This window comes from Streptomyces sp. HSS9-12 (genome assembly GCF_054963655.1).
This window is the reverse complement of sequence record NZ_JBUEGC010000046.1, coordinates 1-55,545: the sequence shown is the minus strand read 5'-3', so window position 1 is coordinate 55,545 and position 55,545 is coordinate 1. Positions and strand designations below refer to the sequence as shown.

The 55,545-nt window shown below is 69.6% G+C and carries 49 protein-coding genes, 1 other RNA gene, 1 pseudogene and 1 riboswitch; of the genes and pseudogenes, 28 read left to right on the top strand and 23 right to left on the bottom strand.

Annotated features, from left to right (window positions below; genetic code table 11):
- Positions 1-290 precede the first annotated feature (290 nt).
- From ACY34J_RS22510 to rnpB, 4 genes are all read right to left on the bottom strand, one after another.
- Positions 291-2,960: an ATP-binding protein gene (locus tag ACY34J_RS22510; RefSeq protein ID WP_462728332.1), complete on the bottom strand. Its 2,670-nt coding sequence runs from the start codon at positions 2,958-2,960 to the stop codon at positions 291-293.
- Positions 2,961-3,195: 235 nt separating this feature from the next.
- A complete protein-coding gene (locus tag ACY34J_RS22505) occupies positions 3,196-3,687 on the bottom strand; it encodes a hypothetical protein (protein ID WP_462728333.1) in 492 nt (163 codons plus the stop codon).
- A gap of 61 nt (positions 3,688-3,748) precedes the next feature.
- On the bottom strand, positions 3,749-3,991 hold the full coding sequence (locus ACY34J_RS22500) for a hypothetical protein (protein WP_462728334.1): 243 nt from the start codon (positions 3,989-3,991) through the stop codon (positions 3,749-3,751).
- A 654-nt stretch (positions 3,992-4,645) separates the two neighbouring features.
- An RNA gene (gene rnpB, locus ACY34J_RS22495) (RNase P RNA component class A) lies at positions 4,646-5,047 on the bottom strand.
- Positions 5,048-5,226: 179 nt separating this feature from the next.
- Between rnpB and yaaA the strand changes: the two genes are divergently transcribed.
- From yaaA to ACY34J_RS22480, 3 genes are all read left to right on the top strand, one after another.
- Positions 5,227-6,027, top strand: a complete 801-nt coding sequence (gene yaaA, locus ACY34J_RS22490; protein WP_462728335.1) for a peroxide stress protein YaaA — start codon at positions 5,227-5,229, stop codon at positions 6,025-6,027.
- Positions 6,028-6,101: 74 nt separating this feature from the next.
- The gene (gene eda / locus ACY34J_RS22485) at positions 6,102-6,719 is read left to right on the top strand and encodes a bifunctional 4-hydroxy-2-oxoglutarate aldolase/2-dehydro-3-deoxy-phosphogluconate aldolase (protein WP_462728336.1); all 618 of its coding nucleotides are present in this window, start codon (positions 6,102-6,104) and stop codon (positions 6,717-6,719) included.
- 147 nt (positions 6,720-6,866) lie between these two features.
- Entirely contained in the window at positions 6,867-8,354 is a 1,488-nt protein-coding gene (locus tag ACY34J_RS22480; protein WP_462728337.1) for an exopolysaccharide biosynthesis polyprenyl glycosylphosphotransferase, read from the top strand.
- Positions 8,355-8,386: 32 nt separating this feature from the next.
- Here the strand turns inward: ACY34J_RS22480 and ACY34J_RS22475 are convergent, their stop codons facing one another.
- The 3 genes from ACY34J_RS22475 to ACY34J_RS22465 form a co-directional block, all read right to left on the bottom strand.
- The gene (locus tag ACY34J_RS22475; protein ID WP_462728338.1) at positions 8,387-9,325 is read right to left on the bottom strand and encodes a class I SAM-dependent methyltransferase; all 939 of its coding nucleotides are present in this window, start codon (positions 9,323-9,325) and stop codon (positions 8,387-8,389) included.
- A 219-nt stretch (positions 9,326-9,544) separates the two neighbouring features.
- Positions 9,545-10,525 carry an NAD-dependent epimerase/dehydratase family protein gene (locus ACY34J_RS22470; protein ID WP_462728339.1) on the bottom strand — a complete coding sequence of 327 codons (981 nt, stop codon included), beginning with the start codon at positions 10,523-10,525 and terminating at the stop codon, positions 9,545-9,547.
- A 294-nt stretch (positions 10,526-10,819) separates the two neighbouring features.
- Positions 10,820-12,124 carry a WcaI family glycosyltransferase gene (locus ACY34J_RS22465; protein ID WP_462728340.1) on the bottom strand — a complete coding sequence of 435 codons (1,305 nt, stop codon included), beginning with the start codon at positions 12,122-12,124 and terminating at the stop codon, positions 10,820-10,822.
- Between the two features lie 267 nt (positions 12,125-12,391).
- On the opposite strand from ACY34J_RS22465, the gene ACY34J_RS22460 reads away from it, so the two are divergent.
- The 7 genes from ACY34J_RS22460 (at position 12,392) to ACY34J_RS22430 (ending at position 20,995) form a co-directional block, all read left to right on the top strand.
- Positions 12,392-12,976 carry an LbetaH domain-containing protein gene (locus ACY34J_RS22460; RefSeq protein WP_462728341.1) on the top strand — a complete coding sequence of 195 codons (585 nt, stop codon included), beginning with the start codon at positions 12,392-12,394 and terminating at the stop codon, positions 12,974-12,976.
- Positions 12,973-14,100, top strand: a complete 1,128-nt coding sequence (locus tag ACY34J_RS22455) for a glycosyltransferase (protein WP_462728342.1) — start codon at positions 12,973-12,975, stop codon at positions 14,098-14,100. The genes ACY34J_RS22460 and ACY34J_RS22455 overlap by 4 nt, the downstream gene beginning before the upstream one ends.
- A gap of 392 nt (positions 14,101-14,492) precedes the next feature.
- Positions 14,493-15,893, top strand: coding sequence for a hypothetical protein (locus tag ACY34J_RS22450; protein ID WP_462728343.1), 1,401 nt, complete (start codon positions 14,493-14,495; stop codon positions 15,891-15,893).
- The gene (locus ACY34J_RS22445; protein WP_462728344.1) at positions 15,890-17,410 is read left to right on the top strand and encodes a hypothetical protein; all 1,521 of its coding nucleotides are present in this window, start codon (positions 15,890-15,892) and stop codon (positions 17,408-17,410) included. The genes ACY34J_RS22450 and ACY34J_RS22445 overlap by 4 nt, the downstream gene beginning before the upstream one ends.
- Positions 17,407-18,957 (top strand): oligosaccharide flippase family protein, encoded by a 1,551-nt coding sequence (locus ACY34J_RS22440; protein ID WP_462728345.1) that lies wholly within the window; start codon positions 17,407-17,409, stop codon positions 18,955-18,957. Before ACY34J_RS22445 ends, ACY34J_RS22440 begins: the two co-directional genes overlap by 4 nt.
- A 68-nt stretch (positions 18,958-19,025) precedes the next feature.
- A complete protein-coding gene (locus ACY34J_RS22435; RefSeq protein WP_462728346.1) occupies positions 19,026-20,549 on the top strand; it encodes a PQQ-binding-like beta-propeller repeat protein in 1,524 nt (507 codons plus the stop codon).
- 20 nt (positions 20,550-20,569) lie between these two features.
- Positions 20,570-20,995: an adenylyltransferase/cytidyltransferase family protein gene (locus tag ACY34J_RS22430; protein ID WP_462728347.1), complete on the top strand. Its 426-nt coding sequence runs from the start codon at positions 20,570-20,572 to the stop codon at positions 20,993-20,995.
- A gap of 14 nt (positions 20,996-21,009) precedes the next feature.
- Here the strand turns inward: ACY34J_RS22430 and ACY34J_RS22425 are convergent, their stop codons facing one another.
- On the bottom strand, positions 21,010-21,711 hold the full coding sequence (locus ACY34J_RS22425; protein ID WP_462728348.1) for a CDP-alcohol phosphatidyltransferase family protein: 702 nt from the start codon (positions 21,709-21,711) through the stop codon (positions 21,010-21,012).
- A gap of 122 nt (positions 21,712-21,833) precedes the next feature.
- Here ACY34J_RS22425 and ACY34J_RS22420 point away from each other — a divergent pair, with 122 nt between their 5' ends.
- The gene (locus ACY34J_RS22420) at positions 21,834-23,189 is read left to right on the top strand and encodes a glycosyl hydrolase family 28-related protein (RefSeq protein ID WP_462728349.1); all 1,356 of its coding nucleotides are present in this window, start codon (positions 21,834-21,836) and stop codon (positions 23,187-23,189) included.
- Here the strand turns inward: ACY34J_RS22420 and ACY34J_RS22415 are convergent.
- The 3 genes from ACY34J_RS22415 to ACY34J_RS22405 are packed head-to-tail and all read right to left on the bottom strand — an operon-like array spanning position 23,177 to position 26,058.
- A complete protein-coding gene (locus tag ACY34J_RS22415; protein ID WP_462728350.1) occupies positions 23,177-24,430 on the bottom strand; it encodes a bifunctional RNase H/acid phosphatase in 1,254 nt (417 codons plus the stop codon). The two genes, ACY34J_RS22420 and ACY34J_RS22415, sit on opposite strands and share 13 nt — an antisense overlap.
- 3 nt (positions 24,431-24,433) lie before the next feature.
- On the bottom strand, positions 24,434-25,177 hold the full coding sequence (locus ACY34J_RS22410; protein ID WP_462728379.1) for a zinc ribbon domain-containing protein: 744 nt from the start codon (positions 25,175-25,177) through the stop codon (positions 24,434-24,436).
- 29 nt (positions 25,178-25,206) lie between these two features.
- Positions 25,207-26,058, bottom strand: coding sequence for a Nif3-like dinuclear metal center hexameric protein (locus tag ACY34J_RS22405; RefSeq protein WP_462728351.1), 852 nt, complete (start codon positions 26,056-26,058; stop codon positions 25,207-25,209).
- Positions 26,059-26,335: 277 nt separating this feature from the next.
- On the opposite strand from ACY34J_RS22405, the gene ACY34J_RS22400 reads away from it, so the two are divergent.
- Entirely contained in the window at positions 26,336-27,511 is a 1,176-nt protein-coding gene (locus ACY34J_RS22400; protein ID WP_462728352.1) for a hypothetical protein, read from the top strand.
- 511 nt (positions 27,512-28,022) lie between these two features.
- On the top strand, positions 28,023-28,184 hold the full coding sequence (locus tag ACY34J_RS22395) for a hypothetical protein (RefSeq protein WP_462728353.1): 162 nt from the start codon (positions 28,023-28,025) through the stop codon (positions 28,182-28,184).
- Positions 28,185-28,253: 69 nt separating this feature from the next.
- Here the strand turns inward: ACY34J_RS22395 and ACY34J_RS22390 are convergent.
- Positions 28,254-28,475 (bottom strand): annotated as a pseudogene (locus ACY34J_RS22390) (short chain dehydrogenase); the annotation flags it as partial.
- A 132-nt stretch (positions 28,476-28,607) separates the two neighbouring features.
- The gene (locus ACY34J_RS22385) at positions 28,608-29,480 is read right to left on the bottom strand and encodes a MaoC/PaaZ C-terminal domain-containing protein (protein WP_462728354.1); all 873 of its coding nucleotides are present in this window, start codon (positions 29,478-29,480) and stop codon (positions 28,608-28,610) included.
- Positions 29,481-30,005: 525 nt separating this feature from the next.
- Here ACY34J_RS22385 and ACY34J_RS22380 point away from each other — a divergent pair.
- The 3 genes from ACY34J_RS22380 to ACY34J_RS22370 all read left to right on the top strand — a co-directional run bounded on the left by ACY34J_RS22380 (position 30,006) and on the right by ACY34J_RS22370 (position 32,761).
- Positions 30,006-30,665, top strand: coding sequence for a class I SAM-dependent methyltransferase (locus tag ACY34J_RS22380; protein ID WP_462728355.1), 660 nt, complete (start codon positions 30,006-30,008; stop codon positions 30,663-30,665).
- Positions 30,666-30,859: 194 nt separating this feature from the next.
- Entirely contained in the window at positions 30,860-31,774 is a 915-nt protein-coding gene (locus ACY34J_RS22375; protein ID WP_462728356.1) for an N-acetylmuramoyl-L-alanine amidase, read from the top strand.
- 141 nt (positions 31,775-31,915) lie between these two features.
- Complete coding sequence (locus tag ACY34J_RS22370; protein WP_462728357.1) at positions 31,916-32,761, top strand: hypothetical protein; 846 nt, start codon at positions 31,916-31,918, stop codon at positions 32,759-32,761.
- A 162-nt stretch (positions 32,762-32,923) separates the two neighbouring features.
- On the opposite strand, the gene ACY34J_RS22365 is transcribed toward ACY34J_RS22370, so the two are convergent.
- Entirely contained in the window at positions 32,924-33,703 is a 780-nt protein-coding gene (locus ACY34J_RS22365) for a hypothetical protein (RefSeq protein ID WP_462728358.1), read from the bottom strand.
- A gap of 135 nt (positions 33,704-33,838) precedes the next feature.
- On the opposite strand from ACY34J_RS22365, the gene ACY34J_RS22360 reads away from it, so the two are divergent.
- Positions 33,839-35,137, top strand: a complete 1,299-nt coding sequence (locus tag ACY34J_RS22360) for an MFS transporter (RefSeq protein WP_462728359.1) — start codon at positions 33,839-33,841, stop codon at positions 35,135-35,137.
- 202 nt (positions 35,138-35,339) lie between these two features.
- On the opposite strand, the gene ACY34J_RS22355 is transcribed toward ACY34J_RS22360, so the two are convergent.
- Entirely contained in the window at positions 35,340-36,131 is a 792-nt protein-coding gene (locus tag ACY34J_RS22355) for a maleylpyruvate isomerase N-terminal domain-containing protein (RefSeq protein WP_462728360.1), read from the bottom strand.
- Between the two features lie 50 nt (positions 36,132-36,181).
- On the opposite strand from ACY34J_RS22355, the gene ACY34J_RS22350 reads away from it, so the two are divergent.
- Positions 36,182-36,472 carry a hypothetical protein gene (locus ACY34J_RS22350; RefSeq protein ID WP_462728361.1) on the top strand — a complete coding sequence of 97 codons (291 nt, stop codon included), beginning with the start codon at positions 36,182-36,184 and terminating at the stop codon, positions 36,470-36,472.
- 17 nt (positions 36,473-36,489) lie between these two features.
- On the opposite strand, the gene ACY34J_RS22345 is transcribed toward ACY34J_RS22350, so the two are convergent.
- From ACY34J_RS22345 to ACY34J_RS22335, 3 genes are read right to left on the bottom strand one after another with little or no spacing between them, the layout of a single operon-like run.
- The gene (locus tag ACY34J_RS22345; RefSeq protein WP_462728362.1) at positions 36,490-37,566 is read right to left on the bottom strand and encodes a prenyltransferase/squalene oxidase repeat-containing protein; all 1,077 of its coding nucleotides are present in this window, start codon (positions 37,564-37,566) and stop codon (positions 36,490-36,492) included.
- Positions 37,563-38,294, bottom strand: a complete 732-nt coding sequence (locus ACY34J_RS22340; RefSeq protein WP_462728363.1) for a class I SAM-dependent methyltransferase — start codon at positions 38,292-38,294, stop codon at positions 37,563-37,565. Before ACY34J_RS22340 ends, ACY34J_RS22345 begins: the two co-directional genes overlap by 4 nt.
- 60 nt (positions 38,295-38,354) lie before the next feature.
- Entirely contained in the window at positions 38,355-39,686 is a 1,332-nt protein-coding gene (locus ACY34J_RS22335) for a glycosyltransferase family 4 protein (protein ID WP_462728364.1), read from the bottom strand.
- 220 nt (positions 39,687-39,906) lie between these two features.
- Between ACY34J_RS22335 and ACY34J_RS22330 the strand changes: the two genes are divergently transcribed.
- The 6 genes from ACY34J_RS22330 to ACY34J_RS22305 all read left to right on the top strand — a co-directional run bounded on the left by ACY34J_RS22330 (position 39,907) and on the right by ACY34J_RS22305 (position 47,218).
- Positions 39,907-40,512, top strand: coding sequence for a TetR family transcriptional regulator (locus ACY34J_RS22330; protein ID WP_462728365.1), 606 nt, complete (start codon positions 39,907-39,909; stop codon positions 40,510-40,512).
- A gap of 428 nt (positions 40,513-40,940) precedes the next feature.
- Positions 40,941-41,096, top strand: a riboswitch (cobalamin riboswitch).
- A 144-nt stretch (positions 41,097-41,240) separates the two neighbouring features.
- Entirely contained in the window at positions 41,241-42,491 is a 1,251-nt protein-coding gene (locus tag ACY34J_RS22325; protein ID WP_462728366.1) for a prenyltransferase/squalene oxidase repeat-containing protein, read from the top strand.
- A 254-nt stretch (positions 42,492-42,745) separates the two neighbouring features.
- On the top strand, positions 42,746-43,375 hold the full coding sequence (locus ACY34J_RS22320) for an SCO2322 family protein (protein ID WP_462728380.1): 630 nt from the start codon (positions 42,746-42,748) through the stop codon (positions 43,373-43,375).
- Positions 43,372-44,586 (top strand): energy-coupling factor transporter transmembrane component T family protein, encoded by a 1,215-nt coding sequence (locus ACY34J_RS22315; protein WP_462728367.1) that lies wholly within the window; start codon positions 43,372-43,374, stop codon positions 44,584-44,586. Before ACY34J_RS22320 ends, ACY34J_RS22315 begins: the two co-directional genes overlap by 4 nt.
- Positions 44,583-46,202, top strand: a complete 1,620-nt coding sequence (locus ACY34J_RS22310; RefSeq protein WP_462728368.1) for an ABC transporter ATP-binding protein — start codon at positions 44,583-44,585, stop codon at positions 46,200-46,202. The genes ACY34J_RS22315 and ACY34J_RS22310 overlap by 4 nt, the downstream gene beginning before the upstream one ends.
- Positions 46,199-47,218 (top strand): ECF transporter S component, encoded by a 1,020-nt coding sequence (locus tag ACY34J_RS22305; RefSeq protein ID WP_462728369.1) that lies wholly within the window; start codon positions 46,199-46,201, stop codon positions 47,216-47,218. The genes ACY34J_RS22310 and ACY34J_RS22305 overlap by 4 nt, the downstream gene beginning before the upstream one ends.
- A 326-nt stretch (positions 47,219-47,544) precedes the next feature.
- Here ACY34J_RS22305 and ACY34J_RS22300 read toward each other — a convergent pair whose 3' ends face one another.
- Positions 47,545-48,390, bottom strand: a complete 846-nt coding sequence (locus ACY34J_RS22300; RefSeq protein ID WP_462728370.1) for an aldo/keto reductase — start codon at positions 48,388-48,390, stop codon at positions 47,545-47,547.
- A 197-nt stretch (positions 48,391-48,587) separates the two neighbouring features.
- Complete coding sequence (locus ACY34J_RS22295; protein WP_462728371.1) at positions 48,588-49,757, bottom strand: steroid 3-ketoacyl-CoA thiolase; 1,170 nt, start codon at positions 49,755-49,757, stop codon at positions 48,588-48,590.
- A 463-nt stretch (positions 49,758-50,220) separates the two neighbouring features.
- On the opposite strand from ACY34J_RS22295, the gene ACY34J_RS22290 reads away from it, so the two are divergent.
- The gene (locus tag ACY34J_RS22290; RefSeq protein WP_462728372.1) at positions 50,221-51,633 is read left to right on the top strand and encodes a hypothetical protein; all 1,413 of its coding nucleotides are present in this window, start codon (positions 50,221-50,223) and stop codon (positions 51,631-51,633) included.
- A gap of 136 nt (positions 51,634-51,769) precedes the next feature.
- Here the strand turns inward: ACY34J_RS22290 and ACY34J_RS22285 are convergent, their stop codons facing one another.
- The gene (locus tag ACY34J_RS22285; RefSeq protein ID WP_462728373.1) at positions 51,770-52,648 is read right to left on the bottom strand and encodes an ion channel; all 879 of its coding nucleotides are present in this window, start codon (positions 52,646-52,648) and stop codon (positions 51,770-51,772) included.
- Positions 52,649-52,756: 108 nt separating this feature from the next.
- On the opposite strand from ACY34J_RS22285, the gene ACY34J_RS22280 reads away from it, so the two are divergent.
- A complete protein-coding gene (locus ACY34J_RS22280; RefSeq protein WP_462728374.1) occupies positions 52,757-53,416 on the top strand; it encodes a maleylpyruvate isomerase N-terminal domain-containing protein in 660 nt (219 codons plus the stop codon).
- 143 nt (positions 53,417-53,559) lie between these two features.
- Entirely contained in the window at positions 53,560-53,811 is a 252-nt protein-coding gene (locus ACY34J_RS22275; protein WP_462728375.1) for an SCO5918 family protein, read from the top strand.
- Here the strand turns inward: ACY34J_RS22275 and ACY34J_RS22270 are convergent.
- Both ACY34J_RS22270 and ACY34J_RS22265 read right to left on the bottom strand, forming a co-directional pair.
- Complete coding sequence (locus ACY34J_RS22270; RefSeq protein WP_462728376.1) at positions 53,808-54,092, bottom strand: DUF397 domain-containing protein; 285 nt, start codon at positions 54,090-54,092, stop codon at positions 53,808-53,810. The genes ACY34J_RS22275 and ACY34J_RS22270 overlap by 4 nt on opposite strands.
- On the bottom strand, positions 54,076-54,900 hold the full coding sequence (locus ACY34J_RS22265; RefSeq protein WP_462728377.1) for a helix-turn-helix domain-containing protein: 825 nt from the start codon (positions 54,898-54,900) through the stop codon (positions 54,076-54,078). Before ACY34J_RS22265 ends, ACY34J_RS22270 begins: the two co-directional genes overlap by 17 nt.
- A gap of 142 nt (positions 54,901-55,042) precedes the next feature.
- Here ACY34J_RS22265 and ACY34J_RS22260 point away from each other — a divergent pair, with 142 nt between their 5' ends.
- Complete coding sequence (locus ACY34J_RS22260; RefSeq protein ID WP_462728378.1) at positions 55,043-55,408, top strand: ATP-binding protein; 366 nt, start codon at positions 55,043-55,045, stop codon at positions 55,406-55,408.
- Positions 55,409-55,545 lie beyond the last annotated feature (137 nt).

Here is a 55,545-nt window from a genome sequence, read left to right as displayed (position 1 = left end):
CCTGTCCACACCTGCTTGCCGACCTCACCACCGGCTCCACCCGCCAACGCCGCCAGCAGTCCAACCGATACCGGATCCACCCTGCACCGACTTCCGTTCCTGCCTACACATTCAGCAGGAGTAGACACGCTACGAAGAGCCGTGGTTCCTCGTAGGCCAACCAGACAATGTTCGGCCGGACCCTTGTTGAGCGGCCTCCCGGAGGAGCCGCCCCCAACACGCCATATACCGTGCACAACCAGCATCATCCGCCCCAGGTAGCGGAGGAGCCCGACAGCCACCGTGGGAGATCATCGCTGAGCCCACGAATCGGGGAGTCGATCAAGGTTTGGAAAGCAGGTATTACTGAGAAATCTGGCCTGCAGCGCCGCACTGAGGTTGATGGCTGCCATATACTCGCGATGCTGGTCTCCGATCTCGCGGAATATGGCAGCAGCAGAAGCGAGGTTAACGACGGCCTCGTCGAACCGTCGAATAGACCTGAGAGCGAATCCCCGGTTGGCTAGCGCTACCCCTTCACAAGCTGCATCGCCAACTTCTCGCAGCGTGGCGACAACAGGGGTGAGGACAGCAATCGCTTCATCGAAATATTTCAACTCGACCAAGGAAGCCCCGATGCTTGCTTGCGCCAAAGCTTCGTTGTGAATGTCGCCAGACGTGTGGAATATTGCTGCTGCGGCCTTGTGTGCATCCAATGCCTCTTCAAATTTTCGCAAGTCCTGCAGGACCTCACCAGCCTCGGCCAGCGCAACGCCCTCGCGATAGAAGTCGCCGATCCCATGAAATATGGCCGCAGCTTCTCTTTGAGTGTCGATGGATTCCCCGAAGCGGTACGCCTGCCTCAGAATTGAGCCGAGGGTAGCCAAGGCCCTACCTTCAAGCTGGCGATCATCTACATCACGAAGGATAGCGACAGCTGTGGCAAGGACTTCGAGGGCTTCGTCTGTGCGGTTCACCTGCCCCAAGGTCTCACCAAGGATGCTTAGTGCTGAGCCTTCACGACGACGTTCACCCGTCTCTTGAAAAATTTCCATGGCAACAGTAAGCGCGTTGACGGCGTCCTCAAACCGACCGAGCTTCGCCCAGGTTTCCCCAAGTCCGAGAAGAGACACGCCTTCGCGTCCGCGGTCGCCGATTCTTCGAGCATGGGACGCAGCGGCTGCTAGGACACTGACGGCCTCCTCGTACCGCCGCGTCGACCTCAGAGCCAGCCCGAGGTTGGTCAGCATCACGACCTCGCTTTGGGGAGAGGCCCCTGACAGCTTGGTCATGGATGACTTGAGAACATCAACAGCTTCATCGTATTGCCGCGCGTCAACCATCACAGCACCCAGGTTGCAGAGCACTGCACCCTCGCTATTGACATCGCCGACCTCACGGAAGCAGGAGGCCGCAGCCTCAAGAAGGCCGATGGATTCCTCAAACCGCCGCGCGTCTTTAAGAGCTGAGCCGAGGTTACTCAGCATCCTTCCCTCGCCGTCGCGATCACCGATCCTGCGTGAGGCTGCAAGTGCCGTCGTTCCGACTTCGACCCAGTCGTCAAGATACCGAGATCGATGAAAGAACCAGCTTAGGTCAGCAGCAAGACTCACGGCTGTATCATCACGGCCGTCATCTGCAGCAACAGTGACGATCCCAACCAGGTTGGCTCGTTCAGTCTCCAGCCATGCCAACGCTTCATCGTGGTCGGCGAACAGGGAAGGGGACTCACTGCGGGCTTCAATCCTGTCAACAGCCGCCTTTGTGGTGCGATCGTAGTGATCTATCAGCCGAAGGTTGGCTTGATCCCGTAGGTCTTCATGAGCATGCCTTCTCCCGCAACCGTCGGCGTAGAGCCGGATCAAGTCGTGCATACGCCAGCGGCCCCAGACGTCTCCTGGGTCGACCAGGTGGGCTCGCGCGAGGTCGGTAAGCACCTCGTCGGCCAAACCTTCGTCGATATCGGCAAGGTGCGCTGCGGCTTGACTCGATATATCGGGACCCGGATTGAGAGGGAGTAGACGAAAGAGCCGAGCTTGCGAGGCCGTAAGCTGCTCGTACGACAAGTCGAAAGACGCCTGCACTGCTCGGTCTTCCCGACAGAGATACCTGAGTCGGGTATGTGCTTCAAGTAGGGATCTCTTGATGGAGGCAAGTGGACGACTCGGCATGTCTGCGAGCAGGGCTGCACAGATGTCTAACGCTAGAGGCAATTGACCGCACAGTTGCGCAATCTCAGTAGCATCTGTCGGCGCGTCGTCGACACGTGTATCGTCATGGCCTCGGGCCCGCCGCAACACCTGCCGAATCAAGTCTACCGACTCGGATGACGTCAGCACAGCGAGGTCGTAAAGGCGAGCATCGATGTCGAGGGTGCCGCGAGAGGTAATCAGTACTGCGGTGGAGGCGTCACTGGGCAACAGCGGGCGAACCTGCGCCGCACTATATGCATTATCAATAATGACTAGGCTTCGTCGCCCATGCTCGGCATAGGTGGAAAGCACCGCGCGATAAAGCCGGGCACGGTCTTCCAGCTCATCCGGCACATGTTCCCGAGGGATGGCAAGGGCACGCAAGAAGCTACCCAACGCCTGATTGGGGCTAAGGCGACGCTCGTCGTCGTAGCCCTGTAGATCCACGAAGAGCGCTCCGCCGGGGAACCAGTCCGGCTCGTCGAGAGCGCGGTACGCGGCTTGCAGGGCTAGCTGAGTCTTACCCACACCTGGCAGTCCGGATATCGCGGCCCTTGCCGCCCGACAGGACTGATCAGGAGCGAGAGCCTCCAATAGTTCGGCCAGTTGATCCTTACGACCAGCAAACGATCGAGGGCGAGGTGGTAGCCCAGACAGTGCAGGAGCGATCTGCTCGGGGAGCTGGACCGTGATGTCACGACCTTGGATCACGGCACCGACGAAGAGCCCGCCCGTGATCTTGTTCGAAACGGTGTCATTGCCGTCGCCAGGTCGAACCTCGTCGGTCATGACGTCTGCACCACTCCCACAGCTGCAACCTCCATACAAACATGTCTAGTTGACTCACATCGTTTCAGAGAGCGTGGCATCGCACGCGACTTCGCTCCCTTCGGCAGAACCTCTTTTGATCGTCCTCGACCCCACCCGCGCCCGAGAAGGAGGGCAGTTCCGCCTGACGGCAGGCGGGAAGGAGCCCCGGCCAGAGGGAAGCTGACAGGGCGCCAGCTTTTGTGCCGGAATCGACTCAGATGGGCTGGTCCACGACCGTCAACAGCACTGCGGCGATGGCGATCAGCGCCTTGGCCTCGTCCCGGCTGTACTTGAACGCCGACGTGACCGCGTCCGCATGCACCGATCCGCTGGCCTGGTCCTCCACAGCCGTGCGAATCGCCGCCCATCGCTCGTCCTGCCCGCGCTGGCGGGGATCCTTGTTGAGGGGCCAGGTCCACCCGCTGTGGAGCCTTACCCACTCCAGGGCCTGGCGGGCTTCCAGAATCGCGCCGTCGATGTCGCTGTCCAGAAGCCGACGCTGCGCGGAGCGCAGATGCTGGGCGGGCTCGGCGCGGGGGTCGTCCTCCAGCGGGAACGGGACCTGCATCTCGAAAGCGACGGAGGGGCCGAGGGCGTTGATCTGATCGATCCAGCGGCTCTTGGCGACGCTGAAATGGAGCACCTCCGTCGCGCTGCCGGGATAACCGGCGGCCTGGGGCAGCGTGCCGGTGACCTCCAGTTCCATCCGCAAGTCTCCGTCGCGGCCTCGTTGATGGCGTGGAGCTGGGCCGAAGTGATGAGGAACTTCAGGACCGGGCGCGCAGCATCTCCGTCACCCGCCCTACGAGCGTCCGCTGGTACGGGCTCCGGACGCCGTAGAGGTCAGCCTGCAACGCCAGGAACCTGCCAGCCTTCGAGGCGAGAGGCGCCTTCACCTCCAGGCCCACCTGGAGGCAGATCGTGCCCATGCCCCTGAGAAGCTGCACGCTCTCCTCCCGGACGCCAAGGACGAAGTCCCCGGCCTCCGCGTCAAAGCGCATCACGTTCACGACTGGCTCCTCCGTAGCGATGTCCCGGCCTGCCGATTCTCCATCAGCCGCCACCGTGGATTGCCCGTTTTATGGGAACCCCCCAAGAGCGCCCCCCGGCCACGCGGCTTCGGTCAACCGCGGACGCGCCCCTGGCATCGGCCGCTCATCGCCCAACGGCAACTACCCGCTTGTCCACCGCTCTGCACGATCGCTGCACGCCTGTCCACCGACTGTCCACCGGTGGCAATCATGGCGTCCCAGAAGGGGTGCCCCGCCGCCACGGATTAATCTTGGAGATCAAAGGCCCAGGTCGGAGGCTATCCAACCTGGGCCTTTACGTGAGCCGCCTCCGGGATTCGAACCCGAGACCTAGGCGTTACGAGTGCACCGTGCCCAGACCTCCAACACTCCACCGCAGACCGCGTCCTACCTCACGGCAGTTGCAGAGCCGCGGGCAGATCAACAATGCTATGTCCGATCAATCCGAACCAGCTGAGAGGCGTCGCCTGCTCCTCTGCTCCTCTGCGCCAGGGACTTTTCAGGGACTTTCAGCCCTGTCTGAGGGACTTCCGAGGGACTTTCCGCCGCGTAACGCGGCAAGCCCCCGAAAGACCGGAAAGGGCCTCCGACGCAGGTCAGAGGCCCTTTCCCAAGCAAAGCCACAGGTAGCGGCAGACGAGTCGGGCTGTACGCCGGGTTCTGTCACCGACGGGCCTCGCGGCCCGCCGGGAGACGGCCATCCATCTAGGACCGGCGTTGCCGCCGGCCTCGTGCGGTCTACCCGCGGACTCGGGCGGGCAGCCCTCAAGCGTCCGCGCAGAGCCGCCTCGCGGCGGCTCCTCTTGACCTTGCTCCGGGTGGGGTTTACCGAGCCGTCCGGGTCACCCCGGACGCTGGTGGTCTCTTACACCACCGTTTCACCCTTACCGAGGGCCGAAGCCCCCGGCGGTTTGCTTTCTGTGGCACTGTCCCGCGGGTCACCCCGGGTGGGCGTTACCCACCACCCTGCCCTGTGGAGCCCGGACGTTCCTCGGCGGGATCTGGGGATCCCGACGCGGCCGTCCGCCCGGCTCGTCTGCCGTCATACCCATGTTACCTGCCGGTCCAGGGCGCTCGGACGACATTGGGGCGCCGGTTCCGCCCCGCGGAGACGCCCGTTCCGCCCCGCGGACCCGTCTCCGCGGCCGGGGCCGGAGTGCATAGGCTGCGCCCGGGGCCGCACCCCCAGTCCCACCGGTCAGAGGAGAAACGCTGTGCTCGTACTGTTGCCGCCGTCCGAAGGAAAGGCCACCGGAGATTCCGGGGCGCCGCTGGATCCGGCAGCGCTGTCGTTGCGGGGGCTGGCCCCGGCGCGGGCCACGGTGCTGGACGAGCTGGTCACGCTGTGTACGGGCGACGAGGACAAGGCACGGGATGTGCTCGGGCTGAGCGAGGGCCTGCGGGGCGAGGTGGCCAAGAACGCCGCCCTCCGGACGGCGCCGGCCCTGCCCGCCGGAAAGCTCTACACCGGCGTGCTGTACGACGCCCTGGGGCTGGCCTCACTGGACGCGGCCGCCCGCGCGCGGGCCGAGCGCTCGCTGCTGGTGTTCTCCGGGCTCTGGGGTGCGGTGCGGATTGACGACCGGATCCCGTCGTACCGCTGCTCGATGGGTGTGAAGCTGCCGGGGCTGGGCGCCCTCGGCGCGTACTGGCGCGAGCCGATGGCGCAGGTCATGCCGCAGGCCGCCGGGGACGGGCTCGTACTGGACCTGCGGTCCTCGGCCTACGCCGCCGCGTGGAAGCCGAAGGCCGAGGTGGCGGAGCGTACGGCGACGGTGCGCGTGCTCCACTCGAAGATCGTGGACGGGGTGGAGAAGCGGTCGGTGGTCAGCCACTTCAATAAGGCGACCAAGGGGCGGCTGGTGCGGGATCTGCTGCTGGCCGGGGCGGAGCCGGAGAGTCCGGCGGAGCTGGTGGAGTCGCTGCGCGAGCTCGGTTATGTGGTGGAGGCGCAGGCCCCCGCGAGGAGGGGCACCGCCTGGCGGCTCGATGTGGTGGTCACCGAGATCCACTGAGCCCAGACCCATCCCGGTTGCAACATCTGCAACATCCGTTGCAAATGATCGATGCCGTCACACAGGATGGCGGCATGACTTCCGTGCTCGATATCGCCACCGTCCTCCCCGTTGTGGTCCTGGAGGACGCCGCCGACGCGGTGCCGCTCGCCCGCGCGCTCGCGGCGGGCGGGCTGCGGGCGATCGAGGTGACCCTGCGGACACCCGCGGCACCTGCCGCCATCCGGGCGATCACCAACGAGGTGCCCGACGCCGTGGTCGGCGCGGGCACCGTGATCACGCCCGAGGACGTCGAGACGGCCATCGACGCCGGAGCTCACTTTCTGGTCAGCCCGGGCTGCACGGACCGGCTGCTGGGGGCGATGCGGACGTCGGGACGGCCGTTCCTCCCTGGCGTCTCCACCGCCTCCGAGGTGGTGGCACTGCTCGAGCGCGGGGTCACGGAGATGAAGTTCTTTCCGGCGGAGGCCGCGGGCGGCACCGCGTACCTCAGGTCCCTGTCCTCCCCTCTCCCCCGGGCCCGCTTCTGCCCGACCGGCGGAATCACGGCCGACTCGGCACCGGCGTACCTCGCCCTGCCCAATGTGAAGTCCGTGGGCGGCACGTGGATGCTGCCGCAGGACGCGCTGCGCACCAGGGACTGGTCATGTGTGAAGCGACTCGCCCGTGAGGCGGCGTCACTGGGCCACTGAGCCGTACCACCGCGGCACGCGAGAGGTCACCAGGCTGGATGACGCAAATCCGACAAACTGCCAAGTATCTTGATATGAACATCGTGAGAGGCGCGCTGTGACTCACGAAGGTTCCGTCACAGCTGCGCCCATCCGTTCTTTTTCAGGATGGCTGGGAGGGTCATGCGGCGGTTCAGGATCGCGGAGACACGTCAGGCAGAGCCTGTAACGCCGCAGAAAACGACCATTCGAAGACACGAGAAAGCCCGGTGGTATCTCCCAGCCGCGCTGTTCTTCGACTCCGCGGGCGTGGCGCTGCCGGTGGCGGCGACGCTGTCCGCCGCGCACGAGGCCCATCCGCTGCGGTACGCGGCCGTCGCCACCGTCATCTGGCTGCTGGTGGGGATGACGCGCAAGCGTTACGCGCACTGGCAGTTGGCGGAGAGCGGCACCGTAGGACCGGTGCTGCGCGACTGGCTCGTGCTGCTCGGCACACTCGCGGTACTGCGCCCCGCCTTCGGCATCGACACCGCTCCGGCCGCGGCATTCGCCGCTCTGCTGCCCTGTCTCGCGGTCTCCGTGGTCCACCGCAAAATGACCCATCGTCACCTTCTTGCGGCACGGAGAGTGGCGCACGCGGTCCGCCATGTTCTCGTCGTCGGCGAGGCAAGTGCGGCCGATGACATCGTCGGTCAGCTCGCGCAGCGTACGGACCATGAGTACGTGGTCGTCGGGGTCTGTGCGGTGGGCGGGGGCGAGCTGATGTCGGGTGTGCCCGTGCACGCCCGGCTGGCGGCCGAGCGGCCCGAGGTTCTGGAGGAGGACTCCTCGGTGGTGCTGGAGGCGGCGGAAGCCCTCGACGCCGACCTGGTCTTCGTCGCTCCGGGGCCACGCATGTCGGGCGAGCGGCTGCGACGGCTGTCCTGGGCGCTGCACGACGCCGGGCGGTCCCTGGTGGTGCTCCCGGGCATCATCGAGGTGGCACGGCGCAGGGTTCGGCTCACCTCGGCAGCCGGGCTCACGCTGCTGCACATCGCGCCCCCCTCCCGCCGTGGCGCGCCCGCCGCCTTGAAGGCGCTCACCGACCGGGTGGGTGCCCTCACCCTGGTCCTCGCGTTGGCCCCGCTGCTTGTCGCCCTGGCGGTCGCCGTACGCTTCAGCTCGCCCGGGCCCGTCTTCTACCGCCAGACGCGTGTGGGCAAGGACGGCGCGCCCTTCGTCATGTGGAAGTTCCGGACCATGGTGGTGAACGCGGACCGGCTCAAGCGTGAGCTGGAGGGGGCGAACGAGAACGACGGGCACATGTTCAAACTGCGGCGCGACCCGCGCGTCACCCCCCTGGGCCGCTTCCTGCGCCGCTATTCGCTGGACGAGCTGCCCCAGCTGTTCAATGTGCTGCTGGGCCGTATGTCACTGGTCGGGCCCCGGCCGCCGCTTCCCGAGGAGGTCGCCCGGTACGACGAGGTCGAGATGCGCAGGCTGAGCGTCAAGCCCGGACTCACCGGGCTGTGGCAGGTGAGCGGACGGTCGGACCTGTCCTGGGACGAGACCGTCTCGCTCGACCTGCGCTACGTCGACAACTGGTCGCTGGGCTGGGACATGGACGTCATGGTCCGCACGGTGCGTGCGGTCGTGGACGGGCGCGGCGCGTACTGATACCGGCGAGTAGCGGCGAGCGGACGGCGATGTCAGCAGACTTCGAACCACAGCGACGAGGGGAAGTGTCCCTCACCGGCGCGGAGGCCGTCATGGCTGGGTGCCGGCCGGTAGTCCGGGAACAGCGTGCGCAACTCTTCGGGCCGCTCGTAGTGCAGATGGGACATGCATGCCAGGATCCGCGCATGGTCGTTGTGGGTCAGGAAGGCTCGGACGAGCGAGGTCTCCGACCAGTGCAGCACGCTGGTCAGCAGGTCGCGCTGGTGGTCGTACGGCAGATACATGTCGTGGATGTGGACGATGACGCCCGGGGCGAGGCGCGGGAAGACCTCCAGAACGAGGAAGTTCACATCCGAGCCCGGCTTGACCACGTGGGATGAGTCGACGAACAGGACGTCGCCCGCGGTGAGCCCGGTGAACATCTCCACATCGACGGCCTGGACCGGCGTGCGGTGCAGGCGTACGCGGGGGTCGGAGCTCAGCCAGGGGCGCGGGTACGGTTCGATGCAGGTCACGGTCCCCGGGGCGCCGTCTTTCGCATTGCGGTCGAGTGCCCGCAGCGCGACATGTGTGGAGACGCCGCTGCCGACTTCGACATACCGGCGCGGGCACAGAGAGCGCAGAATGCCGTGCAGGGCCTGCGCCTCGATGTAGCCGTAGCCGGGTCCCAGCGGACCCGCTTTCTCGAAGACCGCGTTTCCCTGGTATTCGTCGAGAAATGGCTTGCAGGCGTTCTCGAGCCAGGCGATCTGTTCGTTGAGATCGACGTGCAGGCCGGGAAGTTGGGAAGGAGTGCGCCAGAACTCACGGGTCGCGGCGAGGCCGCGCAGATCCGGAGCGGAAGAGTAATAGTGGCGGGGTGCCACAAGGATCCCCACGTGCGAGAGAACCTTGTTCGCGACGACCGCTTGGCGCTTGACGGCATTCTTGAACTGCCGCCGAATGTGCAGTGCAGTTTCGCTGTTTCCCATGACGATCAACGTATACGGAGGCGCTGATCAACCACTTCGGACACACCGGGGAACTGTTCAGATGAATGATGAGCCCATGCCGTGTGCTGATGTTCTGCGCCGCCACCGGCGGCGGATTGCAGCCCATGGGAATCCGCCGCCTGTCTGGCGTCGTCCGCACCATAATCCAGAATACGTGAATCCCCCCTCCCCCCCGGTTTCTGATCGGGCAGGGTCCGGTCAGCCGTTGAGCTTCGCCTGTACCTGGTCGTATACCCAGCGGTAGGTGACCTCCAGGCCCTGCCGCAGCGAGATGGACGGCTCCCAGCCCAGCTCCTTGCGAATGCGCGTGTTGTCGCTGTTACGGCCGCGGACGCCCAGAGGGCCGGGAATGTGGCGGTGGTGCAGCCGGACTCCGGCGATGCCCTCGACGAGCGAGTAGAGCTCGTTGATGCTGATGAGTTGGTCCGAGCCGATGTTGAGGGGCTCGGTGACATCGCTGCGGGTGAGGCGAATGGTTCCGTCGACGCAGTCGTCAACGAAGGTGAAGCTACGGGTCTGTTCACCGTCGCCCCAGATCTCGATCTCGTCGGCGCCGGTGAGCACCGCGGTGGCCACCTTGCGGCACGCGGCGGCGGGAGCCTTCTCCCGCCCGCCGTCCCAGGTGCCGTGCGGCCCGTAGACATTGTGGTAGCGGGCGATTCGGGTGGCCAGGCCGTAGTCCTCGCGGAAGTGACGCGCCATCCGCTCGCTGAAGAGTTTCTCCCAGCCGTAGCCGTCCTCGGGCATGGCGGGGTAGGCGTCCTCCTCGCGCAGCGGTACGACGTCGGCGTCGGTCTGCTTGTCGGCCGCGTACACGCAGGCCGAGGACGAGTAGAAGTAACGTCCGACCCCGGCGTCGCGAGCGGCGAGCAGCATGTGGGTGCTGGAGAGCACCGAGAGCATGCAGGCGGCCTTGTTGTTCTCGATGAAACCCATACCGCCCATGTCGGCGGCGAGATGGTAGACCTCGGCCGCGCCTCCTGCCAGCACTTCCTCACACTGCGCGCGGAACGAGACATCGCGCACGGCGTTGTCGGCCTCCGGGTGCACCTGGTACCACTCGTGCAGCGGCTTGCGGTCAACGGCCCGTACGGTCTTGCCTTCAGCCAGCAGTGCCTGAGTCAGATGGCCTCCGATGAAACCTCCGGCACCGGTCACCACTGCGTGGATGTCAGCCATGAAATGCCTCTTTCTGGGGCGGTTGTCGGTCATCGACCGGCACGCACAAAAGCAGCGTGACGATCAGGGGGAGCCGGCGATCGCGGCCGCAACCAGCACGGCGAATGCATGGAGACCGCCCGGCTCCGTAGACAGCGCAGGTGCAGCCCGCCGCGACGAGCGACCTGGCTGTTCGGCCAAGCCGTGTGACACGGCGGCCGATCATGGTGAGTCTTTTACGTAAAAGCTGGTTTCCTACCTGCTTTTTGGCCTATTCGCTCAAAAGCACTCACGCAGGGAGGATGACTCCCTGGGTCATCGGCCGCGCCGGGGCCGCGTCATGAGCGTTTCGGACAGCAGTGCGGCGATGCGGCCCAGTCCGGCTTCCTTGCTCAGCCGCTCCTTGACATAGCGGGGCCCCTGTTGTCCCAAGGCGGCACAGCGGTCCTGATCCAGACTCAGCTCGGTGACCGCGCCCAGCAGCGCGCGGGGATCCTCCGGCGCGACCACCACTCCCGCACCTGAGCGCTCCACCTCCTGTGCCGTACCGCCGCCGATCGCGACCGAGGCCACGACGGGCCGCCCGGCCACGAAATAGGCGGTGAGCTTGGACGGCAGGCTCATGTCCATGACCGACGCCCGCTGGGTCACCACGAGTACGTCGGCGGCAGCGAGCACGTCGGAGAAGTCCTTGTCATCGGCGGGGGGCAGGAAGTCCAGGTTCGGCAGGCCCTGGGCAAGCTGCTCAAGGTGGGCCCGCTGACTGCCCTCCCCCATGAGCACGACCCGGACGCGCGGGTTGCTGCCGGCCGCGACGCGCGCCGTCTCAACCAGCACCTCGAGCCCCTGCTTGAGGCCCATGTTTCCCGAGTGCAGCACGATGACCTGGTCTTTCCGCCAGCCCAGCCGTTCGCGCACGGCATTGCGGTCGCCGAGCGAAGGAGGCTCGTGCGTCGTCCAGTTGGGCACGAGCCTGATCCGCGACTTGGGCACCCCCATGGAAGCGACTCGGTCCACGAACGTCTCGTGGACCACACCGATCAACGCGGCCGAACGCAGAATGTGCTTCTCCACCGCGCCGGCCAGAGACGCGACCCTGCCCCCGCCGCTGATGCCGCTCTGTGCCGCTGCCGCACCCATGAGGTCCTGTACGACAACCACGTGCGGCACTCCGTGACTGCGCGCGACGCGGCTGCCGATGACGCCGCCCGCCAGACTCGGCATCTGGGTCAGCACGACATCGGGACGGAAACGCGGCAGCCCGACCGATCCGTGCGCCAGAAAGCTCAGCTCGTACAGCGCCCGGCGCACCGCGGTCTGACGTGGCGGGACATAGTGACGACGGCGGTGGACCTCGACTCCGCGCCGGTTCTCCCGGACCCTCCATCGACCCCGGTAGTCGTCGTCCACCCGCCAGGCCGGGTAGTGCGGCATACCCGCGAGTACGTGTACCTCCGCCTGCGCGGCCGCCAAGTGCTCGGCGATCTGGGTTGAGTACTCCCCGATCCCGGCGTGTTCCGGGGCGTAGTTGGTGGAGACGAGGAGAAAGCGGCGACCGGTGAACACATCGTTCACGTCCGCCGCGTATCCGATGGGTCGTCGCAGTGATGCTGTAGTCATATGAGGACGAATATCACCTCATAACGACCATGGCCGCTCGCCGAGCAGCGCATGTCATTCAACGAGCCCATCGTGCGTGCCCCATCCGGTCGAACACGCCCCACGTGTGGCAGACAAACACCCTGCGCACACCGACTTTTATCCATCTCTGAGCTATATATGAGCTTCATTCGAAGCTCGCCTGATTTACCCCCGATGTACGGCGACGACGTCCGCTAGCGCCAGGCAACACCGACGGATCATCCCTGCACTGAGGAGGGGTACGAGATGGCAGAGACCACCGCCACCCGTGTTGCGGCAGACGCCGAACGGAACCTCCGCAATGCCACTGTGAAGCGTTCGCTGCGCGGCTTCACGGGCGCCGGCTACGACAAGGGACGCCCGCTGTTCGTCCAAGCCGCCTGGTTCGCGGTGCTGAACCTCCTCTTCGTCAGGTGGTGGTTTCCGCCTCGGTGGCGACCGGCTCTGCTACGGGCGTTCGGCGCCCGGATCGGGCAGCGGGTCCTGATCCGTCATCGTGTGCGCGTGCACTGGCCGTGGAAACTCGAGGTCGGCGACGACGTCTGGATCGGCGAGGATGCCTGGCTGATCAATCTCGAGCAGATCACCATCGGCAGTGACACCTGCATCTCCCAGGGCGCGATGCTGTGCACCGGGAGCCACCAACGGCGCTCTCCCACCTTTGAGTTCGACAATGGGCCGATCACCGTGGAGCCGGGCTCCTGGATCGCGGCCAGGGCCGTCGTGCTGCGCGGAGTCACCGTCGGGCGTGGGGCGGTCGTAGGTGCCTCGGCCGTCGCCCATCGCGATGTCAGTCCGGATTCGGTCGTCACGACGGGAGCCAAGGCATGAGAGTCGTACATGTGGTCACTCTCGTCACCGACGACGGTGCGTTCGGCGGCCCGACCACCGTCGCCACCGGGCAACTCGAGGAACTGGCCGCGCGCGGCCATCGAGTGGAGCTCCTGTCTCTGTGGCGAGGCAGATCTCAGGCTCCGAAGCGGATCGGCTCCACGCCGCTGCGGAGCAGGCCGGCCCGCTCCATCATCCCCGGTCAGGGGTTCCTCGGACTGATGCACCCGCTGCTGGCACGGGACATGTGGCGCGCCATGGACGGCGCCGATGTGGTGCACATCCACGCGGGGCGCGACCTTGTCTCGCTGACGGCGCTGGCCGTCGCGGCGCTGCGCCGGCGGCGTTTCGTGGTGCAGACGCACGGCATGGTGCAACCCCGGCACAACGCCGTCACCAAGCTCTTCGACGGGGTCTTCGTACCGCTGTTGCGCAAGGCGCGCTACGGCCTGATGCTCACCGACGAGGAGCGACGGGACCTGGCCGAGATCACCGCGCCGCAGAGCCCACCGCTGCTGCATCTGCCGAACGGCGTGCGCCCGCGAAGGGAGGCGGGCTCCCCCGCGGCGGAACCGCACCGCCCGGAGGTGATCTTCCTGGCACGGCTGCATCCTCGTAAGCGCCCCGAGGCGTTTGTGGAGATGGCCGCGCTGGTCCACAAGCAGCTGCCGGAGGCGTCCTTCACCCTGTACGGCGCGGACGATGGATCGCTTCCGGGTGTGCGCGAGCTGATCGCCGACCGTGGACTGGACGGCGTCGTCTCCTACGGCGGCGCGCTTGAGCCTGCGGCGACGGTGCACGCGTACAAGAAGGCAGCGGTGTATGTACTGCCGAGCGTCAACGAGCCCTTCGGTATGACGGTGGTGGAGGCTCTTGCATCGGGCACCCCCGCGGTGTGTACGGACAGTTGCGGCATTGCCGAGGAGCTGGCGCGCCGCGGAGCGGCCATGGTCACCGACGGCAGCCCGGAGTCCATGGCCGGTGCGGTGTGCCGGGTGCTCGGCGACGACGAGCTGCGCCGATCGCTCATCGAGGCCGGTCACCGTGCGGTTGAAGAGGTCTTCTCCATCGGCGCGGTGATCGACCGGCTTGAGGAGATCTACCGCGACGCCTGTACGCCGTAGAGCCTCGTTCTGGCTGCTCGTCGCGTTCACGCCAAGTAGCTTCGCCCTGAGCCCCGGCCGGTTCCACGTATGACCCTGCGTGGCGCCGGTCGCTGCGCTTTTCTTCAGGCTATTACCTGATGATTACTCCCAGCTCATTGCCGGGGATGCGGCTCATTTGGTTCCCCGGATAATCCCCTGACTCATCCGTACGTCCGCCGCTGTGGAGCAAGTGGCCTACGCGGTCGAAGCAGCAGGGGACACGCCCGTCAACCCTCAACCGCTCCGGCGCGCCTCTAGGTTATATCTAATGACAGACGGCTAAATAAGCTATCTGTCATTACGTCAGCGAGGGGTCACAGGTGCGGGGCAGTCAAATCCGTAGTGTTGCTGCCGTATGCGGTTGGGCCGTAGTGCTCATCGCACTGGTACCGGGGCTCATTCTCCAGTCGCTGGACGTGCGCATCGGGGCGGCGATCGCGCTGCAATGCGTCGTGGTGGTGCACACCGGGGGCGGACTCGCCCGGGTGCTCAGCGATGTGACAGTGCGCCTGATGGCCTTCGGTTTCTGGCTCTTCGCCTATGTGTGGCTGGGTCTCGCCCCGCTCGCCATGCTGGCCACCGATGAATATCCCTGGCCCTATCGGACCGGGGAGAACACGGCCTTCACCGCGACGGCTCTCATCGAAATCGGTCTGCTCGCCTACGGCGCCGGAGCGGCGATCGCCGGCCGGTACGCCAAGGCTCATTCCGTAGCTCTCGAACCTCTGCTCTCCCGCACGATCTCACCGGTGCCCGCGCTGCTGCTCTGCGGCTTCGCCCTCGCCCTTGCCGTGGTACTGATCCCGCGGCAAGGAGGGGTGGCGATGTTCTTCGCCAGCCGGGAGGCCGTCAGGCATTCGGGTGGCGCCGGACCGTCCCACAGCCTGTTGGCCTGGGTGCTGGCGGTACCGGCCTTCTGGGCGCTGGTCGCCCTGGTACACCTGCCCCGCCCGGAGAGCCGCAGCCAATTCCTGCGCCGTATGCGGCTGGTGCTGTTGCCGGTGCTGCTGGTCCTCAACGTCATCGTCAACAACCCCATCAGCAGGCCCCGTTTCTGGGCCGGAACTGTGCTGCTGACCCTTGTGTTCGCATCGAAGCGACTCTTCCGGCCGCAGGCCTTCCGCATCACCGCCGCCGCACTGATCGTGTCCGTGCTTCTCGTCTTCCCCTACAGCGACTATTTCCGCTACGACAAGCGCGAGGAGATGCCCGTGATCTCCGTCGCCGGCCAGTTCACCACCAACGGGGACTACGACGCCTACCAGCAGATGCAAACCGGCGTGGACCTGGTCAGGGACAGCGGATACGCGCCGAAGAACGCTGCGGGAGCCGCACTCTTCATGGTGCCGCGCTCAAAGTGGCCCGGCAAACCCGAGGACACCGGCATCGCGCTGGCCAATTACGCGGGCTACAAATTCTCCAATCTTTCCGCGCCGCTGTGGATCGAGAGTTACATCTGGGGCGGCGTCCCGGCAGTCCTCGCCGTATTCGCGCTGTTCGGCGCCGCAGGGCGCCGCGTGGACGACATCCGCAACCGGCTGCGAGCCCGGCGCGGCACCCTGGCGGCAGTGCTGATCCCGGCCTTCGCCGTCTATCAGCTGGTCCTCCTGCGCGGCAGCCTCATGGCCATCGCGGGACCGCTGTTCCTGCTCCTGATTATCCCGCTGTGCATCACGGCGCGGCCGCCCCGGACATCCCGGTCGAAGTCGTTGGTGATGCCGGCTGCAAACGCTGTAGAGGCAACGATCTCCGGAACAGGAGGGCGACTGTGATCGCTCCCAACCGCTTCGACGACAGGTTCGACGAGCCCGACCCACTACGCGAACAACTCGGCAAATTGCTGCGGTACCGCGTGTTCATCGTGCTGGGGGTCGCACTGGGGGTGCTCGGCGGGCTCGCCTTGGGCACGCTCCGCCCCCAGACCTACGTCTCCACCGGTGAAGTGCTCGTCCGCTCGTCGTCGGGACCGTTCACCATGGCCACGGAGCGGGAGATGGCGCGCAGCGCGATCGTCGCCGCCCGTGCCGCGGAAGCCGTGAATGATCCGGACAACGCCACCGAGCTCCAGCGGAAGCTGCGGGTGACCGTCCCGGCGAACAGCCAGATCATCAGATTCGAGTACTCCGCCAACAATCCCAGGCGCGCAGCGCGGCTCAGCAACGCCTTCGTCCAGGCATACCTCGCCGACCGCAAGGCCAGGACCGACGCCTTGGTGAGCCGGCTGACGGAGTCCCTGAACAAGCAGATCACTCCGCTCGCCCAACAGCGGCGCCTCAGCGACAGCAAGGCCGAGCAGGAGGGCCTGCGTTCGCAGATTCGCGGCCTTCAACGGCGCATCGATGATCTGAACTCGCAGGACACCGATGGGGGCGACATCGTCCGCAGGGCCGAGCCCGCCGAGCACCCGTCCGGCCCCAAGCAGGTGGTGCTCATCGCCCTCGGCGGTGTGGTGGGTCTCGCCTTCGGCATCCTGATCGCATGGCTGCTGTCGGTCCTGGAGCCGCGCGTGCGTTCGGTCACCGACGTGCAGCGCACCCTGCGCGCTCCCGTGCTGGGCATTCTTCCGGGCCGTAAGCCCAAGGAGCTGCTCGTGGTGGGCCGCACCACCACTCCCCTCGCCGAGGTGTACCGGTCCATCGCCTTCCGGCTCGCCCGCGACGAGCAGTCCACCGACGGCAGGCGGCTGCTGGTGGTGGCCCCGAGGCCGAACAGGAACGCAGCGGCTGTCGCGGTGAACATCGCCGCCGCACTCGCCGAGATCGGCGATGACGTACTGCTCCTCGATGCGGACCCGCGCAACCCGAAGCTCGCACGGCACCTTCCGGTCGCGGAGTCCGGCTCCTCCGACGGCCGTCGCGTCGTCGACGCGGGCAAGGCGGGCCGCTTCACCCTCCTTCCCGGCGCCAAGAAGGGCAATGTCGTCCGCACCCTGTCCACACCCTCCGTGATCCGGCATCTCAAGCCCACCGAGTCCGACAGTTCGGTCGTCGTCCTCACCCGGCCCATGCTTGCTCACGCCGACGGTCTGGCGCTGGCCCGGCGGGTGGACGGTGTGATCGTGGTGTGCAATCTGGACGAGGACCGGCGCGACGAACTCGAGCGGGTACATGAACTCGTCACCGGCGCGGGCGGTCGTGTCCTGGGCGCGGTGCTCGACATGCGTTCCCGGTGGCAACGAATCCGCAGCGCCCTGGACATCACCCGGCTGTGGCGGCGGGACCGCGACACGGATGCGTCCTATGACACGAAGTCCTCGCAGGACAACAAGCTCGTGGCCTCCCGAAAGTGACCGCCATCGGAACGACCACGACCGCCCGAGCGGGAACGGCCACCCCCAATGGGGTGGCCGCCACCGCGCGCGGCGGCTGGTGGGGTTTTCTGGGATCGGGTGCCAACGCTTTCTTCGGCTTCGTCCTGGTCGCCCTGGTCACTCATATGGTCGGCGCGCGTGGAGCGGGGGCAGTGTTCACCGGCGTCGCCGTCTTCACGATCCTGAGCAATGCCTGCAAGCTCGGCGCCGACACCGGGCTGGTGCGTTTCGTCTCCCGTGACCTGGCGACGGTCGGCGACCGCCGGATGGGCGCGCTGCTGCGCACGGCCGTCGTACCGGGCGTGGTGGCAAGCACAGCGGCGGCCGCGCTGCTGTTCCTGTCGCCCACGCTGTCCACAACCCTGCTCCCGAATTTCCCACCCGAAGAGGCGCTTGAGCTGGTCCGGCTCTTCGCGCTGTTCCTGCCCCTGGCAACGGTGTCGCTGCTGCTGCTCGGCGCCAGCCGTGGCTACGGCACCGTGGTGCCCTTCGTCGGGATCGAGCAGATCGGCAAACCCGTACTGCGCGTCCTGCTCGCTCTGCCGATTGCGCTGCTGGCCCCCGGGGTCCTCACCATGGCTGCTGCCTGGCTCCTCCCGTCGCTGGCCGGTGCAGTGGTTGCCTGGGTCGCGCTGCGCAGGTGCCGCGCGGCGCACGAGGAGACCTCGGCGCCGGAAGCGGCCCGTCCGGGGCGGGAGTTCTGGGCATTTTCCGCCCCGCGCGCCATCTCGTCCATGTTCGACATCAGCGCGGTCTGGATCGGCGTCATCCTGTTGTCGGCGCTGGGCACGAGTGAGGGGGCGGGCGTCTACACCGCCGTCGGCCGCGTCATCACCGCGGGGACGCTTGTTCAGCTCGCCATCCGGCTCGCTGTCGGCCCAGAGCTCAGCCGCCTCCTGGCGCTGGGCGAGACGACGCAGGCGCGCGACCTGTACCGGCTGGCCACACGCTGGATCGTGCTGTTCTCCTGGCCGCTGTTCGTGCTGCTCGGCTGCTTCCCGGGCACCGTGCTGACCGTCTTCGGATCAGGCTTCCACCAGGGGGCCGGCGCCCTGGTCATCCTGTGTCTTGCCTCGGCGTTCAATGTTTCGATCGGCGATGCCCAGACCGTGATGCTCATGGCCGGGAAGAGCTCATGGCACCTGGCCGTCACCGGGGCCGCGTTCGTGGTGCATGTGGTCGTCGGCGTTCTCCTCGTGCCACACCTGGGAGTTCTGGGAGCCGCCCTGGCCTGGGGAATGGCGATCGTGATCGAAAACCTCGCCTCGGCCGTGCTCGTAGGCCGCCGCCTGGGGTTCGCTCCCGTCGACCGCGGATACTTCGCCGCGGCCAGACTCGGTATCACTTGCACGGCCTCGCTCGTCCTGCCCGTAAGGCTGTTCGTGGGCGACACGGTGCTGGGACTCGCCGCCGGGATCACACTGACAATTTGCGCATTCGGTGTAGGTTTCTCCCGAAATCGCATGACGTTGGGAGTGAGTGAGCTCTTCGGTGTACTACGCAGCCGCGCCAAAGGCGCCCCGTAGCACCGGGGGGTAGGGGATGCGACTCGCTACACCGTCATCGCCACTGCTGCCACACCCGTGAGGGGTCCATGCGCCTGAGAAAGCCCACGAAAAGGATCTCCAGCACTGTTGCGGCCGGGGCGATCCTCGCCACGGCCTCGCTGACCACCGCCTCGCTGGCCACCGCGTCCGGGTCCGTCCGCGCCGAGAAGCCGACGCTGTCCACCGACCCGATGACCACCTGGCAGACGGACGGAATCGTCTGGTCCATGACGTACGCGAACGGCGTCGTCTACGTCGGCGGCACGTTCAACCACGTCCGACCGCCGGGTGCCCAGCCCGGTCAGAACGAGGTCCCCCGCACCAACTTCGCGGCCTTCAACGCCACCACGGGTGAACTTCTGCCCTGCGCCCCGTCCTTCACCAACGGCCCCCAGGGCACCGTCCGCGCGCTCAAGGCCTCGCCCGACGGCCAAGTGCTCTACATCGGCGGTTCCTTCGGCAGGGTCGGGTCATACGGGGTCTCCAATGTCGCGGCGATCAACACTGCGAGCTGCACGCTGCGCACGCACTTCAGGCCCGCCGTCACCTCGACCGTCCGGGCGATCGAGACCACGAACAGCGCCGTCTACATCGGCGGCGACTTCAGTAAGGTCAACGGTCAGGTACGCAAGCGCATTGCCGCGCTCAGCCCGAACGGCCCGCTGCTGCCGTTCTCGGTGTTCCTCGACGCGCCGGTCCGAGCCATCATGGCCGTCGAGAGGTACGGAAAGATCATCGTCGGAGGCGACTTCAACTGGGCGAGAAACCTGCGTACGCACGCGCTCGTCGGGCTCAACCCGTCGACCGGCGCCCCCGTCCGGACCTACAACTGGATCCCGACCGATTCGCATGTGAAGTCACTCGCCAACGATGGCACCAACTTCTACATCGGGGCTGAGGGCAACGGTCACGGACTCTTCGACGGCCGCATCGCCGGCCGCCTCGCCAACGACACCATGATCTGGAAGGACGACTGCCTGGGTGCCACCCAGTCCGTCGTCCCCTACAACGGCATCCTGTACAGCGCCTCCCACGCCCACGACTGCAGCAGAACTCCGGGCGGCTTCCCGGAGGGCAGGCGCCAGCACTTCCTGGCGCAGTCCACCACCAACAAGACCATCCTGCACTGGTTCCCCGACACCAACGGCGGCCTCGGTGAGCACCTGGGACCGCGGGCCATGGTGATGGCCGGGGACATCCTGTGGGTCGGCGGCGAGTTCACCGAGGTCAACGGCCGACCGCAGCAGGGCCTCACCCGCTTCGGGAACGGTTACTCGATGACGTCCCCCAAGGCTCCGGCGCTCTCCGTATCCAGCAAGCGGGCTGGGCAGGTCACGCTCGCCTGGCGTGCCGCCTGGGACCGGGACGACGCGGAACTGACGTACCGGATCTACCGCGACGGCGACTACCTCGCCTCGCTCACCCAGCGGTCCACCTTCTGGCATCGTCCGAACATGTCCTACACGGACACCGTCGCCCCCGGCTCCCAGCACCACTACTCGATCAGGGTCACCGACGGGAGGAACGTCTCCCCCGCCTCGCCTCGAGTAGCCACCAAGGCAGCCAAGTGACGCAGGAGGGCGCGGGAATCATGAGCAAGCGTGTGGGCTACGTTCCCGGGGTCTACGACTTGTTCCATATGGGGCATCTGAACCTGCTGCGCCACGCCCGCGCCCACTGCGACCACCTCATCGCCGGCCTCGCCTCCGATGACATCGCCCCGCGGATCACGGGAAGCGCACCCGTGATGCCCCTCCCCGAACGGCTGGAGATCGTCCAGAGCATGCGTTGCGTCGATGAGGCGGTCGTTACGACGACGACCGACGAGCTGGCGAACTGGAAGCAGGTGCGGTTCGATGTGATCTTCAAAGGCGACGACGGCCGGCCCGCTGAGGAGTGGAGCAGGCTCGAACGCGACTTGGCGGGCGTCGGTGTGGAGGTCGTGCACTTCCCCCACACCGTGCACCCGACGAGCGCCCAGCTGCGCCGCGTACTCAGCAGACCGACCGTACGCTGACCGTCCGCAGCCCCTCAGGGCAGCTCCCGGAACCACTTCACCAGGAACGCGGCCATGAAGAGGAGATTCGCGACGAGCAGTAGGGAGTAGACGCGGAGGAAGAGCTCCGGATTCCCCAGGGCGGCGAACGTCACGCAGAACAGGCCGTAGTCGACGGGGAGAAGGAGCACCGCGCGGAGGGCGGAGGGCGCTGTCACCACGACTTTGCCCTCCGTCTTCCGCTTGAGCTGGCCCGTCAGAATCCCGGCGAAGTAGATGACGACAGCCGCGAACTGAAAGGCGATCGGCAGCAGCAGATAGGCCGGGCTGGGCAGATCGAAGAAGCGGTAGAACGAGACCAGCACCGCCATGTGAATGGCGGTGATCTTCCCGCAGTCGAAGACGTGGTCCAGCCATTCACCCTTCGCGCTGCTGGAATTCTGTGTTCTCGCCAGCTGCCCGTCCGCAGCGTCCAGGGCGAAGCCCACCACCAAGGAGGCGCACGCGACGAGAGCCATTCGGGGCTCCGGCGGCATCGTCGCGATCACGGCGATGCCGAAGTATGTGAACAGGGCGCTGATCAGGGTCACGTGATTGGGAGTGAGGCCGATCCGGTACGCCATCGCGGCGAAGACCCGGCCCACCGGACGGTTGATGAACCGCGTGTAGACCGACACCCCCTCGTGCGACTCCTTTGTCGCCGCGAGCAGCCTCAACCCCTCAGCAAAGTCCGCCATATTTCGCCTCTTTCATATATTCTGCTGAAAGGATCTCGATTATGGCATATGCGACAGATGGGGCAGTTCGTTCCAGTCGTAGACGTCTGCTGCGTGTCGGGGCAGCGGCCCTGGTGGGCGGGATGGTGCTGAACAAGAGCTCCACCTCACTGGAGGGATCCGGACAGCCGCAGTACGAACTCGAGGACCGTGTGCCGGTTACGCGGATCCGCGACCACCGTGTGGCGGCATTCGTGGTGGATGTCGTCGCGGATTGCGGGGCCGAGGGGGACGGGCGGACCGATGACAGCGCGGCTTTCGAACGCGCCTACGCGCATGCGGCGGCCCGGGTCAGGAACGGGGTTGGTCACACGGTGATCGACATCCCGGCAGGCACCTTTCTCATCACCCGCCCGCATGCGCTGCTGAACGGCAGTACGCCCAAGCACCCGGCGAACGGACTGCGCTTCCGCGGGGCCGGTAAACGCATGACCCAAATCGTCTTCGAGCCGAACGTGGGCCGGGGCTCCTATTTGTGCCGCAACGACGACACCTGGGCCAACGTGAAATTTGAGCAGATCCATTTCCGGTCGGCCACGCCGGGCGCATCCTTCTTCTACTCGTACTCGACCGGGTGGGCCCAGGACTACCGGTTCTCCGAATGCGAGTGGATGGGCGAGTGGGAGTACGGGCTGGCGCTGGACGGCAGCAACACCAACTCGGAGATGCGCTGGGAAGCGTGCCGCGTCGGCGGCGCCTATCGCAAGGCGTTCTTGTACTCCGGGCTGTCACAACGATCGCTGAACCGCGGCCAGCAGGACCAGTTCCTCAACTACTGGTTCAACGACATGAAGGTCGAATTCGAGTGGGGCAACTTCCTGGAGTTCCCCTACGGCGGGTCGGTCACCTGCCGCGGCGGGTCCTACATCATCACCGGGCGACGCCCGGAGGACACCGCGGAGTACGGCATGACCAGCGCCTTCTTCCGCTTCCCCCGCGCACAGCACGCCGACTCCGTGCAGCGCTTCCACGCCCAGGACATCCGGTTCGAGGTTCGCGATCCTGATGTGCTGGTCATCGACTGCGCCTGGGGCAGCGGTACCGTCCACTTCAGCGACTGCGACGACAGCGCCTTCGCGTTCAGTGCCTTCTCCCGGGACGTCCGCCCGCACCGGTACACGGTCGGGGCACGCGGCCCCCTGGTCCGCTATGACTCCTGTCAATTGGTCGGCAGGCATGAGTTCCGGCCGTCCGGGCCGGTCGAGGACATTCCCGTGGTCGCCCGCTATGACATGTGTCTGATGAGAAGTCAGGAGGAGAAGAACTTCCTGGTGTCGGGAGGCGCGGACCCGCGCCGCTTCGCGCGGTTCATCGACTGCGTCGACGACCGGCACCGCACTCGCCCGGGACCGCGCGCCCCCCTCCCCAGCCCCGCGCCCAACCCGGCACCGGTCCCGGAGGGCCCCCGGCCGTCGGCCACCGACCGCTACCGCAGATGACCTGTGTCGTTGAGCAGCCGCAACGAGGTGTTGCCGTCCGCGTAGTACGCCACCGCCGACAGTGAGGCCGCCGACAGCTCCATGCGGAACAGCGACTCCGGCGGCGCTCCCAGCGCCAGCCGGACCAGGGTTTTGATCGGCGTGACATGGGTGACGAGCAGCACCGTACGACCCGCGTAGCGGGCGAGGAGCTTGTCGCGGGAGAGCGCGACCCGGCGGGCGACCGCCGCGAAGCTCTCACCGCCGCCCGTCGGCGCGGCCTTCGCCGAGGACAACCAGGCTTCCAGGTCGTCCGGGTAGCGCTCCCGTACCTCCGCGAAGGTCAGGCCCTCCCAGGCCCCGAAGTCGGTTTCGCGCAGCCCCGGGTCGACCCGTACATCGAGCCCCAGCCGGGCTGCGACCACCTCCGCCGTCTCCCGGCAGCGGCGCAGTGGCGAGCTGACGATCGCCTGGATGGTGCCGCGCGCGGCGAGCGCCGCAGCGGCGGCCTCGGCCTGGAGCAGGCCGGCCGGCGACAGCTCGCGGTCGGATCCGCCGCTGCCGGAGAATCGCTTCTGCGGGGTCAGCGCGGTCTCCCCGTGCCGCATCAGCACCAAGGTGGTCGGCGCGCCGAGGTCGGCGGGCGCTGCCCAGCGTGGGGGCACCTCCCAGCGGTAGCTGGGGGAGGGCGCGGCCTTCGGCTGGTCCAGCGGCTCCCGTTCCGCCGGCGGCTGCGCTTCCAGCACCGCGGCACCGGCCGGGCCGGACAGGGTGGCCGTATCGGAGGCTCGCGCGATGTTCGCAGCAGCGGCGGCGTCCGTGACGGCGGCCCCCGACTGCCACTGCTGCCCGCGCTTCCCCGCGTCCATCGCCTCGTTCGCGAGCCGGTCCGCCTGCTGGTTCTGCTCGCGCGGGACCCAGCGGTACCTCACCCGCCCAGGCGGGAAGATCGACTTCGCCTCCGCCGCCAGCGGCCGCATGTCCGGGTGCTTGATCTTCCAGCGGCCCGACATCTGCTCGACGACGAGCTTGGAGTCCACCCGGACCTCGACCTCGGCCTCGGGGTCCAGGTCGTGCGCGGTGCGCAGCCCCGCGATCAGCCCCTTGTACTCGGCCACGTTGTTGGTGGCCGTGCCGATGTACTCAGCTGTCTCGACCAGGGGTTCCCCGGTCGCCGCGTCCCGGACCACGGCGCCGTAACCCGCGGGCCCCGGGTTGCCCCGGGAGCCCCCGTCCGCCTCGACGACGAGACGTCGCGGCATCGCTTACAGCCCCGATTCGGGCGTACGGACCAGGATGCGGCGGCAGTTCTCGCACCGCACGACCGCGTCCGGGTCCGCGTCCCGCAGCTCGTTCAGCTCGGTGATGGCGAGCTCCTGGCGGCAGCCCTCGCAGCGCCGCTGGTAGAGCCGGGCCGCACCGATGCCACCCTGCTGCACCCGCAGCTTCTCGTAGAGCTTCAGCAGGTCGGCCGGGACCGAAGCGGCCACGACCTCGCGCTCCTTGGTGACGGCCGCGGTCTCGGCATCCAGCTCCGTCAGCGCCGCGTCCCGCCGCGCCACCGCGTCATCCACCTTGGCCTGGACGGACTCCACCCGCCCGGTCAGCTCGGCGACCCGCTCCTGCGCGGACTCCCGGCGCTCCATCACTTCCAGGACGATGTCCTCCAGGTCGCCCTGCCGCTTGGCGAGCGAGGCGATCTCATGCTGCAGGTTCTCCAGGTCCTTCGGGGAGGTCACGGCTCCGGAGTCGAGCCGCTGCTGGTCACGGGCGGCACGCTGGCGCACCTGGTCGACGTCCTGCTCCGCCTTCACCTGCTCGCGGGCGGTGTCGCTCTCCTCGGTCTGGGCGGCGACCAGCAGGTCGCGCAGCTGCGCCAGGTCGGCGTTCAGGGTGTCGATCTCCGCGTGCTCGGGCAGGTTTCTCCGCTTGTGCGCGAGCTGCGAGAGGCGGACGTCGAGGGCCTGGACGTCGAGCAGTCGGATCTGGTCGGCGGGCGCGGCGTTCAGTTCGGGGCTCCAGGGGTGGTCGAGGGCGGTCAGGCCGGTTGGGCCGTAGGTTCGGGCGGGGACGCCGCGTGGGCGGTCCATGGGTCGGTGACCGTACGGGAGATGTGGGTACGCAGCCTCCAGTCGTACCGGTCGGAGATCTCGTCGAGTTCGGCCGCGGCCTGCTCGAGCCAGGGCCACTCGGTGGCCCAGTGCGCGGCGTCCACCAGGGCCAGGTCGCTGTGCTGCTGGGCCTCGGAGGCGGGGTGGTGGCGCAGGTCGGCGGTGACGTACGCGTCCACGCCCGCGCGGCGCACCTCGTCGAAGAGGCTGTCACCGGAGCCGCCGCAGACGGCGACCGTACGGATGGTGCGCGCGGGGTCGCCGGCGACGCGCAGGCCGGTCGCGGTGCGCGGCAGCCTCGCCGCCGCGCGCTCGGCGAACGCGCCGAGCGTCATGGGCTGGTCCAGTTCGCAGATCCGGCCGAGGCCGCGGCGGCCCGCCGGGTCGGTCGGGTCCGGTACGAGCGGGCCGGTGATCCGCAGATCGAGCGCGCCGGCGAGGGCGTCGGAGACGCCGGGGTCCGCGCGGTCGGCGTTGGTGTGCGCGGCGTACAGCGCGATGTCGTTCTTGATGAGGGTGTGCACGACACGGCCCTTGAAGGTGGAGGCCGCGACGGTCGTGGTACCGCGCAGATAGAGCGGGTGGTGGGTGATCAGCAGGTCCGCGCCGAGCTTCACCGCCTCGTCGGCGACCTCCTGCACGGGGTCGACGGCGAACAGGACGCGCTGCACCTGCGCGTCCGGGTCTCCGCAGACCGTCCCGACGGCGTCCCACTCCTCGGCCCGCTCCGGGGGCCAGAGGGCGTCGAGCTCGGCGATGACTTCAGACAGTGCGGGCACGGGTGAGAGGTTACCTCCCACCCGTGCCCCTCCGCGTTGCCGCTGCTTGACCAGGCATCCCGCGGGCCGTCGAGCCTGCCGGCCGGAGCGCTGAGCAGGGTGCTCAGGGGCGTCGAGCACGGTGCCCTGGGGCGTCGAGCACGCTGACTGGAGCACAGGTGGCCCGACGGCAACCCAGGAATCCCGGAACAGCCACCCTTATGTGTGAAGTGGTTCATCTCGCGTTGTTCGGCAGGAAGTACGAAAACTAGCTTCGATAGCCGGAGGTGACCACCCGATGACGGCCTGTGCTATCGAGATCGCCGCGGATGGCGGCACCGCACGACCTGCGCCGTTGACGATCGCCGCCGACGGATCGTATGCGGCGCGGCTGGTGCTCGGCGCGGAGCACGACAGCTGGTTCCCCGAGCGCTGGACGCTGGACGGCCCCGAGCCGTACGCGGTCCCCCTGCCGGGCGGCCGGCCCGAGGCACCGGACAGCGAGGTGCTACCGCTCGCCGACGGGCGGGTGCTGATCCACCGGCGGGTGGCGGACCGGCACGCGTTCGCCCTGCTGTACCCGACCGGTCCGGGCACCGGTGAGCTTCCGCTCGGCACGGCCGAGTGCGACCAGCTCACCCTGCTGCCGCCCGCCCGGGACAGCTCCGCCGTGTACGCCCTCGCGCCCGGCGAGCGGACCACCGCACTGTGGCGGGTGCACGCCGGCGGGGACTTCGCCCCGCATGCCGCGGGCCAGATGCCGTTTGGCCCTGAGCACATCGCCGACCTGCCGGGCCGCTGCTCCGGCGGCGCCTGGCTGGACCGTACGGGCCGGCTGCTCGCCGTGGACCAGGAGCTCGGCGGCCTTACGAAGGCCGTGGTGGTGAACCTGGGCTGCGGCGCGGAGATCAGCCCGCTGCTGCAGATCACCGAGGACAGCAACGACCGTCTGCTGCTGGCCGAACCCGACAGCGGGCTGCTGCTCGTACGGTCCGACGCGCCCGGTCACGACCGGCTGGGGTGGGGTGTGCTGGGCAGTTCGCGGCCGGTGCGGTTCCCGGAGTGCGTACGGCTGCCGGACGCGGCCGTGATGCCGTTCGCGGTGCAGCCGGGGCAGGTGCTGACCCCGGAGAACTGCGCGGTGGCGCTGCGGATCGACGGGCCGGCGGGGAGCTGGGTGGGGGTATGGCGGCCGTGCGGACGGCAGATGCGGCAGCTGCCGGCGCCTGAGGGGTGGCTGGCGGGGGCGGGTGTGTGGACGGCCGGGGGTGAACTGCGGTTGCCGTACGCGACGGCGGAGGTTCCCTGCGGGGTGGCTCGGGTTACGGTGCCGGAACCGCCGCCGGCGGGGGTGTTGGCGCAGGAGTCCGCGCAGGCGCCTGTGCCGGAGGCGCTTGAGGAGCCGGAGGTGGAGCGGACGTTGCCGCTGCGGCCCGTGCCGCTGCAGCAGGCGCCCATGGCGCGGACGCGGTAGCGGTCCGGGACGGGGCCCGGGCCCTCCGGGGTGGGGGTCCTGGACTGCGCACTCTCGGGCCTGGCGGCCCTGAATCCGCTGTTACGTCCACGACCCCCACCCGCCGCTGGCCTTCGGCATGGGGAACCCCAACGACCCCCGGTCCCCTCACGTCTCGTCGGCGGCTGCGGATATGCGTTGACGTCCCGGACGCCCACCCGCCCCCCGCCTTCGACATGGTTCCCTCACCGGCGATGGCGGCTGCCGGTATGAGTCGGTCGGCGTGGGCGTACAAGATCTCCACGGGCCTCTCACGTCGCCGGCGGGCAACCCGGTGGCTCGGCGATCATCGTCCTGGTTAGACTCGGACGAGGGCTACCCAGCTGTTCCGGGCGGGCACCGACGGTTACCCGCAAGTCACGTTCGACCACGGGTGTTTGCGTTCAATCGACCGAATCTGACCTCCTGTTTCCGCGCTGCGGAGCCCTACGCGCACAGCAGGAAGCGACACATCAACGGGGTGACTTCCCACATGTCCGAAGCCCGAACCGACACGACCCAGGCACGCCCGCAGGGAGCGTCCGCCCAGGCCGCAACAGGCCCGGGCAAGCACCGGGGCCCAGCTGCCGTCGAGGACGCGCAGGGCCGTGCGCACGGGCGGCACCGCCGTCCCACCCCGCAGCAGGAGTCCTGAGCCGGTCGGCAGTTCCGATCCGGCCGTGGCCGCCACGAGGCGAACTTCGTGGCGGCCACAGCCGTTGTGTCAGGCCCCCCGTTTGAGGCCCAGCACCTCCACCGCCGCGAAGCTCTCGCCCGCCGGCCGCTCCGCGAAGTACGGGGTGAGCAGCCCGTCGAGTTCGTCGTGGCTGAACACCTCCTTGGCCGTGTCGAACCGGGCGGCCACCCGCGGCCGTTCGACGAGCGCGACCATCCCGCCGTGCACCACGAAGACCTGGCCGTTGACCCGCGCCGCGGCGGGCGAGGCGCGGACTTCGAGCTTGTCCTGTCCTGTCTCGTGCTGTACGGCTGCGCGCACGGTGGGCTGCCTCCAACAACGGGGCGGGGGGCGGGGACAGTGGCCTCGCGGGGCTCCCGAGGCCGCCGGTGGACGGCGGTGTCAGGAGTGCTCGACCACCGTGTCGGCGAGGACCGGTGCGTCGTCGCGCTCGACGGCACTCACCGAGAGCTGGATGCGGCCCTCGTCCCGCCACATCCGGATCCGCAGGGTCTCGCCGGGGAAGACGACACCGGCGAAGCGGGTGGTGCAGGAGCGGACGCGGGTGACGTCGCCGCCCAGCGCGGTGTCGACGACGGCCTTGAGGGTGACGCCGTAGCTGCACAGGCCGTGCAGGATCGGCTTGTCGAAGCCCGCGAGCTTGGCGAACTCGGGGTCGGCGTGCAGCGGGTTCCAGTCGCCGGAGAGCCGGTAGAGGAGGGCCTGGTCCTCGCGGATCGGGCGCTGAACCGTCCAGTCCGGGTCGCGCTCGGGGACTTCGAGGCGCTCGGAGGGGCCGCGCTCGCCGCCGAAGCCGCCCTCGCCGCGTACGAAGATCTGGGTGTCGCTGGTCCACAGCGGGCCATCGTCGTCGGCGGCGTCGGAGCGCAGCACGATGACGGCGGCCTTGCCCTTGTCGTACACCGCGGCGATCCGGGAGGTCTGGACGGCCCGGCCCTTCACCGGGATGGGGCGGTGCAGGTCGATGCGCTGCCCGCCGTGCAGGACGGCGGTGAGGTCCACGTCGACGCCGGGTGCGAACAGCCCGTCGGCCGCGGCGAGGGCGCCGCCCGCGACGGTCGCGAAGCTGGGCAGGACATGGAGCTTGCTCTCCAGGGTGTAGCGCAGCTCGTCGGGGTCGGTGGCGGGGCTTTCCCGGTCCGGGTTCGCGCCGGCGCCGATGCCGAGGTGGTAGAGCTGGATGTCCTTGTGGTCCCAGGAGAGGTCAGTGCTGCGGGGCTCGGCCGAGAGGGCCTTGGCGACGTCGATGGGCATCGGGGTGGTGCTCCTTCGCCACGGTGGGGTGCGGATGAAAGACCCCGGCACGGCTGTCCGCACCGTCAGTCGCGCCGGGGTCGTTTGGGGGCCGGCGCGAACGGTTTTAGAACGCGTTCTAGGCCGACGGCCCCATGTATAACGCACCCTCCGGCGCTTGTGAAGGGTCTGACATAGTGTCAGGAGTGTGAGTCTTCGGCAGGGAGCGCTCCGGGCACCCATGACATGTGTCCCAGCCGACGGGCACCCGCAACCGCATGGAGGCGGTCCGGGCAGCCCGCCGGCAGGGCTGCTCTGAGGCGCGTTACCGTGCAGCCCGGCCGCTAACCGACCCCCGGCCACAGCACTAACCGATCGGTAACCCCGGCTGCGCCGTGCACCGGCCCATCAGGCACCATGACGGCGGCACCGGTGCTCCGCGCCGGGGAGTTCTCCCGCCCGCACACGACGACCGGGAGAAACACGTCTCAGAGCGCATGTGCGGGCTGCCGCGCCGGCCCGCACCACCAGGAGGACACCAGACCCATGGGCACCGAGCCGCAGACCCTCGATCCGGCCACGCTCGCCGCCTTCGAGGCGGCCAAGGGCTTCATGCCGGCCGACGAGGGCCTGGCCCTGTACGCCGCCGCGACCGAGGCGGCGCGCCTTGGCCTGCCCCTCCTCGAGGTCGGCACGTACTGCGGCCGCTCGACCATCCTCCTCGCCGCCGCCGCACGGGCCGCCGGCACCATCGCCGTCACCGTCGACCACCACCGCGGCTCGGAGGAGCAGCAGCCCGGCTGGGAGTACCACGACCCGGCCGTGGTCGACTCCGATCCCGGGGTCGGCCGGATGGACACCCTGCCCACCTTCCGGCGCACCCTCTACAAGGCCGGCCTGGAGGACCACGTCATCGCCGTCGTCGGCCGATCGCCCCAGGTCGCGACCTTGTGGGGCAAGGCACTCGGCCTTGTCTTCATCGACGGCGGCCACACGGACGAGCACGCGAGTGCCGACTACGAGGGCTGGGCCCCGCATGTCGCCGCCGACGGCCTCCTGGTCATCCACGACGTGTTCGCCGACCCGGCCGAGGGCGGCCAGGCACCGTACCGGATCTACCGGCGGGCGCTGGAGTCCGGCGCGTTCACCGAGATCTCCGCCACCCGCTCCCTCCATGTGCTGCGCCGCACGGCGCCCGGCATCTGACCGGAGCCACCGCCCGCTAGTGCCGCGTCAGCCGGGGTTTGCCCGGTAGCGAGGTGACCTGGTGCGGTCAGCTGCAAGGCGCCCGATCGGCCTCGTAGTGGGCCTGCTCGGTCGATCGGGCAACGCAGCAGATGGCCGTGCCAGGGCGGCCAGCGGGGCAAACCCTGGCTGACGCGGCACTAGCATCACGCAACGTGTCGAACGGCAGCCCTCCCCCCATCCCGGAGTCGGCCCCGGGCCGCCCGGGCCGTACCGCCACCGTCACCGTCGTGGTGTCGGCCCTGCTGCCGGCCTGCTTCATCGGCTGGCTGGCCTGGCAGCCGACCGGCGGATCGAGCCCGACGAGCGACAAGCCGCCGGCGCCCGGCTCGTCCGCGAGCGACGCACCGGCGCCCGGCTCAGCCACGCCCAGCCGGCCCCCTCCCCGGGACCCGCTCGCCGGCAAGGTGATCGTCATCGACCCCGGCCACAACCCCCACAACCACGACCATGTCCGGGAGATCTCCCGCGAGGTGGATATCGGAACGAATCGCAAGGAATGCGATACGGCCGGCGCGTCCACCTCCTCCGGATACACCGAGGCATCCTTCACCCTCGACGTCTCACGCCGCCTCCGCGCCCTCCTCGAAAAGCGAGGCGCCAAGGTGGCCCTCACCCAGGACGGCGACCGGCCGTACGGACCCTGCGTGGACGAGCGTGCGCGGATCGGTAACCGGGCCCACGCGGATGCGGTCGTCTCCGTCCACGCGGACGGCTCTGCGGTCGGCAACCGCGGCTTCCACGTCCTCCTCCCGGCGTCCGTAAACGCCGGCCCGGCCGACACCTCCGCCATCGTCGGTCCGTCCCGCTCCCTGGGCGAGCGGATCGCCACGAGCTTCGCCCGCGCCACCGGCAGCCACCCCGCCAACTACGTTGGCGGCGGCACCGGCCTGAAGGTGCGCCACGACCTCGGCGGACTCAACCTCTCCACGGTTCCCAAGGTGTTCATCGAGTGCGGCAACATGCGTGACCCGAAGGACGCCGCCCAGCTCACCAACGCCGCCTGGCGCGGCCGCGCCGCCAAGGGCATCGCGGGCGGAATCGAGCAATTCCTGACGTCCAAGGGTTGACACGGACATCCGCGGCAGACGTACACCCGCCGCCGCCGACCGATAGATTCATCCGTACGATGGGTGGCCACATCCGCGCCATGCCCCGCGCGTACCGGCGACAGTGACGACGGCACCGACGAGACTGACAAAGGACTTTACGTGAACATCCGCTCCCTCACTCGAGGCGATGGCGTGGTGATCGGAGCAGCGGTGTTGCTGTTCATCGCCTCGTTCCTCGATTTCTACGACTGCAGCGGCCAGTTCTGCAACGACAACGCCATTCCCAGCGCGTGGAACTCGGACATCTTCCCGGTGCTGCCCGCGATCTTTCTCGCCGGCCTGATCGCCGCGGGGCTGATCGTGGCGAACCGCTTCCAGCCCGAGGGCCGCAAGCTGGTCGGACTCGGCCTCGACCAGTGGGGCACCGCGCTCGGTGTGTTCGCCGCCTGGAGTGCGCTGTGGACGTTCTTCGGGACTTTGTCCCACGATGGCGGGAGCCCCGGCGTCGGCCAGATCCTCGGAACGTTGGCCGCCCTCGCGCTCGCGGCGGGCGTTGTGCTCGGTGCGCAGGTTCCGGCCCTGAAGGCCCCGCTGCTGCCCGAGCCGCGCCCGCAGGCCGCGTCCCCGTACGGCGCCGGCCAGGCCTCGGGGTACGGCTACCCCGGCCAGCAGGGCGCCACGTCCCCGTACGGTATGCAGCCTGGCCAGCACGGACAGCACGGGCACCCGGGTCAGCAGCCGTACGGCGGCCGGCCCGGTCCGGCGGCCGCGGCCCAGGGCGGCCATCAGGGCCGGGCGCCCGGCGGGGACTTCGCGCCGTTCTGGTTCGCGGTGCCCGTCAACCGGCCGCTGTACGCCGAGGACGGCTCACCGACGCCGGTCGCCGAGCTGGCGCCCGGCACCTGGTACCTCGCGGTCGACCAGCGCGGCCAGGCGCTCGTCGCCCAGACCCAGGACGGCCGCCGCGGCGTCCTGCAGGACACCAGCGGCATCCAGCGCGGCTGAGCCGCCGCACTCACACATCGCCGAACCCGACGGCCCCTCGCCCTCCACGCAAAACGGGCGGGGGGCCGTTGCCGTGCCCACCGACGGGCCATCAGTCCTATCTGATCCCGTAGCAGCTCCCCCTTGGTCGTAACCTTTGCCAGGCGGCACACCGCCAGCCGGTTACGGGACAATAGCCGGCGTCTCATGCTGGCCCGCGGCCGACAGTTGGCGAAGCGTCCACCCGCGCCCATGGGCATCGAGTGGGCTGGTGGCGGCAGTGAAGACCTCTGCAGCGCGGCGGTAGGACAGCCGCCCACGACTTGTCATGAACAGCGGCCCGCTGACGCGTCCGAGGGTGAGCAGCGAGAGCAGCTCGGCTGTGCCCTCGCCCCAGCGCAGCGGAGAGTCGCTGCGCTCCCGGGCACGGCGACCGGGGAGGTCCAGGTCGTCGACGTCGAGGGCGAGGACGCGCTCGATCGTCCCCCCGGACTCGTACAGCAGATGCCAGAACGCCTGCTCACGCAGCGGGGCGGGCAACTCCAGGACAGCTCGGGCCTGTCTCGCGTCGAGCCGTGACTCCGCGCCTGACCGTTTCGCGACGGGCAGGCGCCGCAAACCCGCCACGGGATCGCCAGTGAGCCAACCCTGCTCCCGCCACCAGTTCAACGCACCGGCGAGTACCGACAGTTCACGGTTGGCGGTACGGGCGCCGACGGCCGCAGATCGCACGGCGAACGCGTCGCGTAGCCGGGCTGCGGCATGCGGGGTGTCCAGCAGGGCCAGAGGAACCGCTGGGGGTGCGGCGTTGCGACGTCCTTCGCCCACCGGCGGAGTGCGGTCCACCACTGCCCAGGCCCAGGTGGTGAGAGCAATCCGGTAGACGCGGCGCGAGCCTGCGCCCAAGGCGGCGGCAGACAGGAACCTGTCCACGGCGACGGCGTACTCCACAGGGTGGCTCACGATCTCCTCCGCCTGAAAACCGCAGTAAACAACGCCTCATGCGTGCTCATCAGAGACTATCTTGATACGACTGGACTCAGGTTTTTTCGACCGCAGGTCTAGCGTGTCGTCACCCGGTCCTTGCAACCTGCGCGCATGTCCCTTGAACTCCGCCTGGCGGTACTCCGCGAACGCGACTTCCGCCGCTTCTTCATCGGCTACGCCACCTCGCTGTTCGGCTCATCAATGGCCTCGATCGCGGTGTCCTTCGCAGTCCTGGAAACCGGCGGAGGAGGTACGGAACTGGGCTACGTCCTTGCAGCCCGGATCCTGCCGCTGGTCCTCGTCCTGCTCGTCGGCGGAGTCGTCACCGACCGGCTGGGCAGCCGCCAGGTGATGCTGACCGCGGACGCAGTGCGCTGCGTTACCCAGGCCGGCCTCGCCGTCTCCCTCCTCAGTGGCACCCCGGGACTGTCGACGCTGGTCGTGCTTGTCGCCTTCTGGGGTGCGGCGGAGGCCCTCTTCACCCCGGCCCTCAACGCCCTCGTCCCGCACATCACGCACGACGACACACTCTCCGACGCCAACGCGCTGCTCGGCGTCGCCCGTTCGATCGCGTCCATCGCGGGACCAGTACTCGCCGGCATCCTGACCGCGCTAACCGGCGCGTCGTCAGTACTCGCCCTGGACGCCGCCAGCTATGCAGCGAGCATCCTCGCGCTGCTCCTGCTGCCCCGGACCACCCTGCCAACTGTGCACGCTTCGTCATTCGTGGCGGACCTCCGGGACGGCTGGACGGAGTTCCGCTCCCGGACCTGGTTGTGGGTGACCTCAGTGCACGGCTGCCTCTTCAACCTCTTCGTCTGGGCGCCGTTCCTGGTCCTCGGGCCCGTCGTCGCCCAGCAGCGGCTCGGCGGCGCAGCATCGTGGGGCCTGGTCATGGCTCTGTACGGAGCTGGTGCAGTGGTCGGCGGCCTGGCCATGCTAGGCCGCCATCCGCGCCGTCCGCTGTTCGTGGCGACGACAGCCGCCCTGGGCTGGTCGCTGCCCTCCGCTGCCCTCGCCACCGGCCGGTCACTGCCGTGGATCTGCACGGCCGCACTGGTCGCCGGAATCGGCTCGGCGGTCTGCGGCACCCTCTACGCGACCACTACGCAGCGCCAAGTGCCCCCGGGCGCCCTCGCTCGGGTCAGCGCCTACGACTCCTTCGGGGCATTCGCCCTCGGGCCTGTCGGACTGGCCGCCGCCGGTCCAGTGTCGGTACTCATCGGCACACCCGAAGTGCTGGGCTTCGGCGCACTGTGGCAGATCACGACGGTGGCTGCGGTCCTTGCCGTTCCCGCAATGCGCGCCGTGCTTCCGCAACCACCCGGTGACGGGTCCACGAACCCTCCGACTTGCCTGACCCCGACGAGCGAATCGACAGCGCGGAAGGGGCGCCGTCTGGGACCCTGAGCACGCGAAGGGCTGGTGAACGCGGGCGGCCTGTGCGACACGGCGCGGAGGATTGGGTGACGACTGCTACTGCTCCCCTCTCACCGGCAGTGGGCCGGGTTTTCCGGCAGGAATCCTTGTCCGCCCGCCGCCCGCCGCCCGCCGCCCGCCGGCGCAGGCCGGCGGCGGATGGCACCTGTGCGTACCCGTTGACGCCGGGGGCTCAGCCGAAACTGGCGCGCTCCAGCCAGAAGTCGAGCAGCTTGGCGTCGCCGAGGACATCCACCCGCCCACTGTCCACCGGCAGCCGCCGGAAGAAGACCTGGAGCACGTCCGCCAGCGGACCGCGCAGCGCGACCGTCGCCTTGGCGTGCGCCCGGCGCCAGGTGAAGCCCGCGTCGGAGAACTCGATCAACCACTCGGCGCCCAGGTCTTCGGGGGTGTCCGTGGCGTGCAGATGGATGCTCGTGCCGGCACCGCGGAGCTCGGCCAGCTGCGGTTTGTAGGCGACGACTTCCGGACTGGAGAGGATCTCCAGCCACTCCTCGATGGTGTCCACGGCGACCTCGGGTACGACGGTGAACGCACGGCCCGTCGTACGCTCCGCGTCCGCCCGATGGACCACCGTCTCATGGACCATCCGCCGTGCCCAGCGGCCGGAACTGCCGTCAAGCGACCACGACCAGAGCTTGACGTCCGGCCCTGCCTCGCGCAGGGCCGCCGCGAGCGTCGCCGCCCCTTCGGCGAGCCAGGCGTCGAGCGCGGCCGGATCGCTCCCGTCCGGGCCTTGCGTGGTCCCGGAGTCCTGGTCCGGTGTATGCGTCGTGGCCCTGGTCCGGACGATCGTCTCGACCATGCGGTGGGCATTGCCCACATGCCGGACGAGCTCCAGCAGCGTCCACTCGGGGCAGGTCGGCACGATCGCGGAAAGGTCCGCACCGGCGATCGCCGCCCTCAACCGGTCTGTCTGTGCGATCACTTCCGAGCAGTAGCGGTCGTGTCCCAGTATCGTCATGTGATCACCCTATGGGGTTTCCACAAAGCACTCACGGCAATAAGTTGGGCATGCCCTCCAGACGTGGAATCAATGAGGCAGCAACGGTCATAGCCCTCGTAGCCGATGTCGCGGCCGTCATCCTCGGCCTGTGGATCCTGATGTCGCTGCTGGACGCCAACCCGGCGAACGACCTGGTGACCTTCGTCCGGCACGCCGCCCACTGGCTGGCCGGATGGTCGTACGACCTGTTCACCATGGACACCGCATGGCTGCGGACGGTCCTCAACTACGGCCTGCCGGCCGTGTTGTACCTGTTCATCGGGCACGCCGTAGCCACGCGCATCCGACGCATGACATAACCGGGCACCCGCACCCCTCAGCAGCAGTCCGGGTCGAGTCCCCTCGGCAGCCCCTCTCCCCCGAAAACCGCCGTGGTCGCTTCGTCCCCACCGAGCGCGGCCACGGCGAGCAGCACCGCGCCGGCCGTCCAGGAGGTCTGCTCCTCCGGCCAGACCGCGTCGTCCTCGAAGACGTACCCCGTCCAGTACATGCCGTTGTCGGCGCGCAGCTGCTGGATCCACTTGAGGATGCCGACCGCTCGGTCGGACTCGCCCATCGCCCAGAGTGCCAGGGCCAGTTCGGCGCTCTCTCCGCCGGTGACCCACGGGTTCGGCAGGACGCAGCGCACGCCCAGTCCGGGGACGACGAATTGGTCCCAGTGGGCTTCGAGCCGCTCCTTGGCTGCCGGGCCGGTCAGGGCTCCGCCGAGGATCGGGTAGTACCAGTCCATGGAATAGCGGTCCTTGTCGAGGAACCGCTCGGGGTGGCGGCGGATCGCATGGCCCAGCCAGCCGGTGGCCAGCTCCCAGTCGGGCTGCGGATCTTCGCGGTGCTCGGCGATGGCCAGCGCGCAGCGCAGCGCCTGGTAGATCGAGGAGCAGCCGGTGAGCAGCGCGTCGGTGACGGGGGTGTTCCCGTCCTCGAGGGCCTCCCGCTTCCAGCCGATCTGTCCGCCGGGCTGCTGCAGACCGAGGACGAACTCGATGGCCGCGTAGACGGTCGGCCACATCCGCTCCAGGAAGGCGTCGTCGCCGGTGGAGAGGTAGTGGTGCCAGACGCCAACGGCCACGTACGCGCAGAAGTTGGTCTCCCGGCCGCGGTCGGTCGCCTTCTCCGGGTCCCCCTCCGCGTAGGCCGCGTACCAGGAGCCGTCGGAATTCTGGTGGTCGGCGAGCCACCGGTACGCGGCCTCGGCCCGGGCGTGTTCGCCCGCCGCGTCCAGCGCCATGGCGGCCTCGACGTGGTCCCAGGGGTCGAGGTGGTGCCCGCGGAACCACGGTATGGCACCGTCCTCGCGCTGTATGGCCACGATCCCGGCGACGGTGGCGGCGGCCTGCTCGGCCGTCAGCACGCCGGCCAGGACAAGGCGTTCGGTGCGGCCCGGGCTCGTCACGCCTCGCCCTTCGGCAAGTGCGGCTTGGTCGCGTAGGCCACGAAGCTCTTGCCGATCAGCGGGTTCAGGGCCTGCTCGGCAACCCGGGTCAGCAGCGGCTTCTTCATGATGTCCCAGACCAGGAGCTTGTGGTACGCCTTCACCGGCAGGGCCTGGTCGTTGTCGACGCCGAAGGCGCACTTGAGCCACCAGTACGGCGAGTGCAGCGCGTGCGCGTGGTGCGTGCCGTACGGGCGCAGGCCCGCCTCGCATATCTTCCGCAGCAGCTCGTCGGCACGGTAGATGCGGATGTGGCCGCCCTCGACCTCGTGGTACGCGTCGGAGAGCGCCCAGCAGATCTTCTCCGGCCCGTAACGCGGTACGGTCACCGCGATCCGCCCGCCCGGCTTGAGCACCCGCACCATCTCGGCGAGCACGCCCTTGTCGTCCGGGATGTGCTCCATCACCTCGGAGATGATCACGACATCGAAGCTGTCGTCGGGGAAGGGCAGAGCCAGCGCGTCGCCCTCCATCGCGGTGGCGCCGGCGCCCGGCGGCGCCTCGCCGGCCTCCTTCATGGCCGCGAACCACTTGGCGACCTCGCGGATCTCCTCACCGTTGCGGTCCAGGGCCACGACCTGCGCTCCGCGCCGGTAGCACTCGAAGGCGTGACGGCCCGCGCCGCAGCCCAGATCGAGCACGCGGTCGCCTGGGGCGAGCGGGAAACGGGAGAAGTCCACGGTCAGCACGGGGATCTGCCTTCCTGGGGGCTGTCGGGTGGAGCGGAGGGACGTATCTGTCAGGCCGGGTCAGGCGGTGCGTGCGCTCCGGGCCCGCATCGCGATGGCCTCGCGGTAGTGCTCTGCCGTACCGCGGGCGGCCTGTTCCCAGGTGAAGCGGCGCAGCACCCGCTCCCGCCCGGCCATGCCGAGCCGTCTGCGCAGCTGGTCGTCGTCCAGCAGCCGGCCGAGCGCGGCGGCCAGCGCGCCCGCGTCGCCGGGCGGTACGGCCAGGCAGGTCTCGCCGTCGCGGCCGGCGACCTCGGGGATGGCGCCGCCGGTGGTGGCGACCAGCGGGGTACCGGTGGCCATGGCCTCGGCGGCGGGCAGCGAGAAGCCCTCGTAGAGGGAGGGCACGCAGGCGACCTGCGCGCCGCGCACCAGGTCGACCAGATCCTGGTCGCTGATGCCCTTGACGAACTCGACGGCTCCATCGAGCCCGTAGCGCTCGATGGCGGCGGCGACGGGCCCGTCCTCGGCGCGTTTGCCCACGACGACGAGGTGGGCGCGCGGGTTCTCGGTGCGCAGCTTGGCCAGCGCCTCGACGAGGAAGACCAGGCCCTTGAGCGGTACGTCGGCGCTGGAGGTGGTGACGATCCGGCCGGGGATTTCCGGAACCGCCGGGTCCGGGGAAAACAGCTCGGTGTCCGCGCCGATGTGCACGACATGGACGCGGTCCTGGCGCACCCCGAGGTGGTCGACGATCTCCTGGCGCGAGGAGCCGGAGACGGTCAGGACGGACGGCAGCCGGCGTGCCACCCGCTTCTGCATGCGCGTGAAGCCGTACCAGCGGCGTACGGAGAGGCGGCGCTTCCAGCCGTCGGCGGCGTCCAGCTCCAGCCGGCGGTCCACGGTGATCGGGTGGTGGATGGTGGTGACCAGCGGGAAGCCGAGGCGCTCCAGGCCCAGCAGGCCGTAGCCGAGGGTCTGGTTGTCGTGGATGATGTCGAACGCGCCGCGGCGGGCGGCGAGATGACGACGGGCGCGGAGGCTGAAGGTCAGCGGCTCCGGGAAGCCGCCGGTCCACATGGTGGCGACCTCCAGGGCGTCGACCCAGTCCCGGTACTCGTCGCGCCCCGGAGTGCGGAACGGGTCCGACGGGCGGTACAGGTCGAGGCTGGGCAGCTTGGTGAGGGTGACTCCGGCGTCGAGGACGGGGTACGGCTGGGCGCCGATGACCTCGACGGTGTGGCCGAGCCGGGCGAGCTCGCGGGACAGGTGCCGTACGTAGACGCCTTGGCCCCCGCAGAACGGGTTCCCCTTGTAGGTCAGCAGCGCAATGCGCAGCGGGGCGCCGCGCTCGGCCGCGGATGCCCCGGCAGGGAAGTGAGGCACGGCTGCCGGTATGGCCTCAGCGGTCACTCTCGGCCCCCTTCTCACAGCAGTTCAGCCGGAGCGTAATCGCTCGCGCTAATCTAGAACAAGTTTCAGACTTGATCGCTCAAGGAGCTACGAATCTACCCGCAGGTAGCCCGTCAGGGAGGGGCGGAGCAGGTGATTCGCGCCACGGCACGGCCCCTGCCATGCTGTGCGGACCCCCCGCAACTTCGACGCAGACCACGGATGTCACGGAATGGGACATATGACGACAGAGCGCCAGCCGTCCTCCCCTCCCCTGACGGAACGCCAGGAGGCGCGTCGTCGGCGCATCCTGCACGCCAGCGCTCAGCTGGCCAGCCGCGGTGGCTTCGACGCGGTCCAGATGCGCGAGGTCGCCGAGCTCTCCAACGTCGCCCTCGGCACGCTCTATCGCTACTTCCCCTCCAAGGTGCATCTGCTGGTCGCGACCATGCAGGACCAGCTGCAGCACATGCACGAGACGCTGCGCAAGCGCCCACCGACCGAGGAGCAGCCGTCCGCGCGGGTGGCGCAGACGCTGATGCGGGCGTTCCGCGCGATGCAGCGCGAGCCGCACCTGGCGGACGCCATGGTCCGGGCGCTGACCTTCGCCGACCGGTCGGTGAGCTCCGAGGTGGACACGGTGTCGCGGCTGACGACCGCGATCATTCTGGACGCGATGGGGCTGGACGGGGCGCCGACCCCCGAGCAGCTCTCGGCGGTCCGGGTCATCGAGCACACGTGGCACTCGGCGCTGATCACATGGCTCTCCGGGCGGGCCTCCATTGCCCAGGTGAAGATCGACATCGAAACGGTCTGCCGCCTGATCGACGTCACAACGCCGTCCTGACCGGGCGTTCCGCGCCCGGGTTTTGCCCCGCATGCCTCGTATCGCGGCGGATGAGACCCGCCGTGGGCACGGCGACCCGCCTCCGCCTCTCCCGGCGGGCAGCCACCCGTGCGCCCCTGCTCACCCACAGCCAACGGCCGGCCGCTACCCACTCGCCCACGACTGCGCCGGCAGAAACCCCGCCGCGGAAATCCGCCACGGGCACGGCGACCCGCCTCCGCGTCTCCCGGCGGGCCCATCACGCCTCCCCGGGGGCCTGCCTTCGCGGCGGCGCCCGGGCCCTGGCCGCACGCTGCCAGCGAGCGCCAGGCCAACACCTCCGCCCACTGCACCGCCCACGAAAGCACAGCGCGCGGCGGCCACCGCCGCCCACCGCATCCCTGCCCGCCCCATCGTTCACGCCCGCCCGCCATCAGGGCGCGTCAGCGTGCCCGGTTAAGCTGTCCGGCGACAACTGCATCCGTGTCCGATCGGGGGAAGCCGGTGCAAATCCGGCGCTGACCCGCAACCGTGAGCCCAGGGCGTACCCGCGTACGCATCGACCGGGGCGAGCCGGAGCACCCGACCGGAGACGACGAAGGCTCCCGCCGCCGGTACCACCGGCAGCGGCACCGTCGAGGAGTGCGGAAGGCGAGCCCGGTGCCATCGCGCGACGAACGCGTGAGGGAACGGCCGTGCCCTGCCCCCGTATCCCTCACCACCGCGACACATCGAGAGGCACCACCGCTATGAACGTACGCCGCAGCGCCGCGGCCCTCGCCGCGTCGGCCGTGCTCTGTGCGGTTGCCGCCCCGACCGCGATCGCCGACGCGTCGCCCTCCCCCTCCGCCGCCCCGAAGCTCCCCTCGGGCCTGTACGGCACGAAGGACCCCACGTACGACGGGGTGTGGCGGCAGTCGGTGGCCCTGCTCGCGCAGGACACGGTGGGTGTGACCCCGGCGAAGAAGGCCGTGGACTGGCTCGCCGGGCAGCAGTGCTCCTCGGGCGGCTTCGCCGCGTACCGGGCGGACCCCACGGAGGAGTGCGACGCGAAGACGCCGGTCGACAGCAACGCGACCGCGGTGGCCGTACAGGCACTGGCCGCGCTCGGCGGCCATGCGAGCGCCGTGTCGAAGTCGGTGGACTGGCTGAAGACCGTGCAGAACCAGGACGGCGGCTGGGGCTACAACCCGGGCAGCCCGAGCGACGCCAACTCGACGTCGGTCGTCATCGGCGCCCTCGTCGCGGCGGGCCGAAAGCCGGAGGACGTGAAGTCCCAGAAGGGCAAGTCGGCGTACGACGCGCTGGTCGGCTTCCAGCTCGGCTGCGATGAGAAGGCGGGCGAGCAGGGCGCGTTCGCCTACCAGCCCAAGGGCGGCAAGCTCACCGCCAACGCCGACGCGACGGCGGCCGCGGCCCTCGCCGGCCTCGGCAAGGGCCTGGCGGTGGAGCCGCTGGACAAGGGCACGGACGAGGCGGTCAAGCCGATCGACTGCGGTGCCTCCGATGCCAAGGACGCGCGCGAGCCGGACGACGCGGCGCAGGGCGGGGCCGCGTACCTCGCCAAGGCGCTGGAGAGGAGCGGCCGGCACCTGATGTCGGCAATGCCGGGCGCCAAGAACCAGCCCGACTACGGCAACACCGCCGACGCCGTCCTCGCGCTCGCCGCGGGCGGGCACCGCGAGGCGGCCGAGAAGCCGCTGCGGTGGCTGGAGAAGAACTCCGCACGGTGGTCGCAGGGCGACCCCGCCGCCCTCGCCCAGCTGGTCCTGGCCGTCCACGCGACCGGCGCCGACCCGCGCGACTTCGGTGGCACCGACCTGGTGCGGCAGCTGAACGCCACGGGCCCGAAGCCGGCCGCCGAGCACGCCGCCGGGCAGGCGGGCCCGGAGCGGAACGCCGCCGATGAGGGCAACGGTACGGCGGTGTGGTGGATCGTCGGCGTGGGCCTTGTCGCGGGCATCGGCATCGGCATCCTCATCAGCGGCCGCAGGAAGTAGCGATGACGGAGCGGGAGCGTTACACCGCTCGGCGGTCTACGGCGAAGGGGGGCGGGCAGCCGGCCGCCCTTCGTCACGGGGCCTCGCCGACGGTCGCCAACGCGGAGGGGCGACGGGCCGGCAGCCCCGGCGACCGCCGGGCCGGCCGGGGACTCCACGGCGCGGTCGCCGTCGCGGCCTGCGCCACCGGCCTCGCCATCGCCGCGGGCACCGTGCTGGGCGCGATACCGGCGCAAGCGGCCGGGCACCCGCACATGCCGAGGACCCTGGCCGCGGGGTCCGCCCAGGGGTACCGCTACTGGTCGTTCTGGGAGCGCCACGGCGGCAGTTGGGCATACGCCACCGAGGGGCCGGCGACCGCGCGGCCGGCCGACGGCGATATCCACGGTTTCCGCTTCTCCGTCAGCGAGGACTCCCAGGACGCCGCCCAGCCACGCGGCACCGCGGCCTTCGACACGATCTGCGGGGGCACCGACCCCAAGCGCGGCGCCAAGCGGATCGCGCTCGTCATCGACTTCGGCACCGCGGCGGACGCTCCCCCAGCCGCTGCCGGCCGCGGCGGCGAGACGCCGCCGAAGCCCCGTACGGAGTGCGCTCGCGTCGCCGAGGACGCGACGACCGCCGAAGCGCTCGCCGCCGTCGCCAAGCCGCTGCGCTACAACTCCGACGCGCTGCTGTGCGCGATTTCCGGCTACCCGAAGACGGGCTGCGCCGACGAGATATCCGGCGACGGCTCCGCGTCGGCTTCGAAGGCCGACGCGTCGGCGAAGCGGAAGCGGGCGGCTCAGGACGGCGGCCCGTCCGCGGGCCTCCTCGCGGGACTTGCGGTCGTCCTCGGCCTCGGCGCCGCCGCGCTGTGGCAGGCGCGCCGCCGCCGCGGATGACCACGGAGCCACGACCAGTGCCACCCCGCGACAACAGGCCCATCGCCCATCCGCGTCGCCGGCGGCTCTCGCTGCGCCCGCCCGCGGCATCCCGCGGCACCGCCCTGCACGCCGGCGCCTGGTGGCTGTGGGCCCTCGGCCTCGGCACCGCCGCCTCCCGTACCACCAATCCGCTGCTGCTCGCCCTGCTCGCCACCGTCGCGGGCTACGTCGTCGCGGCCCGCCGCACCGACGCCCCCTGGGCGCGCAGCTACAGCGCATTCCTCAGGCTCGGCCTGTTCGTCGTCGCCATCCGGATCGTCTTCTCCATCGTCCTCGGCTCCCCGATCCCCGGCAGCACAACACTGTTCACCCTCCCCGAGATCCCGCTCCCGGAGTGGGCCCGAGGCGTGCGCATCGGCGGCCGGGTCACCGCCGAAGGCCTGGTCTTCGCGCTCTACGACGGGCTGAAGCTGGCCACCCTGCTCGCCTGCGTCGGCGCCGGGAACGCCCTCGCCAACCCGGCCCGGCTGCTCAAGTCCCTGCCCGGCGCGCTGTACGAGGTCGGCGTCGCCGTCGTCGTCGCCATGACCTTCGCCCCCAACCTCGTCTCCGACGTGGCGCGGCTGCGTGCCGCCCGCCGCCTGCGCGGTCGCCCCGACAAGGGCGTCAGGGCAGTCCTGCAGATCGGACTGCCCGTCCTGGAGGGCGGGTTGGAGCGGTCCGTGGCTCTCGCCGCGGCGATGGACGCCCGGGGGTACGGCCGTACGGCGCAGGTCCCGCGCGCCGTACGGCTCACGACCACCGCTTGTACGCTCGGCGGCCTGCTCGGGGTCTGCGCCGGTACGTACGGGCTGTTGGCCCAGCAGGGCAACGGCTTTGGCCTGCCGCTGCTGCTGGCCGGCCTGGCGGCGGCCCTCATCGGGCTGTGGCTCGGCGGCCGTCGCTCGGTGCGCAGCCGCTACCGACCCGACGCGTGGGGCGTACGGGCGTGGCTGGTTTCGGGCAGCGGTGTCGCCGTGGCGGCGCTGATGATCTGGTCCGCCTCGGCCGACCCCGCGGGCCTGCACCCGTCCGTGGTCCCGCCGACGGCGCCGACGTTGCCGCTGTGGCCTGCGGCGGGCGCGCTGTTGGGGTTGCTCCCGGCCTGGATCGCCCCGGCGCCACCCCGCACAGGGACCGGCCCGGACCGGCCCGCACCCCGCACCGACCACCCGGAGGGAACCCCGTGATCCGGTTCGACACCGTGTCCGTCGCGTACGACGACGCGCCCGGATACGCGATCCACGGCGTCGACTTCACCGTCCCCGAGGGCGAACTCTGCCTGCTGGTCGGCCCTTCGGGCGTCGGCAAGTCGACCCTGCTCGGCGCCGTCTCCGGGCTCGTACCGCACTTCACCGGCGGAACCCTGTCCGGCCGCGTCACCGTCGCGGGCCGCGACACCCGTACGCACAAGCCCCGCGAACTCGCCGATGTCGTCGGCACCGTGGGCCAGGACCCGCTCGCCCACTTCGTCACCGACACCGTCGAGGACGAGCTCGCCTACGGCATGGAATCCCTCGGCCTGGCCCCGGCCGTGATGCGCCGCCGGGTCGAGGAGACGCTCGACCTGCTGGGGCTCGCCGAGCTGCGCGACCGCCCGATCGCGACCCTCTCCGGCGGGCAGCGGCAGCGCGTGGCGATCGGGTCCGTTCTCACCCCGCACCCGCGGGTCCTGGTGCTCGACGAGCCGACGTCCGCGCTGGACCCCGGCGCGGCCGAGGAGGTCCTGGCCGTGCTGCAGCGGCTCGTCCACGACCTGGGCACGACGGTTCTGCTGGCCGAACACCGGCTGGAGCGCGTCGTGCAGTACGCCGACCAGGTCGTCCTGCTGCCCGCGCCCGGCGAGCCACCGCTCGTCGGCGAACCCGCCGAGATCATGGCCGTATCGCCGGTGCATCCGCCGGTGGTCGCCCTCGGCCGGCTGGCGGGCTGGTCGCCGCTTCCCCTCTCGGTACGGGACGCGCGCCGTAAGGCGGCCCCGCTGCGCGAGCGGCTGGCATCGCTCACCCCGTACACCGCCGTGGAGCCGAAGCCGGCGGAGCCGGTCGCCGAAGTGACCGAACTGTCGGTACGGCGCGGGCGGATCGAGGCGCTGCGCCGCGTCGAGTTGTCCGTACGGCCCGGGGAGACGGTCGCGCTGATGGGCCGCAACGGCGCGGGCAAGTCCACGCTGCTGGGCACACTGGTGGGGGCGCATGAGCCGACGGGCGGATCGGCGCGCATGGGGGGCGTGACGCCGCACCGTACGCGCCCACAGGAGCTGATCCGACGGGTCGGCCTGGTGCCGCAGGAGCCGCGCGACCTGCTGTACGCGGACACGGTCGCGGCGGAGTGCGCGGCCGCGGATGCGGATGCGCAGGTGCCGCCCGGGACGTGCCGGGCGCTGGTCGCGGAGCTGCTGCCGGACGTGCCGGATGCCGCGCATCCGCGCGATCTGTCGGAGGGGCAGCGGCTGGCGCTCGCGCTGGCGGTCGTGCTGACGGCTCGTCCGCCGCTGCTGCTCCTGGACGAGCCGACGCGGGGGCTGGACTACGCGGCGAAGACGCGGCTGGTGGAGATCCTGCGGGGGCTGGCGGCGGACGGGCACGGGATCGTGCTCGCGACGCACGATGTGGAGCTGGCAGCGGAACTCGCCCACCGGGTGGTGATCCTGGCGGACGGCGAGGTCGTCGCGGACGGCCCGACGGCGGATGTGGTGCTCTCCTCCCCGGCGTTCGCCCCCCAGGTGGCGAAGATCCTCACCCCACAGCGCTGGTTGACCGTCCCCCAGATACGGCATGCGCTTGGCGCCGGAGGCGCCGAATGACGCCGCGCGACGAGCACACCGACAAGTCCCCCGCCGGGCCGGCACAGCGCATGCGGCGCCTCTTTCCCCCGAGCGAAGCGCCGCGCCCGCACGGCGAAACGGGCCCGCGCACACCGCGGCCGCGCGACGGCAAGCCCGCGCCGAACCCCGCCCCGGCGGCGGGTCCAACCGCCGCACCCGCCCCCGCCGTCGGCAACCGCCGACCGCAAGCCATCCGGCTCGGTCCCCGCGCCGCCACCGCCCTCGCGCTGGTCTCGGCGATCGGCGCCGCCGCCTTCGGCTGGCCGCTGCTCGCCTCCGCCGGCTCCGGACTCGCCCACTCCCAGGACGCCCCCTGGCTGTTCGCCGCGCTGCTGCCGCTGCTCGTGGCCGTGGTCATGGCGACGATCGCCGACACCGGGCTGGACGCCAAGGCCGTCGCGATGCTCGGTGTGCTGGCGGCGGCCGGTGCCGCGCTGCGTCCGCTCGGGGCCGGGACAGCGGGTCTGGAGCCGATGTTCTTCCTGATGGTGCTGTCCGGCCGGGTGCTCGGCCCCGGCTTCGGCTTCGTCCTCGGCGGCGTGACGATGTTCGCGTCCGCGCTGCTGACCGGCGGGGTCGGGCCGTGGATGCCGTTCCAGATGCTGGCGATGGGCTGGGTGACCATGGGCGCCGGTCTGCTGCCCGGTGCGCACCGGCTGCGCGGGCGCGCCGAGCGGCTGATGCTCGCGGCGTACGGGGCCGCGTCCGCGGTGGCCTACGGCACCGTGATGAACCTCCAGGGCTGGACGTATCTGCCGGGCCTGTCCTCGGGCATCTCCTTCGTGCCCGGCGATCCGTTCCACGAGAACATCGTCCGCTTCCTCGCCTACTGCGCGGCGACGTCGCTCGGCTGGGACCTGGGGCGTGCGGCGCTCACCGTGGTGCTGGTCCTGACGCTCGGCAGCACCGTGCTCAAGGCACTTCGCCGGGCGACCCGTCGGGCCGCCTTCGAACCGTCCGTCAGCTGGAGTGGCCCGGTCACGGAACGCCCCTGACCGACAACCGGCATGCCGCCTTGCCCAGCGGCCGAATCGGCGGCCGTCCACGACAAATGGAATGGCGGTGCCCGCCGTACGGCGGCCCCCGGCCGGCCGACCGCGGCCCCGTCCGTGCCGCGCATCCCGCACCGGGCGCTCGGCAGGCAGGTGGCGCGGCTGGTCGCCTTCGGGCGGCCGGGCGTCGGACCCGCACCGCACAAGTGCACCGCACTGCAGCCCCCAGACCGAACAGTGCATTCGCCACCCATTACGGCGGTGTCGGTCCCTCACCGTCCCGGCTCTGTCGGCGTCCGGAGCCCGGAAGGGACGGGGGAGCCGGAGGGTCAGAGCATCTCCAGCGGTACGGGGCCGTCGGGCGGCGGGAACGCCTCGTCGAGAACGGCGAGCACGTCCGGAGTCAGACGCAGGTCCGCGGCCTCGCGGTTCTCCTCTACATGCTCGGGCCGTCCGGACCGCGGAATCGCGGCCACGCCCTGTTCGAGCACCCACGCGAGCGCCGCCTGGGTGGGGGTGGCCCCGAGGTGCCGGGCCACGGCCCGCAGGGGCTCGGCACGCAGCAGCCGCCCCTGCTCGATCGGTGAGTACGCCATGACGGGCACCCCGTTCTGGCGGCACCAGGGGAGGAGGTCCCACTCGATGCCGCGCCGAGTGAGGTTGTAGAGCACCTGGTCGAGCGCCACCGTCTCGCCGCCGGGCAGGGAGGTCAGCTCGACCATGTCGGTGACGTCCAGGTTGCTCACACCCCAGTAGCGGATCCTTCCCGCGGCCACCAGGTCGGCGAATCCGGCGAGGGTCTCCTCCAACGGGAACCGTCCGCGCCAGTGCAGCAGATACAGGTCCAGCTGATCCGTACCGAGCCGCCGCAGGCTGCCCTCGCAGGCGGCGACGGTGCCCCGGCGGCTCGCGTGGCTGGGGAGCACCTTGCTGACCAGGAAGACCTCCTCACGGCGCCCGGCGATGGCCTCGCCGACGAGTTCCTCGGCGGCGCCGTCCCCGTACATCTCCGCCGTGTCGATGACGGTCATCCCCAGGTCGAGGCCCAGCCGCAGGGCTGCGATCTCCTGGCGACGCCGGCTCGGGTCCTCGCCGAGGTACCAGGTGCCCTGCCCGAGAGCCGGGATCTCCTCCCCCGACGGGAGCGGAATCGTACGCATCACTGCTGTCGCCATCCCTGCCCTCCCGGAAGCTCGGCCCGTCCGCCGTGCGCCCGGGCGAGACCGCGGCGCGCGATCCCCGCGCTCGCCCCCCCGGTCGTGTCCTGCCCACACTCACGCTGCCGGGCAGCCCCCGGAGGGCAGCGCACGACTCCTTCAGGCCATCACCACCGGCATGGTCGTGCAACTCAGCGCGTTTGACCTGCTCCGGCTCACAGCCGCTGGATGATCGTCCCCGTCGCCAGCGCCCCGCCCGCGCACATCGCGATCAGCGCGAACTCCTTGTCCGAGCGCTCCAGCTCATACAGCGCCGTGGTGATCAGCCGCGCCCCGGTCGCCCCCACCGGGTGCCCCAGCGCGATCGCGCCACCGTTGACGTTCACCTTCTCCAGGTCCTGCTCGAAGACCTGCGCCCACGACAACACCACAGACGCGAACGCCTCGTTGATCTCAACCAGGTCGATGTCCTTCAGCGACATCCCCGCCTTGCCGAGCACCGCCCGGGTCGCGTCGACCGGCCCGTCCAGGTGGTAGTGCGGGTCGGCTCCGACCAGCGCCTGCGCGACGATCCGCGCCCTGGGCTTCAGCTTCAGCGCGCGCGCCATCCGCTTCGACGCCCACATCACCGCGGCGGCCCCGTCCGATATCTGCGAGGAGTTGCCGGCGGTGTGCACGGCGGCCGGCATGATGGGCTTGAGCCCGGCCAGTGCCTCCATGCTGGTGTCGCACAACCCCTCATCGCGGTCCACCAGGCGCCACATGCCCTGGCCCGCCGCCTGCTCCTCCTCCGTCGTGGGGACCTGTACGGCGTACGTCTCTCGTTTGAAACGCTCCTCCGCCCAGGCCTGCGCCGCCCGCTCCTGGGACAGCAGCCCGAGCGAGTCCACGCGCTCCCGCGTCAGTCCGCGGCGCCGCGCGATCCGTTCCGCCGCCTCGAACTGGTTCGGCAGATCCACGTTCCACTCGTCCGGGAAGGGCCTGCCCGGACCGTACTTGGAACCGCTGCCCAGCGGCACCCGCGACATCGCCTCGACGCCGCAGCCGATCCCGACGTCGATCACCCCGGACGCGATCATGTTGGCCACCATGTGGTTGGCCTGCTGCGAGGAGCCGCACTGGCAGTCCACGGTCGTCGCCGCGGTCTCGTACGGCAGGCCGCACGCCAGCCAGGCGTTACGGGCCGGGTTCATGGACTGTTCGCCGGCATGGGTGACCGTGCCGCCGACGATCTGCTCCACGCAGTCCGGCTGGATGCCGGTGCGGGCGAGGAGTTCGCGATAGGTCTCCCCCAGCAGGCAGGCCGGGTGGAGGTTGGCGAGCGCGCCTCCGCGCTTGCCGATGGGCGTGCGTACGGCTTCGACGATGACGGGTTCTGCGGCCATGCCTCGTCCTCTCCTCGCGCGTGTCCGCGGGACGTCCCGGCGCCCACGGCCAGAACTAGTACGCGTTCTAGTTCTTCTCGAAGTTTTATGCCGCTACCGCCGGTACGCAAGGGGCGTGCGCGCCCGACGTCACCGCCCTCTCCCCGCGCCGTCTCGACCAACCCTTGACGGTCACTCACGCCGGGGAAGGCTCGCCCTCCGGGCCCGACATCCTGTGCCCGGTTCGATCAGGTACTTCACGGCGTCACCGCGGCGAGCAGAGGCTACGGCCGTGGTCGGCGGCGTACGCGGCCCCTCGAGCCGTCGCGGCTCCCCCGAACGGCCCGGCCGGGAAGCCGGCAGCGGAAGATCATGATCCGCTGATCCCGGCATCCCAGCTCGACCACACGGCCCGGGACCGCCGGGCCGCGGATCGAAGCGCATCCGACGGGGTGCCTCTTGGTTCAGAAGGAGGAGCACCCTGATGCCCTGGCAGAACTTCCGAAGAGCCGGCGCCGCCCTCGGCGTCCGGCGACCGAGTCCGGGACGGCTGCTGGCCGCGGCCGGTCTGGCAGCCGCCACCGTGGCGGCATTCCCGGCCACACCGGCCCACGCCGCCACCGTGTCCGTGCCCTGCTCGGTCCCGAAGCTCATCGACGCGATCGGCAGGGCCAACATCTCACCGGGCCCCGACACACTCCGCCTGGCCCCCGGATGCACCTACAAGCTGACAAAGCCCGACTACACCAACCACGCCAACGGCCTGCCCGCCATCACCAGCAACATCACCATCGACGGCAACGGCGCAACCATCAAGCGCGCCCGGTCCGCCCCAGACTTCCGCATCCTCCTCGTAGCCCCCACCGGCACCCTGACCCTCAACAAGACCACCATCAGCGGCGGCAAGGGGACAGACTGCCCCCTCTTCCCCATCCCGGGGGTGGTCTGCGGCGGTGGTATCAACAACCAGGGCACACTCACGCTCAACCACAGCCGGGTGGTCCACAACACCGCATCGTCGAATCTGTTCGCCGAGGGTGGGGGCATCGACAACGACGGCACGGCGACGCTGAACCACACCGACGTCAGCCACAACACCGCCCGCTACACCGGCACCGACCGCGAAAATGCCGCCGCGGGCGGCGGCATCGCCAACGACGGTCCGGTGGCGATCAACCACAGCCGCATCGCCCATAACACCGTCAAGGTCACGGCGGGCACCGGCAGCTTCGCGCTCGGTGCCATCGCCGCATTCGCCCCCATGACGATCAAGGGCAGCGTCATCAGCGACAACGTCTCCAGCGCCCCGGGCGGCATCGCACGCGGCGCTCTGAACAACGACACCGGCAACACCGTGACCATGAAGGACACCGTCATCCGCGACAACACATCCAGCGCTCCCGACGGCGGCACCGCCAACGGCGGCGCGGCCGGAAACGGAGGCACGCTGTCCCTCACCCGGACTCGTGTCATCGGTAACCAAGCCAGTGCCCCGGGCGGCATCGCCACGGGCGGCGCGATCAGCGTGGGCCCCCTCGGCAAGCTCGAACTCAGCAAGAGCGTGGTAGCCCGCAACACCGCCAGCGCCCCAGGCGGAGGCACCGCCCGGGGCGGAGGCATCAGCAACATCACCGGTGGCACCGTGACAAGTGAGAAATCGAAGATCCTCAAGAACACCGCCAAGGCTTCAGGCGGCGGCACCGCCCAAGGCGGCGGCATCTTCACCGGCGTGGGCTCCACGACGCTGAAGCGGAGCTCTGTCATCGGCAACAAGGCCGGCGACGGGGGCGGCATCTTCGAGGAGTCCGGCGTGGTCACGCTGAAGAAGAGCACGGTCAAGCGCAACCACCCGAACAACTGCGCTCCGCAGGACAGCATCCCCGGCTGCACCGGCTGAGCGAGCCTGTCGGCACGGTCCCGCACCGCATGTGAGGCAGCACATGTGGTGCGGGGCCCCGACGAGCTCGGCACCATCCCGCGCCGGTCCGCCCGCCGGGCTCACACCAGGCCGGTGTCAGGCCTGCCGACCCCCGTCAGGAGGGCACATCGCTACGGCCGTGGTCGGCGGCGTACGCGGCGAAGACCGCCCTCCACTGTGCCCCCGTATGAAGAAAGCGCTGGTCCAGGACGTTTGCGAGGTCTTCCAGAGCACCCGTCAGCACAGCGGCGGCCATACGCACATCGGCCCGATGGGCCGCCTGCCCGCGCTCGGCGAGATCCGCCGCGTAGCCCACCGTAGCCGCCAGCGAGGAGTGGTCCTCACCGTCATGGAAGTAGTAGCCCTCGGCGTACTGGGTGAAGTCCATACGGACGCGCACCACTTCGGCCGCCAGGCTCTCCAGCATCGAGGCGCCCACAACGCCGTCGAGCTGCCGCGCCGAAGGGTCCGCATCGCTCAGCAGCGCCAGCCTGACCGCCAGAGCGCGCCGACGGGTGAGCGCCGGGTAGACCTGGAGCACCCAGGAGACGGTGGCCGTGAACAGGACGAACCCGAGCAGCGCCTCCACCGGAGCGGCGACGCGGAGCCAGCCATGGGTCGGCACGATGTCCCCGAGCCCGAGAGTGGCCACCGTGACCAGCGACAGATACAAGGAGTCCAGCAGGTAGGGCCGCTCCGGCCGTGGCGCACCGGTCGTGAAGACGAACGCCTCCGGCATGTGAGGCCAGTAGATGAGGGCCCACCCCAGGACGATGGCCAGAGCCCACATGGCGACCACCGTCACCATGGCAAGCGGTCCCACGAGCCCCACGACGCGCCTGCGGGCATGGAAGTGCCAGGACAGCTTCCACAGCGCCGCCATGGTGAGACGGCTGAGCCCCCCATGGCGGGTCGGGTGCCACAACGTATGAAACAGGTCCCGCAGGGCCGCCAGCACCAGCACGGCCCCGATCAGCGAGACCAACCAATCCATGGGCGCGAGCCTAATTCGTCGCCCCCAGCCGCAGTGAGAGCCGGTGGCTCCGCCGGGTTGTTCGAGTGCCACAGGCCGTGACACCTCGCGTCGCGATACGGTCCCGCCATGTCTCGATCAATCGAAGCTGGACCGTCCCGCCTGTCCCCCGTCACCGCGGATGATCTCGATCTTGCCGTGCGACTCGCCGTGGATGTTCTTCGCCAGGCGCCTCCAGCGGCGTGGGACGGTAAGGCCGGTTCGCTGGAGTGGGACTGCTGGGAGACGGTCGAGCACCTCAGTGACGACCTCTTCGCATACGCGGCCCAACTGGGCCCCGCCTCACCGCCCTTGGACGACCATGTGCCCTTCATGTGGGAAAGCCGAAGGCCCGGCGGCCCGGTGAACGCCATCCACGCAAACCGGGAGGCAGGGCCCACCGGGCTGTTGCAGGTACTCGAGGCGAGCGGTGCGCTGCTGGTCGCCATGGTGCGTACGACGCCGCCGCACGTCCGCGCCTACCACGTCTACGGCGTCTCGGACCCCGAAGGCTTCGCCGGCATGGGGATCGTGGAGACCCTGGTGCATACGCACGACCTGGCACAGGGGCTCGGGCTCCCCTGGACCCCGCCCGCCGATCTGTGCTCGCGCGTGCTGGCCCGGCTGTTTCCGGACGCCCCGAAGACCACAGACCCCTGGCCCACCCTGCTGTGGGCCACCGGACGCGCCGAACTGCCCGGGCACCCCCGCCTCACCACCTGGCGCTGGGACGGCACACCCCGCCCATAGGGAAACCGCGCATCGCTGGTCCACCAGGGCGGGGATTTTCCCCGAGAGGACGTTGGGCCGGATAGCCGCGAACACTTTCCGTGGTGGCCCACGTATGCAACGCTGGGGCCCCGGTACCACCCCTTCTCCCTGGTGAGGGCCCCATGCGCTGCATCATCGCCGGCTACCCCTTCGATCTGACCGCGGGCGAGGTGCAACAAGCCATGAGTGGCATCAAGCCCGAGCCCATCACAGGCGAGTCCGTCCGGATCGGATCGCGCACCTACCCCGTCATGCAGGTAGGAGCAGTCGTCACCAGGCAGGATCGGCGCGACTTCACAGCAGGAGAGGTCACGCGCGCGATGAAGCGACTCGGCTTCACCTGCCACCCCGCTGCCGTGTCCCCGAGCATTTAGAACGCGCCGAACTCGCCGGTCGCGGCGGCGGTGACGAACGCCGCGAAGGCGTCGGCGGTGAAGGTTAGGGCGGGGCCGTCGGGGTCCTTGGAGTCGCGGACGGCGACGGCGTGGGGCAGGGCGGCTATCTCGACGCACTCGCCGCCGGTGTCGCCGCTGTAGCTGGACTTACGCCACTGGGCGCCGCCGAGGGTGGCGCACTCGACGCAGGTGCCGCCGGTGTCGCTGCTGTAACTGGACTTACGCCAGCGGACGGTGGTCAGATCAGGGGTGCTCTCCATAGCGTTCCTCCATTACGCGCTGGATCAGCTCCGCCGAGTCCTGCAGGGACAGAGCCGCGGCCTGGAGGTGATCGTAACGGAGGGAACGCGCTTGGACTTCATGCGGATTGGCGGTCGGATGGGCCGTCTCGTAGTCGTCGGTGTAGACGATGGCCGGGTCATCGGCGAAGCGGAAGATGTTGAACGACCCCGGCAGTCCGGCGTGCGCTCCCGCCGTGAAGGGCAGCACCTGGACGTTCACCCTCGGGTTGTCCTGGAACCTCAACAAGTGAGTGAGTTGGTTCCGCATGACATCCGCGCCACCGATCTCCTGGTACAGCACCCCCTCGCCGAGGATCACCCACAGCACCGGCGGCTTCTCCTTCTCCAGGATGCGCTGACGCGCCAGCCGGGCGGCCACCCTCCTGTCCAGGTCACTCGTGTCCATGACGCCGAGTACCGCGCGGGCATAGCCCTCGGTCTGCAGGAGACCGTGCACCAACTGCGCCTGGAAGGCGTAAATCTCGGTGGCCCGCGCCTCCAGTTCCGCGATCTGGCGGAACCACGCCGGTAGTTGGCTGCGCAGCACCAAATCCATCAGCCGCGACAGAACCCCGCCCGTACCGAGCGCCGCGTCCACCCGCTCGCTGAAATCGGGCGTCGGCACCTTGCGCGCCGTCTCGATCTGGCCGATCAACGAGCCCGTATAGCTGACGATCTCGCCGAGTTGCTTCTGTGTGAGTCCGGCCGCCTCCCGAAGGCGACGCAACTCGAATCCGTAGTAGTCCAGCGGGGATGCGCTCGGGTCCAGTTCGCGGATGTTCACCATGGGTGCCCCCTTGCCTAACCCGCCCCCACAGCGGGTTGCATTCATTCCGTAGCCGAGCGTAGTCACCGCCTCCCACCCTTGTGGCGTGAAATGGACAACTGACCTCGCAGCACCGGAAGTTAACCCCCGTCGGCGTTACGGCATGAGCTTCACGGTCGGTGAGCATTCGGCCCTTCACGTACGCCGTATCGTCCGCGCGTACCTCCGGCTCTGGGAGATGGAGGAGCTGACGGACGCGGCGGAGTTGGGCGTTACGGAGCTGCTGGCCAACGTCGTTCGGCACGTGCCGGACCGCCGCTGCTCCGTGCTCCTGCTCCGGCAGCCCGAGGGCCTGCGAGTAGAGGTGGCCGACGGCTTGCCTTCACCGCCCGCCCTCCGCACAGCCGATCCGCTGGACGAGAGCGGCCGGGGGCTGGCGCTGCTCACGGCCCTCGTGGACGCATGGGGCGTCGAACCCGGACCTGGGGACGGAAAGACGGTGTGGTTCGAGTGCGCAGCCAAGTCATGAGCCACACGCCGACCCCGCGGTGACCCGATCAGCCTGACGAGGACTGCTGGGAGCAGAGCCCTGCGCCGCCGGCTCCGAGTGGCGGGCGGGCCGAAGGCGACGGATGCTGGTGGAGACGCGACGATCCATTGGGGCGG

What these genes read in the sequence shown, in the direction of transcription:
- ACY34J_RS22330 (WP_462728365.1), top strand. Translation starts at nt 39,907, where the DNA reads ATGACGACAGAGCGCCAGCCGTCCTCCCCTCCCCTGACGGAACGCCAG.
- ACY34J_RS22505 (WP_462728333.1), bottom strand. Translation starts at nt 3,687, where the DNA reads ATGGAACTGGAGGTCACCGGCACGCTGCCCCAGGCCGCCGGTTATCCC.
- ACY34J_RS22300 (WP_462728370.1), bottom strand. Translation starts at nt 48,390, where the DNA reads ATGGCGACAGCAGTGATGCGTACGATTCCGCTCCCGTCGGGGGAGGAG.
- ACY34J_RS22295 (WP_462728371.1), bottom strand. Translation starts at nt 49,757, where the DNA reads ATGGCCGCAGAACCCGTCATCGTCGAAGCCGTACGCACGCCCATCGGC.
- ACY34J_RS22350 (WP_462728361.1), top strand. Translation starts at nt 36,182, where the DNA reads ATGCCCTCCAGACGTGGAATCAATGAGGCAGCAACGGTCATAGCCCTC.
- ACY34J_RS22265 (WP_462728377.1), bottom strand. Translation starts at nt 54,900, where the DNA reads ATGGTGAACATCCGCGAACTGGACCCGAGCGCATCCCCGCTGGACTAC.
- ACY34J_RS22455 (WP_462728342.1), top strand. Translation starts at nt 12,973, where the DNA reads ATGAGAGTCGTACATGTGGTCACTCTCGTCACCGACGACGGTGCGTTC.
- ACY34J_RS22325 (WP_462728366.1), top strand. Translation starts at nt 41,241, where the DNA reads ATGAACGTACGCCGCAGCGCCGCGGCCCTCGCCGCGTCGGCCGTGCTC.
- ACY34J_RS22480 (WP_462728337.1), top strand. Translation starts at nt 6,867, where the DNA reads ATGGCTGGGAGGGTCATGCGGCGGTTCAGGATCGCGGAGACACGTCAG.
- ACY34J_RS22470 (WP_462728339.1), bottom strand. Translation starts at nt 10,525, where the DNA reads ATGGCTGACATCCACGCAGTGGTGACCGGTGCCGGAGGTTTCATCGGA.
- ACY34J_RS22465 (WP_462728340.1), bottom strand. Translation starts at nt 12,124, where the DNA reads ATGACTACAGCATCACTGCGACGACCCATCGGATACGCGGCGGACGTG.
- ACY34J_RS22320 (WP_462728380.1), top strand. Translation starts at nt 42,746, where the DNA reads ATGCCGAGGACCCTGGCCGCGGGGTCCGCCCAGGGGTACCGCTACTGG.
- ACY34J_RS22400 (WP_462728352.1), top strand. Translation starts at nt 26,336, where the DNA reads ATGACGGCCTGTGCTATCGAGATCGCCGCGGATGGCGGCACCGCACGA.
- ACY34J_RS22275 (WP_462728375.1), top strand. Translation starts at nt 53,560, where the DNA reads ATGCGCTGCATCATCGCCGGCTACCCCTTCGATCTGACCGCGGGCGAG.
- ACY34J_RS22270 (WP_462728376.1), bottom strand. Translation starts at nt 54,092, where the DNA reads ATGGAGAGCACCCCTGATCTGACCACCGTCCGCTGGCGTAAGTCCAGT.
- ACY34J_RS22280 (WP_462728374.1), top strand. Translation starts at nt 52,757, where the DNA reads ATGTCTCGATCAATCGAAGCTGGACCGTCCCGCCTGTCCCCCGTCACC.
- ACY34J_RS22435 (WP_462728346.1), top strand. Translation starts at nt 19,026, where the DNA reads ATGCGCCTGAGAAAGCCCACGAAAAGGATCTCCAGCACTGTTGCGGCC.
- ACY34J_RS22285 (WP_462728373.1), bottom strand. Translation starts at nt 52,648, where the DNA reads ATGGATTGGTTGGTCTCGCTGATCGGGGCCGTGCTGGTGCTGGCGGCC.
- ACY34J_RS22430 (WP_462728347.1), top strand. Translation starts at nt 20,570, where the DNA reads ATGAGCAAGCGTGTGGGCTACGTTCCCGGGGTCTACGACTTGTTCCAT.
- ACY34J_RS22355 (WP_462728360.1), bottom strand. Translation starts at nt 36,131, where the DNA reads ATGACGATACTGGGACACGACCGCTACTGCTCGGAAGTGATCGCACAG.
- ACY34J_RS22315 (WP_462728367.1), top strand. Translation starts at nt 43,372, where the DNA reads ATGACCACGGAGCCACGACCAGTGCCACCCCGCGACAACAGGCCCATC.
- ACY34J_RS22380 (WP_462728355.1), top strand. Translation starts at nt 30,006, where the DNA reads ATGGGCACCGAGCCGCAGACCCTCGATCCGGCCACGCTCGCCGCCTTC.
- ACY34J_RS22385 (WP_462728354.1), bottom strand. Translation starts at nt 29,480, where the DNA reads ATGCCCATCGACGTCGCCAAGGCCCTCTCGGCCGAGCCCCGCAGCACT.
- ACY34J_RS22510 (WP_462728332.1), bottom strand. Translation starts at nt 2,960, where the DNA reads ATGACCGACGAGGTTCGACCTGGCGACGGCAATGACACCGTTTCGAAC.
- ACY34J_RS22420 (WP_462728349.1), top strand. Translation starts at nt 21,834, where the DNA reads ATGGTGCTGAACAAGAGCTCCACCTCACTGGAGGGATCCGGACAGCCG.
- ACY34J_RS22290 (WP_462728372.1), top strand. Translation starts at nt 50,221, where the DNA reads ATGCCCTGGCAGAACTTCCGAAGAGCCGGCGCCGCCCTCGGCGTCCGG.
- ACY34J_RS22260 (WP_462728378.1), top strand. Translation starts at nt 55,043, where the DNA reads ATGAGCTTCACGGTCGGTGAGCATTCGGCCCTTCACGTACGCCGTATC.
- ACY34J_RS22360 (WP_462728359.1), top strand. Translation starts at nt 33,839, where the DNA reads ATGTCCCTTGAACTCCGCCTGGCGGTACTCCGCGAACGCGACTTCCGC.
- ACY34J_RS22415 (WP_462728350.1), bottom strand. Translation starts at nt 24,430, where the DNA reads ATGCCGCGACGTCTCGTCGTCGAGGCGGACGGGGGCTCCCGGGGCAAC.
- ACY34J_RS22395 (WP_462728353.1), top strand. Translation starts at nt 28,023, where the DNA reads ATGTCCGAAGCCCGAACCGACACGACCCAGGCACGCCCGCAGGGAGCG.
- eda (WP_462728336.1), top strand. Translation starts at nt 6,102, where the DNA reads ATGACTTCCGTGCTCGATATCGCCACCGTCCTCCCCGTTGTGGTCCTG.
- ACY34J_RS22475 (WP_462728338.1), bottom strand. Translation starts at nt 9,325, where the DNA reads ATGGGAAACAGCGAAACTGCACTGCACATTCGGCGGCAGTTCAAGAAT.
- ACY34J_RS22460 (WP_462728341.1), top strand. Translation starts at nt 12,392, where the DNA reads ATGGCAGAGACCACCGCCACCCGTGTTGCGGCAGACGCCGAACGGAAC.
- ACY34J_RS22425 (WP_462728348.1), bottom strand. Translation starts at nt 21,711, where the DNA reads ATGGCGGACTTTGCTGAGGGGTTGAGGCTGCTCGCGGCGACAAAGGAG.
- ACY34J_RS22305 (WP_462728369.1), top strand. Translation starts at nt 46,199, where the DNA reads ATGACGCCGCGCGACGAGCACACCGACAAGTCCCCCGCCGGGCCGGCA.